This is a genomic window from Cupriavidus sp. CP313 (assembly GCF_054072015.1).
In genome coordinates, this window is the sequence record NZ_JBSVZB010000014.1 from 1 (window position 1) to 56,546 (window position 56,546).

Consider the following 56,546-nt stretch of genomic DNA (forward strand, 5'->3'; position numbering starts at 1 on the left):
CTGAATTACCGCTCGCCGCGGGAGTTCAGGCGTGCGATGGCCTTATCAACCTAAGGGTGTGACCGTGTCCGGGGACACGGGGGCAAATCCAACCAGCGATATCGAGAACAAGGCGGAGTACAGCAGTGATTCGATGACCGTCGTGGCGAGCTACAGCGGCGGCAAGAGCGTGCCGGCGAGCGACCCGAACCTCGGTCCGGTGCAGCCGGCGCATGTGGACTGGGCGGGCAATACCAACCTGCTGCAGAGTGGCGCCAGCAGCCTGGCGGCCACCGCGGCAGGCAATGCGCAGAAGTCGATCGACGGCAGTGCTGCTGGCGTGACCAAGAGCGCCATCGCGCCGGGCACGGTGACCATCACCGACAGCGCAGGCCAGCAGGCCAACACTGGCAAGAGTGCCGATGAGACCGTTGCGGCGCTGAACCGAGACACGGCCAGCGCCAACCAGAACATTGACAAGATCTTTGATGCGCAAAAGGTGAAGGATCAGCGGGAGCTGAATCAACTAAAGAGTCAGGTAGCGCAGCAGTTGGCACCGATGGTCTACCAGCAAGTTGGCGATGTGCTCGTGGGAGCGGCCCCGGAGACCAAGGCCGCAGTGCATGCCCTGGTTGGCGGATTGCTGTCAGAGGCGCTGGGCGGCAGCTTTGCGGCAGGTGCGGCGGGGGGAGCTGCGGCGTCGCTGGCGATGGAGGCGTTCGGGCAGGCGCTGCTCGATCAGAAGGACCTGAGTGACAGTGATCGCAAGGCGCTGGTGCAGCTTGCTGGCGCCATCGTGGGTGGTGCGGCAGGTGCTGCGGCGGGTGGGTCGTTGTCGGATGCGGCTGCGGGTGTCACAGTTGGGAAGGTGGCGACGGAGAGCAATTACCTGAACCACATCCAGAAACGGGATCGCGCCGAGGCCCTCGCCGCCTGCAAGGACGAGGCTTGCAGAAAGCAGGTGCAGGCTGAGTATGCGGCGGAGTGGGAGAAAAATCGGGCTAGCGTGGAAAATTGTTCGAGCCAGTCCGAATGCCTTTCCATCGCCCAATCGTTGCGGACGGAACAGCAGGAGCAAGGTCAGCGCATCGCGGAGCTGCAAGCCAAGGGACCAATCAACTGGACGGACGCGGAAAAGCTGGAATACGCGGATCTGCGTTTGGGCGATACCAGCCTGAACCAGATGCGCAGTATCGCCTTAGGTAACGCGGCCAAGCTAACTGGAGGCAATGTACTCAGCAAGCAGGAAACGGCCAATCTTCTGGCAGACGTTGGGATTGGGGCGGCGTCCGGCTTTGGTGGAGCAATTGGCCCCAAAGGACTAACCTATGAGGCAGCTCCATACCATGGCTCCACCGACAATTCTGTCAAAAGCCGCGGCCCGACCAACGGACAAACCGCTCTGGAAAACTCAGTCCAGGTGAAGGACACATCACCGCGGCGTGTTAGCGTTGATCCGGAAACCGGAGACTTTGTGGTGTTCGATCGAACTCTCGGTGATGTGTATCATGGCCATGTCCGACCATGGAGCGATCTCACTACCGACATGCAGAATGCTTTGGTAAGGGCTGGTTACGTAGATCGGAAGGGAAATCTGAAATGACAATGCGATACCGAGATCCTGTGAGGATTCCAAAGGCCGAAATCGACCATATGCTAGCGTCCCGCATTCCGGAGACAATGGCAGATGCGTGCCTAAGCATTGCGTATTTTGAGGATGACTGGGAGTGGGTATTGACGAGATTGTGTGGTGTCGCCTTTGACCTCAATCACCCAGTTTCGCTGCGGAATCTGGCTGTAACGTGCGTCGGACATTTGGTGCGGAGAAATCACGCCGTTGATGTTGCAATGGTAGAGCAGCTTCTCTCGCGACTGGCGGGGGATACTGCAGTTGCTGGCGCAGCATCTGACGCCCTGGATGATCTTCATATGTTTGGTGTTCTCAAAGCCAGAAATGACAACTGATAGCAATGTCTCGCTTATCAGAGCGGTTCAGTTCAGCTTTCCGTAGCACGATGCAGCTTTTTCAGCGCGTTCTTGCCCATCGGTGCTTTCAAGGGTTTGTCGCAGTAAGGACGTGAAGAGGCTGCTGGGGGCTCTGTAGCAATACGCCTCCAGTAGAATGGCCGGTTTCGAACTCAGCATGGGTGGGCAGCGGTCATGAACCTGGAGATTGCGAAGGTATTGAAGCGCCTGCACTACCCATTGGATCTGATGCTAACCTGCGTGCGCTGGTATGTTGCCTATCCGCTGAGCCTGTGCCATCTCGAGCAAATGATGGCCGAGCGCGGTGTCTCGGTCGATCACTCGACCGTCCACCGCTGGGCGCTCAAGCGACTACCGGCACTGCACAAGGTATTTCGTCGTTGCAAGCGCCCTGTGGGAAAGAGCTGGCGTATGGACGAGACCTACATCCTGGTGCGTGGCCAGTGGAAGTACCTGTACCGGGCTGTTGACAACGCGGGCAATACCATCGACTTCCTTTTGCGCGCCCAGCGCGACAAGGCTGCGGCACGGCGCCTTTTTTGAGAGGGCTATCGAACACAACGGTCAGCCTGATTCGGTGACCATCGACGGCAGCCCGGCCAACCTCGCGGCCCTGCGCGATATCAACGCCGAACGATAAGCTCCCGTTGCCATTCACGCGCTTCCTGCTGGGCAGGCATCGAGCTTATGCATATGATTGCCAAGGGCCAGATGCAATGCCACGAAGGGGAGCAATCCGTCCGCGGCAGAGCAGTTCCATTCGCCGGCGGCATAAGGCTATCGGACCTCCGGGGCTCGTCACGTCCTCGCTCGCTTACTGCGACAGAACCGACAAGGGATTCATTTGAGAGGGGAGCAACCCCGCCGCCGGCCGGCCTTTCAGCAACCTGCCAGGCGCCCACACGCACGGCCGAACGCTGCCTGCCGGCCCCTATAGTATCCTCGCAGGTTCCCCGACCCGTACCACGAGATTGATGCACCACACCGACGACGCCCTCCCCGGGCACGAATCCACCGCCATCCACGAACCCCGCCTCTGGCGCGACAAGGGCTGGACCGCCCGCGTCATCAAGAACGAGGACGGCGACGGCTGGGCAGTCGAAATGATCCGGGACGGCAGCGCCGAGCCCGCGCTGGTCGGTCCCTGGACCATGGGGCGGAACAAGGTCGATCCCAAGCCGCTGGATGCCACCGCGCACCAGACGCTGGTGAAGACGGCTTCAGAGGTTATCCGGCGGCATGAGCAGCAATTGCATGCGCAGCTCAACAAGCAGGTCAGTATCGAGTCTGAATCCGGCACTGTGATTGTGAAGCTCGTCATTACGCCGGATGAATTCGAGCCCTTTGGCACGCTCACTGCTGAAGATCCCTTCGGCGATGCGCTGGCGACTGTGAAGGTGCGGCCCGACTTTCGGCTGACGCGGGACAGTGCAGAGCGCTGGGCTGCTGGTGGGTTCGACAGGATTCGCTAGGCAACTGCCTGACAGCGAAGCGCCGGAAGATTGCGAATCGTCTGATCGCCACAGACGACAGAGATGGGAACACTAGAGCCATCACCGAGACAACGGTGATCGGGCGTACCAACCCGGATCGTGTTACGGACGGCCGTATCATGCGGCCAAGTTCGCGCGTCCACGTCTCCTCAGTTTATGGCGGGCCGGGCGGGGCAGCCGCAAGGCTGGCCGGATTACTCCGTTGACGACCGGTTTGGTACCCCCGCTGTCTGGCCCGCCACCCTTCATTTGTATCCATCAGGCGGGTCTTCCCAACTTTGATAGGAGCTCGCAATGCAGGAACAAACCGCGTCGAAACAACAAACCGTGTTGGCCGCTATTCCGGAAGAATTTCGGGAATCGATGGATTGCATCAGTGCTGGACTGGACAGGGTGCTGGTGCTGTTGGAAGTGGAAAGCGAATGTTCGGATGCTTGCTTTGGTATCCGGTGCCTGGTGGAGATGATTAAGGCGAAGTTTGATCGGACGGCGGCGGAGATTTGTCCGGTGGAGTGAGTGGGGATGCTGATGTGGCCGGGGGTGTTGCTCTGGCGGGATGGGATAACCGCAGCTTCGGCTGCGGTTATTTTTTGGGGGCTGGTACAGAGTTGGTTGGTCTGCCGCGCAGACTGACGCATATCGGCCAGCAGCAGCCTGTCGGGGAAGTCTAGCTCCAGTCCCGCATGTCCGTAGGTGTACCTTGTGGTGTGCGCGTCCATGGGCTGCACCTTACCGTTACCGGCGACCGCCGTCTATGAGCCGAACTACGAGGCGTGTCCCAAGTCTACGCGGTACCGGATCTGGCTGAAGGACGAGCCAGCGTTTGCCATCGCCGGGCTGTGGAGGGATTGGCCGGACGGAGGGATCTCTTTCACCATGCTGACGGTGAATGCTGACCAGCATCCGCTGATGCGGCGCATGCACGCACCTGGCAAAGAGAAACGGTCGGTTGTCATTGTGCCGCGGTCACGGTGGGATGACTGGCTCACGTGCCGGGAACCAGAGGTGGCCCGGAGCTTCATGAGCCTATGTCCGTCCGAGTTGATGGAAACCGAGCCGGCGCCCAGAGCGTCTACAGCGAAAAGCTGAACGGACGTCGCAACAACGAACCCGGCTAAGTGTTCCATGCCAAAGCGCAGCACACGCGTCCTCACACTGGAAGAGGTGCAGCCGATGCTGGCGAAGCGCAGCGCGGTGTTGCCACGCGACGGACAATGGCACTACGAAATCAAGCACAAATACGCACCTCGGTCCGTTGCTTTTCCACAAACGCATTCGCCACGTGGTGGCCGTTGCGTTTGACGAGAAGGGGTGCTGCGATTGAGCCAGTTGAAATTCTCACGACTATCGATGGGCCGCTTGGATTCGCCGTAGACTAGACCATGGCTGCCTACCACAGTCTTTGGTTCGCGACTGTGCTCCGGCAAATCCTAAGGATCACAGTCAAAACACAGCCAAAATAGTGCCATATTGAGTCCAGAGTGGGGAAACGATATCGATCCCCTTCAGCCTCTATCTTTGACAACTGCCCTACTTCACCTGAACGGACAACAAAACATGCCAAGAAACATGGTGAAAAACTGTTTAGGCAGACTTGCTGTGCTCGGCAGCGTGCATCGCGAGGTAGGCGTTGAGGTTTTCGTCACTTATACCTAAGGTGCGCAAGATTTCAGCCATGAAGCTGACCGGGGCGGTACCGGGAGCTGTGACGACATGCTGATCGGCAACTGCATAAGGGACATCCTGATAGTAAGCGGCTCCACCATAATTCAGTTCCGACAGGTTTTCTGCCGAATTGGACGTATGACGGAGGTTATCGAGCACGCCCGATTGCGCCAACACACGAGTACCGTCGCAAATGCCAGCGACGACGATGTTTCTTTCATGGGCAGCGGCAACTAGCGCTGCGATATTTGGGGCCAGATCGGTTTGCCAGATAGTACCTCCACATACGATTAGCAGGTCAAGCTCATCGAGTAGGATGGTTTCGAGCGCCAAGTGCGGGGTGACAATCATGCCTCCGGAGGAGATGACTGGAGCGCCATCGGGGGTGGCGAAGCGCGTATCGAAGCCGTAATAGGCACGACCAGCGGAATTTATCAGGGCGGTTTCCCAATCGGAAAAATTTTCGGTGAGAATAGTAATGGCACGTGTCATTGGAGTGTCCTTCTTTATGTTGTTGATGAATGTCTGAGGAATTTTCCTTTCCACAGGAAACCAAAGAGTACTAGACACTACTGTCAGTTTTTGTCAGTAGTGTTTGACTCCTGTGGAGGGATGTCCTTAATTTCACGCTGCTCTTTGAGAAGAACTTGCTGGCGACGTGGATAGCTTTGGGGCTCAATCCTGTCGACAGGCAGCAAAGGCGCGCCACCTCGCCCTCCTCGGGGCTGGTCGCGTTTCGGAAGAGCAACGCCCAGCCTATCGCAACACTGAAGGAGCTACTCTTAAAAGCAAGATGGTTACCGCATGCTGGCGGCGACGGCGCCCGTGGCACTGAAGACGCGCGGCGGCGTCGACGCGACTGCATGGTTTGCTGAACTTGGTGCTGCGCTCGCCGCGTTGCCACCGGGCGCACACATCCTGGACGGCGAGATCGTCGTGCAGGATGAGATCGGCCGGTCTGACTTCAACCGGCTGCATGCGCGAGCGTTGCGGCGGTGCTGGTATGCCGGCGCCGATCCCGTCCTCTACTGCGTCTTTGATCTGCTGGTCCACGGTGGCCGCGACATACGCGCGCTGCCAATCGAAGAGAGAAAAGCGCGCCTCTGCGCCCTTCTCACCGGCGTAGAGAATGGCCTTCTATTCGTGGACAGCGTGCAGGATGGCGGTTGGCTCTGGCAGGCCGTGGTCGGGCTGAAGCTGGAAGGCGTAGTGGCGAAGGCTGTGGGCAGTGCCTATGTTGCTGGGGAATCGGGGGCGTGGCTCAAGATCAAGCGCCCGGGTGCCATAGCTCCGGGGCGCTTTCATCGCGCCATTTGATGCGGCCTGAGCGGGCAGATCCTGAAAGCGGCCGCCGGGCAGGCCTGCAGGCCGACGCGGCCGAGACGTTGAAAGCATCTCTTGCTGAACTTAGGGATCATGAATAAAAAAGGTTCATCGCCGATCTGCGGGGCAAGTCCGGAAGTCTCAGAACGGCCAGAAGCGGTCTTCGGCCCGCCTGTTTGTGCAGACAATCTAGCGTCGCTTACACCCAGACAGCAGTCATTCGCGCGCCGTATGTGTGCCTCGCCTCATCGGCCAAAGCTGTCGATGTGCAGTTGGCCTTGAGGTTGCGTAGGAGTGTCCGCTTTGCAGAGCGCCGAACTGCTGCTCTCGACCGTTGCCGTCACTCACACCGGCCGAAAGCGGACGGTCCCGTCGATGCGACTTCAAGTATTTTCTACAACATCAACACTGGACGTAACCGGCGCCATGCGAGCGGCGTGCCGCTTGCATGGCCTCCGTGTTGACGGAAATGTTAGATACCATTAACGGGAATGAGTATGGGGCGGTCTGGGGGCTATTCGTTACCGATCTCGCCAACCGCTCATCACGCCCACTTCTTCCCTAGCTCCTCCAGACCAGCCTTTTGCAGATCCTCCTGGCTCATCACAATGCGGAACTTGCAGTTGGCCTGGAAGTTGAGAAAGAAGGGCTCCGCAAAAGCAGGAACGTCGGATGGATTTTCGACGTTGATCAGGAAGACCCCGCAGCGCATTCCGTCTTGCTCAGTAAAGTACACCGCTTCCGGTTTGATCGCTTCTAGGATACGCCCAATGATCTCGCCCGCCTTCCCGCCTCTGACGAGGGAGTTGAAAGGCTCATGAGGGATTTCGACTGTGAGTAGCATCTTCATAATTCACTTTCCCTTTCATCGTTGCTGCGCCGTGGCCAGACTTTAGCCTCAGGCGCTCGAACCGCCTAACGTCGTCGCTCAGCGGCCCGTCGATCACGGCGGGTGGGCAAACCGACGCCGTGGCTGGCCGGGGCGCCGATACTACAAGATAGCACCGGCCACAGAGAAAGCTAGTTGTCGGCCCATCCCGCTCGCGGGCGAGGCTGAGCGTGATGGCGTCACGAGACGGCCACACACCGCGAAAGCGAGAGAGCCCGACAAAATGCGAGTCAGCCCGAGAGGCCATAACAAAGCAGTGACTGGTTGGCTGTCGGCGTGTGCATCTGATAGTGCCGTCGGATGACACTGCTGTACTTTGAGTTGTGCAGAGAAAGCTCAACTGTCCGTCGGCATGACCATGTGAATGACTGCTCCAACGGCCGTACCCAGCCTGATGATGGTGTTACTTAGTCCTTAGCGGACCGTCGCCAGAACTGGATCGCCCCCCCCAACTGTCCGCTTTGGCCGACCAACTGCCAGAGCGAATGTGGGCGCGGATGACCGTTGGATCCTGCGGATTCAACCGGTCAGCATTACTGCCTGACGAGAAGTCCTAAAGAGGATTCCGAATCCTCCGATCGCTGGGCAGGACAGAAGCTGGCTCACTAGAGCGAGCGTCTGACGCTGCCCATGCATGAATAGCCTTGAGAGAGGCTGCTGCTCGTGCAGGATCAAGGACCCGCAGCTTCGGCTGCGGTTCTTCTTTCTGGGTATTTCGGCACAACGCTGGTCTGTTTCCACTGAGACTGACGCTTCCGAGCGACCGATAAAGGGGTGTTCCCCCCAACCACAGCTTGCATTCCCGCTCCCCCACTCCCCGACCCTACCTCGCATAGGGAGCCATCAAGGCTTCGGTCCGCATCGCTGCCAGCATCCATCTTCACCAGCCTGCCCCCGTGGCACCATAGATCGTCGTCTTCTGGATCTATCAGCGCTTCCCGCACTTGAGCTAGGCTGGCCTGTCCACCCCATGATTCCGGGAGGGCACCGCATGCGGAACCAAGGACAAGCACAAGGGAAGAGACACCGGAAAATGAGAACGACAACAATGATGCGATCCATCAGATGCGCCCTGACACTGACCCTTGCGGCGGGCAGCGTCGCAGGGACGTCGATCTGCGCTGCCGTGGAGAATGCGGCCGCGAATGCAGACGCGATTTATCTCAACGGCAAGGTACTGACGGTGGACGCCAGCAACCGCACCGCGGAAGCGGTAGCCGTACGCAACGGCCGCATCCAGGCGGTAGGACACAGCAGCGACATCGAGGCACTGGCCGGGCCGGGCACCAGGGTGGTCGATCTCAAAGGGAAGACCCTGATTCCCGGCTTCGTCGATGCGCACAGCCATTTCCTGGCGACCGGTGCCGCGGAGGCGTTCTCCGTCGACCTGAGCAGCGCTCCCGTGGGCACGGTCAAGAACATCGACGAGATCGTCGCGCGCCTGAAGCGCAAGGCCGAAAGCACGCCCAAGGGAGAATGGATTCTTGGCCACGGCTATGACGACACCCTGGTCACGGAGAAACGGCACCCGACCCGAGCCGACCTGGACCGGGTATCCATCGATCATCCGATCTTCATTCGCCACGTCTCGGGTCACTTTGCCGTTGCCAACAGCAAGGCCCTGGAACTGGCGCAGATCACCAGGGACACCCCGAATCCGCAGGGCGGAGAATTCCGGCGCGATGCCGCCACGGGCGAACTGAATGGCGTACTGGAGGAGACCACCGCGCTGGCGCCGGTGGCGGCTAGGATACCGACGCTGAGCCGAGAGAAGAATCTCGAGGCGATCCGCAAGGCCACCGACATCTACACGGCCAAAGGCGTGACGACAGCGCAAGACGGCGCCTTCGGGAATCCCAGGCTGCTGGGCATGGTGCAGGAAGCGGCGGCGCAGGGGCAATTGCCGATCCGCCTGGTACTCTGGCCCACCGCTCCTGTCGCGAAGGCGCTGATCGACGGCAAGGCCGAGTTCCGCTCGCCGGATCCGCAATTGCTCAGGATCGGTGCCACCAAACTTTTCGATGACGGCTCGATCCAGGGGTATACCGGCTACCTGAGCCAGCCATACCACGTGCACGCGCCCGGCAAGGACCACGCCTATCACGGCTACCCCACCATGCCGCGCGACCAGCTTGCTGCGCTGGTGCTGGAACAACACAAGGCCGGTCGGCAGATCGCCATCCACGGCAACGGCGATGCCGCCATCGACGACATCCTGTTCGCTTTCAGCGAAGCGCAGAAGGCCTTCCCCCGTGCCGATGCGCGCCACATCATCGTGCACGCGCAGACGGCGCGCGACGATCAGCTCGACAGGATGAAGGCACTGGGCGTGATCCCGTCCTTCTTTGTCCTGCATACCTACTACTGGGGTGACCGGCACCGCGACGTCTTCCTCGGGCCGCAGCGCGCCCTGCGCATCAGCCCGGCGGAATCCGCGCTCAAGCGGGGGGTGCGGTTCACCATCCACACCGACACACCTGTGGTGCCGATGGATCCGCTGCGCCTGATGTGGTCGGCGGCCAACCGGATTTCGAGCAGCGGCAAGGTGATCGGAGCGGCGGAACGCATCAGTCCGACCCAGGCGCTGCGCGCGGTCACCATCGACGCCGCGTGGCAGGCATTCGAGGAGAACAGCCGTGGCTCGATCGAGCCGGGCAAGCTCGCGGACTTCGCCATCCTGTCAGCCAGCCCGCTGGAGGATCCGGCACGGATCAAGGACATCCAGGTGCTCGAGACCATCGTGGGAGGGAAGACCATCTATTCACGGTGAGGGGAATGGCCCGGTCCATGCTCCTGCTGCCCGGCAGGGTACCTGGAACAAAGGCCCGGCCTGCTTCCTCCTCCCGCGCTCAATAGCTTCTGCCGATTTGCTGGCCGAAGGTCACGGACGATTTCTCCGATCATTTGAGCCAGGGTGGTTGCCGCCGTCTGCACGGCCTGCGCCGCGGGTGACAAACGCCCCGGCGCAAAGCACGTCGTTCGAGCCAGCCCGGACCAGCACCAGTTGATTGGACCCTTCCGGCCAGGAAGAGTCAGCCGGCGCCCTCGCTCAGCCGGCCGGAGTCGGCTTGAAGCGTCATTCACTCATACCGTCGGTCGGCGTTCAGACGTCGGCTGTGGCCCCGGTTTCGGTCATAGGCCAGAGCCGATCAAACGGCCACTCAACTGTTGGATTCGTTCAGGAAGGCGGTCACTCACTCGCACAGTCTCCAAATGCGCAGAACGTAAGCCTTCTGCGTGGAAGCCGCCAACTTATGGGCGCTGGATGACGGGGCCCACACGCATCGCTTGCGCACTACAATGCTCCTGTACAGGCGGCGTCCTGAGGGAGTCTCCAGATGACCGACAGCAGCGTGAAATCCAATCTTCGCAATACGTGGGAGTCGGCAGCTCCCGGCTGGGCGATGTGGGAGCATGTGTTCGCAACCACTCTTTCGGGCGCCACGGACACGCTCATGGATATGGCCGGTATCCGGCCGGGCATGCGCGTTCTCGATCTTGCCTGCGGTGCCGGCAGCCAGAGCATCCAGGCGGCGATGCGAGTGGGTGCCGGCGGCGAAGTGGTCGCCAGTGATATATCGGGCACCATGCTGGAGCATGTCCGCCAAAATGCCGCTCGTGCCGGTCTTCAGAATATCGAAACGCTGGAATGCGCAGCAGACGAATTGGACGAGACACTGGCGCCGTTCGACGCGGCGATGTGCCGATTGGGATTAATGCTTTTCCCGTCACCTGGCGAGGCATTGGAAGCTGTCCGACGCGCACTCAAGCCTGGCGCGCGTTTCGCGGCGCTGGTCTTCACGACGCCGGCCAACAATCCCTTTATGGCCCAGCCAATGGCGATCCTTCTACGCCACGCGGGCAAGTCTCCTCCCGCGCCCGGACAACCTGGAATCTTCGCACTGGGAGGCGATGGCGTGATGGAACGCCTGATGAACGACAGCGGTCTTGGCGATGTGAAAACACAGCATGTTCGAGTGCAGCTCGTCTTGCCGAGCGCGTCCGATGCTCTGCAACTGATGCAGGAAGCCGCCGGGGCATACCGGGCTGTGGTAGCGGACCTCGACGTCACGGCGAGATTGAGCGCCTGGAACGAGGTTTATGAATGCCTAAAGCAGTTCGACGTCGGTGAAGGCTTCAAGACCGAGCTTGAACTCATCATCGGGTCAGGCGCCAAGCCAAGATAGTTTTCGCCCGTTGGAGACTGAAGGTCGCCTACGGGCCTAATCGCGTCGCCTCATGCGCGACACGGTACGACAGGAACGGGACCGTAAGAGTCCACCAGCTCGCGACTGACCGAAATCGCCTGCCCTCCCGATACGGACGTTCATGGTTAGTCGGCGTACGTCCGAATTGCGCTGCGGATTCAACAGGCCGATGCAGATCGGGAGAAAGCTTGAGTCCTGTCCGCGCGACCGAGTTTGCAGGTGTGAGCGAATGACGGCTCAACAACGATGGACGGCCGTTCCAGACACGAAGACTTGATTGACGGCGAAGGGTCGAAAAGCGACGACCGGCTCGCGACTGACAGAGGTCGTCTACGATTTCTATCGGCTCTCCATGCCCCACATCTGCAATATCAAGGGTGCCAGGTCGACGGCCTTTCAATTTGCATGACTGGCCGTTGGCTTCCTGCCATGGCATACGAAAGTTTGTTCGCCGCGTCGACGACTGTCTGTGCCAGCTCCAGCAATCGCTCTTCGCTTAGCCGGGAAGTCGGTCCCGAAATGCACATGGAGCCCAGCAGCCGCCAGTGCAATCCGAACACCGGTGCCGACACGCTCGAGACTTCAGCCTCGCGCTCGCCGAGCGACAGATGAAATCCACGGCGGCGGATCATTTCATAAAGCTCGCCCGGCTCACCTGAGAACGCCAGGATGACGCGGCCTGGCGAACCGCTGTCCAGCGGCAGGGCCGCCCCGATCCTGACGTGATGCCGGATGGCCTGCGGTCCTTCGACCCGGACGAGGCAGGTTCGCTGTTGTCCCTCCCGGACGTAGAACGAAGCGCTTTCGCCGGTCTTGATCGTCAGCTCCCGCAGCACCGGCTCCACCACTTCCTGAACATTGAAGGTTGCCTGGTAGCACGCGCCCAGCCACCCTGCTGCGCGGCCGAGCCGCCAGCTGCCGTCTTCCTTCTGCACCAGATAGTTGTCCGCCGCCAGCGTGCGCGCCAGCCGCAGCACGGTGGTCTTGTGGATGCCGGTCCGCCGGCTCAGTTCGGCAAGTGAGAGCTGGGGGTCGTTCACCCCGAACGCCTCTAGTACGCGCAGGGCGCGGGTGACCGCTATGACGCCCCCCGCGCCTTCGTCGCCTTTTGAAGAGCCCCTTGGATCACTATTCGCAGTCATAGAACGAAACGAGGTGCACTGTATGAAACGGCATTGTATGCCGTGAAACGGTCGATCACAATCCGAATCACAACGAAACCGAGATTCGGAGACAGTCAATGAAGGCAATTTCCCGTCGCTGCATATTCGTGCTTGCCGCAGGTCTGGTTCTGGCGTCGGCCACCACCCAAGCCGCGCCGCAGTACCCCACCAAGCCCATCCGGGTCATCGTGCCTTTTCCCGCCGGCGGGGGCACGGACATCATCGCGCGAGAAGTAACTAATACGGTTGCCAAGTCGACCGGCTGGGTCTTTGTGGTGGAGAACAAGCCAGGGTCCGGTGGCAACCTCGGGGTAGACGCGGCAGCCAAGGCGCCGGCCGATGGCTACACCATTGTCATGGGGCAGACCAGCAACCTCGCCATCAATCCCTCGCTGTATGAACGGTTGCCATATGACCCACTCAAGGATCTGGCACCCATCAGCCTGGTGGCATCCGCGCCGCTCGTGCTGGTGACCCATGTCAATTCGCCTTACAAGACGCTGAAGGACGTGATCCAGGCGGGCAAGGCAAAGCCCGGCGCCATCAACTTCGCCTCGCCGGGCAACGGAACGGTGGCACACCTTGGCGGCGAGCTGCTTCAAACGACCGCGAAGGTGAAGTTCACCCATGTCCCTTACAAGGGCGCAGCGCAGGCGGTCAACGACCTGATGGGCGGACAAGTCGATCTCTACATGGCCTCGGTGCCTACGTTGCTCGGGCATATCAAGAACAACCGGATGCGGCCGCTCGCGGTGACGTCCCCCAAGCGTTTGCAGGACCTGCTTCAGGTGCCGACCGTGGCCGAGTTGGGCTATCCCGGCTTTGATACCGCGACCTGGTTCGGCTTCGTCGCGCCTGCCGCGACACCGAAGGACATCGTGGTGCGCCTGAATACCGAGTTCAACAAGGCGCTCAAGTCTCCGGCGCTCGCCACCAAGCTGGACGAGCAAGGTGCATCGGTGCTGGCTGGCACGCCTGAGGCGTTCAGTGCGCTGATCAAGCAGGACATCGGACGCTGGGCATCGGTCATCAAGGCCTCCGGCACGAAGCTGGATTGACGCCCTTATCTACCCATCTATTTCATATTGCTGGAGTCCATCATGACCTTGCCCAACATCATCAAATCGTTTGAGCGCGTGCCCGCCGAGATCGTGGCGCGGGCTGCCAAGTTCCAACCGGCGATCCTCTCCGATGTCGGCGGACGCCGCGGTGCGTTGCATGGCCGGATCAGGGCCTTGCGCCCGACCATGAAAGTCGCCGGGCCCGCCTTCACTGTCGAGGTTCGCCCCGGTGATAATCTGATGATCCATGCAGCACTGGCGCTGGCGCAGCCGGGCGATGTTCTGGTCGTCGACGGCAAAGGGGACCAGACCTCTGCGCTGATGGGAACGATCATGATGCATGCCGCTCGCCAGCGCGGCCTTGCTGGTGTCGTCATCGACGGCGCGGTCCGCGACAGCCTCGAGCTGGAGGAAATGCAGTTCCCGGTCTTTTCGGTGGGCACGAACCCTAACGGCCCCACCAAGGAAGTTGGCGGGCGCATTGGACACCCCATTTCTGTTGGCGGCGTCACGGTGAACCCTGGCGACTACATCTGCGGCGATGCCGATGGCCTGGTCGTGGTGGAGCGCGAGAAGATCGAAGCCTTGCTCGATGCCGCGGCAAAGAAGGAAGACGCGGAAGCCCAGCGCATTGCCCAGATCAGGGAAGGCAATACCACCGCGCCCTGGCTGCTGGCATCGCTGGTGACGGCGGGCGTCCTGAAACAAGGAGAGGCACTGTGACGAACAAGCAAGTCATTATCGTCACGGGTGCCGACCTCGCGCCGGAAGCCCTCGCGCTGCTGGGTGACCATGAGATCGTATTCGCCGGGAAAACGCCCCAGAGCGCCGATATTGCAGCACTGGCAAAGGAGCACAACCCGGTCGGCATTATCGTGCGCTACGGCAGCATAACCGCTGAAGTCATGGACGCAGCACCAGCCTTGAAAGTGATTTCAAAACACGGCACTGGAACTGACACCATCGATAAAGCCGCTGCGCAGGCGCGCGGCATCAAGGTGGCCGCCGCGGCCGGGGCCAATGCCGCCGCCGTGGCTGAACATGCCTGGGCGCTGATCCTTGCGTGCGCCAAAGCTGTTCCACAGCTCAACGATCGCATGCGCCAGGGTCATTGGGACAAAGCAACTTACAAGGCCGTCGAGCTGAACGGTCGCACGCTCGGTATCGTGGGGCTCGGAGAGATCGGCCGCCGCGCCGCCGTGATTGGTGTGGCGATGGGCATGCATGTCACCGCTTTCGATCCTTATGCGACGACGGTCCCGGAAGGCGTAACGCTTGTCGACCTGCCTCGGTTGTTCAGGGAATCGGACGTGGTGTCGCTGCACTGCCCGTTGACGGAAGAGAACCGTGGCATGTTGAACCGTGCAACACTGGCGACGTTCAAGGACGGCGCGATCCTCGTCAATACGGCGCGAGGCGGACTCATCGACGAGCCTGCACTGGCCGAAGCCCTGCAGAGCGGCAAACTGTATGCCGCTGGCCTGGACAGCTTTGCCGTGGAACCGATGCCCGTGCCGCATCCGTTCCGCGACATTCCCAACCTGATCCTGTCGCCGCACATCGGCGGCGTCAGCAACGCGGCGTACGTGAACATGGGCGTTGGGGCGGCGAAGAACGTCCTGGCGGAGCTGCAAGGCGTGGCTACGCCGGCCTGACCGACGCACGGCTGCATCACTAACCAGAACAGAAGTGTCGCGGGAGGACCCGACGGACAGTCAGGTCTCCCCCTCAGCACAAGGAGACAAAGGTGTTCTATCGAACAATTGGCTGCCTGGTGGCAGGAACGACGCTGCTTGTCAGCCTGTCCGCTGTGGCGGCGTACCCGGACAAACCGGTCCGCATCATCGTGCCGAACCCTCCCGGCGGCGCCGTCGACGTCGTGACGCGCAAGGTTGCACAGAAGCTCACCGTGCAGACGGGGCAGAGCTTCGTCGTGGAGAACAAGCCGGGCGCGTCCGGCACGATCGGCACGTCCCAGGTTGTAAACGCACCCGCCGATGGCTACACGCTTCTGGCGAACGACAACTCCTATACCACGCTCCCCTATGTCTTCAAGAAACTGAACTGGGACCATCAAACAGCTCTGATCCCTATCGCGCCGTTCGCATTTTCGCCGGTGGTGCTTGGCGTCAAGGCCGATTCGCGCTTCAAGGACCTGGCGTCCCTCGTCACCTATGCCAAGGCGCATCCGGGAGAGGTGACGTTTGGCACCGGCGGCCCCGGTAGTTCGCCGCATTTTGCTGCCGAAGCGTTCCAACAGGCCGCAGGTATCAAGCTGATGCATGTGCCGTACAAGGGGGCTGGTGAGGCCATGGTCGGGCTGCTGTCCGGTAGCGTGGATTTGCTGGTCGTGTCGACCCCGACCGCGCTGGCGCCGGTCAAGGGTAATCAGATGCGTCTGCTGGGCATCAGTGGAAAGACCAGGGTGGATGTGTTCCCGAGCGTCCCTACGTTCGCTGAAGCTGGTGTACCCAACTTCAGCCTGTTCAACTGGTCAGGCCTTGCCGCGCCAAAGGGCACGCCGAACGATGTCATTACACGCCTGCAATCGGAAATCCAGAAGGCGCTCCAGGCGCCCGACATGAAGACGTTCCTTGCGCAGATGGGGTCGCAGCCAGGCAACCTGGACAGCCCCGCGTTCGCGCAGCTGATTCAGCGCGAAACCGCGCAATGGGCAACGGTTGCGCAGAAGGCGCATATTGAGAAGCAATAACCAGGAGCGGCGATGTTCCTACTTCAGCAACCGGCCGTACACGATGCACAGGTGCTCACCCGGCTTCCGGAGTCGTTCCGTCGGCACGACTCCGACAACGCGTGGGCGCATGCCAATCGCGGCGGGGCGACGATCGACTCATTCCTGGAGGGGCCGGTCTGGTCCGATGGCAATCTCTGGGTGACGGACATCCCCTACGGTCGCATTTTCCGTGTTTCGATGCAGGGCGACTGGGAGCTTGTTGCCGAGTATGACGGTGAACCGAATGGCATGAAGCGCCTGGCCAGCGGTGATTTCCTGATCACCGACTATCGCAACGGCCTGGTGCGTCTGGATGCAAAGTCGGGAACCGTAACCCCGTTTCTTGAGCGTAGGAATTCGGAACGCTTCCGAGGCGTCAACGACCTGACCTTCGATTCGCAGGGCAATCTCTACTTCACCGACCAGGGCCAGACCGGCTTGCACGATCCGACGGGCCGCGTCTATCGGCTGACGCCCGACGGCAAGCTGGACGTCCTGCTGGACAACGCACCGAGCCCAAACGGTGTCGTCCTCTCGCCTGACGAGAAGGTGCTGTTCGTCGCGATGACCCGCGGCAACAGCGTATGGCGCGTGCCGTTGCAGGCCGACGGTTCAGTCAGCAAGGTCGGGCAGTTCTTTTCCTCTTACGGCCCGAGCGGCCCCGACGGTCTGGCAATGAGATCGGATGGCCATCTGCTGGTGGCGAATCCTGGACTTGGTTATGTCTGGGTGCTCAACCATCGCGCCGAGCCTGTGGAGGTGATTCGTAGCCCCGGAGGCACATCGCTGACCAATCTGTGCTTTGGCGGCACCGAGGGCACCACGCTACTCATGACCGAGTCGACCACCGGGACGATCCTGTGCGCCGACATGTCGGTGGGCGGTGCACCGGTGCACGGAGGACGGCTGGCATGAACGGAGTATCGGGCGTTCTCGCCATGCCGGACGCATGCCTCCGCCAGAGCGCCACGGCCGAGCAGCAAGAACGCGGCCTCACCCACGCCGCGTGCCGCGGGACTATCGCGCCTCGGTCGATTCGCGCTCGAACTCCCGGATCACCGGGTTGCCAAGGATGGCATCCCTTCCCGCTTCGATCAGGCGATCGACGTCCTTCTCGGGCAGACGAAGTCTGGTCGGCAGATCGTTCAGACTTGCAGCACGCTCCTTGTCGAGGGCCTCAAAAGAGATCCGCGTGACGAAGAATTCGACTTCATCGCACCGCCAGCCTGGGCGGCGTGCAGCGATCTCCTGCTGCCGGGAATGCGGCATCCCGCACCGATACGCCACGAGGTCGTCGCGCCACTGCCGCATCATGGGAACGAAGGCGTCATAGCTCATTCGAACGTTGGTCGCCATTGCCGCGTCGATGGCCGCGCTGGCGACTTCGATTCCGGATGGGCCACCCTGGCTTCGGTTCCAATCGCCGCGCGGGCCCTGGCCGGCGTCAACAACGATGAAAAGCAGCCGCCGCACATTGATCGCGTCGTTCTCGCTCATGGGACCGTAAGCCGTGCCCAGCAGCAGGCGCGTTTGCAAAATGGTGGCCAGGCCGTAGTTGTCGGTCACCCCGCCGTCGACCAGCTTGATGTACTTTCCCTTCGAAGTGTCCCGGTGACCGCGAACGGCGGTTGCCAACGCGCCAAGCAGCAGCGATTGCCCAGGCCTCTGGGCGTGGTCAAGGCTCGGCAGCGGTGCACTGCAAGCCTCGGGATATTTTTGAAGGACGATCGGTGCGAAGAAGAGCGGGACCGCCATGGATGCGGCGACGGCCTCGGAAACGGGAAAGCTCGCGAGATCACTGCATAGCGCATCGAATGCCAGCTGGCTGAACGGGAATGCGACCCGGTAGTAGACGTTCGTGGCGTTGATCCAAACGATTGGCTTGCCGCGGCGGAACATGTCGGCGTACGTCGCGCCCTTGAACACGTCTTCGTCGAGCCATGTCCGGAGATCTTCCCGATCATTGAGGCCTCCCGCGAAGAGGCGCGCAAGGTTGACCGGATTCAGCAGACTGAAGCGAAGTCCCGCCTCTCCGTCCTTCAAGAGCACTGATCGAAAGGTCGACAGGCTGGCCTTGCCGTGCAGACCGTAGTACCCAGCGGTGATAGAGCCTCCCGACACGCTGCTAATGAATCCGAGGTCGTCGAGCAGGGAGGCGCCTCCCGGACCTCTCATGGCGTCGAGCCCCTGCAGAGCGCCGAAGGCGAAGGCTGCGGCTCGCGTGCCACCGCCAGAGAACGACATGGCAACGGTTGTCTGGCCGGCGACGTCGGTGGGTTCGCGCATGGCCGCGGATGCGCTGCCAGCCGCGGCCTGAGGCAGATTGCGCGGAGCATTGTGAAGCGACCCGCAGGCACTGAGTCCCGCAAGTAGAAGCAGCATCAGAGTGCGGTAGGCCCTGCCGCAGGCGTGTCGCTCTCTCCCTGGCCCCCCCACTCGCCAAGGCAGGCCGCTCTTGCGGCGAAGAGTGTGGTCATGTCGAAACTTGCACATTGGACTAGGTCAGGAACGGGCTCGGCGTGGTGGCGGCCCGCAGGAAGGGAAGGTCGAGTTTCGTTGCCGCCAGGACCCGGTGTGTCCGGGTCCCTCGGAATATTACGGCATCTCCATGGGGACCGCACGACCCGCAGATGGCGCCTGAGCAGCTTCGGAAGAAAGTTGGAGGGCGGACGAAGATCAATCAGGTACTGAATGCCAACTTGACCGACCTTGATTGGTTCGCCTGGTGCCACGCCGCTAGCGGTCATCTTCAATCGCCTCCAAGTTATCGGAGCCGCCACGGTGGCGAGTTCCAGGAATCAAACCGCTCACCGGAGCCAGGGTCTCACATGTCACCAGATCATCAAATTTTTTGAACCATATTTACAATTCAGGCTGGCTGTTTCCGCACTTTCCTTCGCTATAGTTCGTCACATGGACGGCACGACAACGCAACAGAGCGAACAAAGCGCCGCCACACAAAGAACGCAAAATCATTGAATAAATTTCATCGGAGAGAGCACCATGTCGAACGCCAAGCTGGAAGTCCTGACCCCGCGCAATAGCCAACTGATCATCATCGACCACCAGCCCCAGATGGCTTTTGGCGTGCAGTCGATGGACCGCCAGACCATGAAGAACAACGTCGTGGGCCTGGCCAAGGCAGCGAAGATCTTCGACGTGCCGACCACCATCACCACGGTCGAAAGCGATTCATTCTCCGGCTATACCTACCCCGAACTGCTCGACGTCTTCCCCGGCAAGCAAACGCTCGAACGCACCTCGATGAACTCCTGGGACGACCAGAAGGTGCGCGACGCGCTGGCCGCCAATGGCCGCAAGAAGATCGTCGTGGCCGGCCTGTGGACCGAGGTCTGCAACACTACCTTCGCGTTGTGCGCGATGCTTGAGGGCGACTACGAGATCTATATGGTGGCCGACGCATCGGGCGGCACGACCAAGGAAGCCCATGACTACGCCATGCAGCGCATGGTCCAGGCAGGCGTGGTGCCCGTGACCTGGCAACAGGTCATGCTGGAATGGCAACGCGACTGGAAGAACCGCGAAACGTACGACGAGGTGATGGCCGTGGCCAAGGAACACTCGGGCGCCTATGGCATGGGGGTCGACTATGCCTATACGATGGTCCACAAGGCCGCGCAACGCACGGCAACCACGCACGAATCGCTGGCTCCCGTGCACGCACCGGTCGTCGAGCGTTGATGCATATCCGCCACCAGTCATCCCTCGGAGCGCACAAGATGATTCCAGGTCGAAGCGTAGCCAACGGCGCCCTACTGCTGGGATGCTGGCTGGCCATCAGCACGTCCAGCGTAGCGGCGGCAGCGATCGTCGCCAACGCGCTGATCGCATGATCGCCCCCTCCGCGGGGGAAACCTTCCCCCGCGGGCATGCCCCTGCGAGACAAACAAGCGAAGACAATGCTGCCGGCGAGCGTTTGCCACCCTTCAGCATTGCCGGATCGGCCGAGCGCCTGGAGTTGGGCGAGTGCAAGGGCCGCTGCACCCATTTACAGGATGGATCTCAACCATGAGCGCAAACGTCAACGCATCAAACAATACGGAAACAAACGAAAACCCCAGCCTCTGGGAAATATGCAAAGCGCCAATCCTTCTTACTATTGTGGGCGGCGCCATCGACACGATTGGCTTTATTGCGCTGCTGGGCTTCTTCACCGCACACGTCACCGGAAACCTCGTGCTCGCGGGAGCGGCATTCGTCAAAGGTGGGGCCGGCTTATGGATCAAGCTCGGCGCCATACCACTCTTCATTGTCACGGTCATCATCAGCAAGATGCTGATTGACCGCAACCAGCAGACCCACCAGACCCACCAGACCTTAGGTTGGCTGTTTGTTGCTGAAGCGACCTTCTTGCTGGGTTTCATGGTCGCCGGCCTGTATCTCGAACCGTTCGATAATCCGGATGGCGCGGGCCTTGCATTGACTGGAGGCCTCGGCCTTGTCGCGCTTGCTGTCCGAAATACTGCCAGCAAGACACTGATCAAGTACATCAGCCCCAGCACCATGATGACCGGGAACACCACCCAGTTGGGTATCGATCTGTCGAATTACTTGCGCGCCAGGACACGCACCAATTTCCAGGATCTTCTCAAAAGCGCAAGTGTTGTGATCGGCTTTGTGATCGGGGCTTTCCTGGGTGCATCCCTCTATGTGACGATCGGATTCTGGAGTGTCCTTCCATTTATACTTCCCGTCGCATATATGGCGCGCATGGCATTTCGCAACCAATTCAGATGAGTGAATGACATCATGAGCATCAGCACAAACAGGCTTGAATCATTCAGCGATGGTGTCATTTCCGTAAGCTTGACACTCATGTTGTTTCAACTACAGGTTCCGGAAGGCTTTTCGCTTAAAGACATCCTTAATAATGCCTCTAATTTTTTCGGCTATGTACTAAGTTTTGTTTACGTCGGAATATACTGGAACAACCACCATCACCTGTTTAAAGTTGCCCGTGGAATTAACGGCAAAATTATGTGGGCGAACCTCCACCTGCTGTTTTGGCTAAGCATGATTCCATTCACCACCACCTGGACTGGAAAATCTGCCTTCGCGCAGACACCGACGGCAATGTATGCATTTGTCCTGTTCATGTGCGCCGTCTCTTACTCACTGCTCACAAAACTCATCATCAAGTATGACGGCGAACATTCCGCACTTGGGCAAGCCATCGGAAACGACCTCAAAGGGAAGCTCTCCATCCCTATCTACGCATTAGCGATCCTGGCCAGTTTTTTCAGCAGCGTAGCTGCGTTTTTTATACTGACCTTAATGGCTGGCGTATGGTTCGTTCCCGATTCCCGCATTGAAAAATATCTGCTCGATAAAAACCCATGAACTCTGACGGTATGGGGCTCAGGATTGAGCCAGATGTGAGCCCAGGACACGGAGCATGCCATGCTCCGTTGCCACATCCGGAACAAGGAAGCGTTCGGACTGACCCTGCGTGTATTCGGGTTCCAAATTTCCAGCAACTCTGGTGGACTAGACGCTGACACATAAGGCAGCATCGTGCTTGTACAGACTAAGTTCCGAAGTCATGACAAGAATTCGAAGCATCGCATTGGCTGCATTACTGAGCATTTCACCCCTGTCCCATGCCGATCCCAGCATTCAGGTCGGTTTCTCCCCGGAAGGCTCGGCGCGAAAGCTTGTCCTGGAGACTATCGGCAGCGCCAAGCACACCATACAAATGCTCGCCTACTCGTTCCAGGCTCCTGACATCATGCAGGCACTGGTCGATGCCAAAAATCGCGGCGTAGAAGTGCGCGTGGTGATAGACAAAAAACGCAACTTGGGCCGTGCGAGCAAGGCAGCCATGGACTTCGTGACCCGTAACGGTGTGGAACTGCGGACCAACGACCATTTCCACATCCATCACGACAAGACGATTATCGTCGACGGCAACACGGTCGAAACGGGCTCCTTCAATTTCGCGCCGTCCGCCGAGACCGCCAACTCCGAGAATGTGGTCGTCATTCGAGACATGCCGGAAGTTTCACGCCAGTACATCGAGCATTGGCAATCACGCTGGGATCTCGGGAAGGCATATCCCACACCCTGACTGGCGCCAGCTTGTCGGATCGCCGCGACAATCGGGCTCTTCCCGGCCAATAGCGGCCTGTCGCCGCTCCCGGACAAAATACGTTCCTGAGAGGCGCATAATCCTAGATGAATTGCGCTTCGTTCGGTCGGCGGACGCGCCGCAAGTGGCACGCCCCTTACCTTCAACGCCGGCGGACTGACGATAATCCTTAATCCGAAGGAGTTCGAAAATGACACTTAGCGGCGGCGCTCCGATCGAACCAATCAACATTGGTCAATTGAGCATTCAGTACCTGATTGATGGAACTGCCACGGGCGGGATGGGTGTTTTCGAATTGACTGTGGCCCCCGACTCACAAGTCCCACCGCCACATAGCCACACACGTAACGAAGAGTGCGTCTATGTGCTGGAGGGCATACTTCGGTACTCGGTCGACGGGGTAGTCCGAGACCTGGTACCGGGCGAATGGATGTTTACCCCACGTGGGTCGGTTCATCACTTTAGCAACCCGCAGAATGGCACGGCCCGCGCACTGATCGTCCTTACGCCCGACATAGGTGCTCAGTATTTTCGTGATGTCGGAACAATCGTAAGCGCCGGCGGGCCGCTCGACCGCTCGAAGCTTATCGGTGTCATGTCCAGGTACGGGCTGGTGCCGGCGCCACCACCACAATGAAACCTGGGCGCTGAACGTCGGTTTTTCGGAAGACTCATCTGACTGCTCAGGGTCGGGAAGAGACGCCCCTATAGCCCGGGCCAAGGCCCCTTCTTGGGCCAGAAGCGCCCGTGCCATCGCTCTCACCACCGCCGCTACCTAAGAGCAAGCGGCCGGATTCTTGCATGTGGGCGCCGGGACTCGTTCGCCGATGGGCTCCACCCGCGGGCCGGCACCGTCCGGACCCGCGCGGACGCAACTGGCAACGTGGCTCGGGAAGTACTATCCTCCCATGGGCTCAGGTAAGGAGGCCAAATGTCGCAAGGTTCTCGGCATTTTCGCAAAGCGAATCTCACTGTACTCTGCATGGCAGGCGTGCTCGTTTCGTGTACCACACCGAGGATGTCGGCTCCGCCCGAACTCCAACCCACCGACGCGCGTGGAACGATCGCGGTGCTGCACGCATCCGGTGTACAGATTTATCAGTGCAAGCGTGCGAACGACGGCCGGTTGTTATGGAGCTTTTCGGCCCCGGAAGCAACCCTGAAGGATGACACCGGACAACTCGTCGTCAAACACTACGCTGGGCCGACCTGGGAAGCGCCTGACGGCAGCAAGGTGACCGGCAAGGTATTGCGACAGACGCCCAATGCTCAGGAGCCGGACAGCATTCCACTCTTGCTGTTGCAGGCAACGAGCACCGGCGGAGCTGGCCTGCTTGCGAGGACGCGTTACGTGCAACGGCTGAATACGTTAGGCGGACAAGCCCTCCCTCAGGCCTGCACACAGGAGGGACAGGAGAATCGCATGCCGTATCGGGCGGACTACGTCTTCCTGGAATAGCCAAGGTGACGCTGGCAGATACCGTGCCGGTTAAGTACTCCCCGCTGGCGCGGCTTGAGTTCGGCGTCTTGAAGCAGAGTTTCCGCAGGTGCTGGTGCTGGCAAGTGCCTGCCTTTGCGTCCGGATCAGTCATGGAGAGCTGTCCGTCAACGCTGCTCTTTATCTGCTCGCCGAGCTCGCTCAGAGAGCGCATCTGTCCTTTGACCTTGGCGAGCCTCTCCTTGAGGTCACGGCTCGGCAGCCCGATCGATGCATCGCTGTCGGTGGGTCCAGTTCGGCCAGGTAGCGCGTTGCATTGCGCTTCACGTTCCAGTCGCCGGCTCGACTCGGACTGAAGGAAAAGAATGACCTGCCTGTGCGGGACCGGCCGGCCCACGAGCACGGCCAGCCCCTGCATGCTACACGGCGGCAACGTCACTCGGCCTTGTAGCCCGATGCTTTGATGGGCCGTTCCCAGCGCCTGAGCTCGGCGACCTGGGTCTCGCCGAGTTGCTGCGGGCCGGCGTAGTTCGCATTCAGGCCGATCTCGCGGACGCGCGCCTGGAGATCGGGCGCCTTGAGCACTTCGGCTATCGCGTCGGACAGGCGCTTGACCTTGTCGGCCGGCAGGCCTGCCGGGGCGAACAGGCCGACGAAGGCCTCCGCTGTGGCGTCGATTCCGGCCTCCTTGAGCGTGGGCACGTCGGGCAGCGCCGGCGATCGCGCGTTACCCGTGACCGCGAGGATGCGCAGGCGGCCCGCGCGGTGATGCTCGATGGTCTCCGATATCGTGTCCACCATGATGGGAATCTGTCCGCCCAGCAGATCGGACACCGCCGGCGCGCCGCCCTTGTAGGCCACGTGCGTGAGCGGCACGCCTGAGGCCTGCGACAGCAGCACGCCCGCAAAGTGCGGCACGGTGCCTGCGCCCGAAGTGCCGTAGTTGGCGCGGACCGGGTTGGCCTTGAGCCAGTTCAGCACCGCGCGGATGTCGCCGGCCGGCGCCGCCGGACCCGCCGTCACCGCGAAGTCGAAGGTCACCACACGCGCGATGGGCGTGAAGTCCTTCACCGGGTCGTAGTTGAGGTTGTAGAGCCATGGCGAGATCACCAACGCGCCGCTGGGCGAAATTACCAGCGTGTTGCCGTCGGCCGGCGCGCGCTTTACTTCCCCAAGCACCAGGCGACCGCCAGCTCCAGGCTTGTTCTCGACGATCACCTGCTGGCCGAGCGGCAGGCGCAGGCGCTCGGCCAGCAGCCTCGCCACGACATCGACCGAGCCGCCGGGCGCGAAGCCGACCAGCAGCTTGAGGGGCGGCTTGTCCTGGGCGAGGGCGCCCATGGGCAGCGCGGCGGCCAGCGCCATGGTTGCAGCCACCCGATTGAAAACGCGTCGCTTCATCATGGTGAGAGTCTCCTTGGTCAGCCGAAGTCGATCAGAAACCGAATACTCGCATGGCATTGCTCGAACGCACGGCGTCGCGCTGCGCGGCGGACAGCCGCTCGGTATTGGCGAAGGACCCGCGCGTGTCGTGAACCTGGTGCGGCCAGTCGGTGCCGAACATCACGCGGTCGGCGCCGACGACCGAGATCAGGAACTCCAGCGAAGCCGGACTGTACGAGATGCAGTCGTAGTGGATGTGGCGCAGGTAGTCGATGGGCGTGCGCTGCATCTTGCGCCGCTGGGGGATCTCGACCTCGTGGCCCTTCTCGAAACGGCCGGCCAGGTAGGGCAACGCACCACCCGCATGCGAGGCGATGATCTTGAGGTTGGGGTATTGGTCGAAGAAGCCCTCGAAGATCATGCGCGTGATGGCGAGCGTGGTGTCGAACATGAAGCCCACGGACCAGCTCAGGTCGAACTTCGTCATGTCCATCAGGTCGGCGCCCGGCGGGTCGGTGGGGTGCACCAGCACCGGCAGCGCGCGACGGTCGATTTCGGCCCAGATGGGTGCGAAGGCCGGGGCGGTCAGGCTGCGGCCGGCGATGTTGGCCAGCACCATGACGCCGCTCGCACCGTTGTCGCAGGTGCGCTTGAGCTCGTCGAGCGCGCGCTGCGGGTATTCCCACGGCAGCGAGGTGAACCAGCGCAGCCGGCTCGGGTGAGCCGCCTGCGCCTGCGCCAGCGAATCGTTGGATTCGCGCGCCGCTTCGCAGCTGGTTTCCTCGTCGCCCCAGAACACATTGGGGCAAGTCAGCGACATGACTGAGATGTCGATGCCGGCCGCGTCCATGTGCTGGATGCGTAGATCGTAGTCGAAGTGCCCTTTCTGTGGGATGACCACGGGCGTGTCGCCACGGAATACCTCGTGCTGGCCGTCGGGGCGCTGCTGGATGTTGTAGAGGCCGCCCTGGCGCTTGAGCAGCTCCAGCCAAGGTTTTGTGAAGATGTGGGTGTGAACATCGATAACAGGCATCAAGGGGGCTCCTGTGGTGTGTGAGTGACGGATGTTCGATCGAGGCCTAGTGTCCTGTTCCGCAAATACCTTGCCATGAAATCGCCCAGTTGGCCGCCACGCGTCGTTGCTCGTCGTTGCCATAGCTACGGCTATGGCGCCTCCTCGCGCCTAGCCTGACGACCAACTGGACGATTTCATTTTGGCAAGCCATTTACGGAGCAGGACACTAGACGCTACTGTAGTGATCTGGCATAAACGTATTGGCAGATATCTTGATACCAGGATAAGTAAATACTTATGCCCGACCGACTCACCGCCCTAGCCCTTGAAACGCTGGGCCGCATGCGCTCGCGCCTGAAGGCGCGCCAGCTCAACCTGCTGGTCGCGCTGAGCGAGTACGGCTCGCTCTCCCGCGTGGCGCAGGAATGGGGGGTGACCCAGCCCTACTTGACGCAGATGCTGGCCGAGATCGAATCCATGATGGGCACGGCTCTATTCACGCGGCAACGCGGTGGCGTCACGCCCACGCCCGTGGGGCGCATCGCGATCTCGCGCGCATCGCGCCTGCTGGTCGACCTGCAGGACTGGGCCAACGACATGGCCGCAATCCGCCTGGGTTTCACCGAGCGGCTCAGCATCGGCGTGATCCACTACCTGTCCGGCCAGTTGCTGTGCGACACGCTCTCGCACACGCGCGAGCAGGTCGGGCCGTTCGTATTCTCGGTGGAGGAAGCCAGTAGCGACCGCCTGCTGGCCCTGCTTCGCGAGCACAGGCTCGAAGGCGTGGTGGCACGCGCGCGCGGCGCGGCGCAGGTGCGTGACCTGCGCTGCGACATCCTGTTCCGCCAGCGCCCAGCGCTGGTGTGCCACCTCAAGACTGCCAAGCATCTGGGCAAGCGCGCGCTGGACTGGCACGAGCTCGCCACCATGGACTGGGTCCTGCCGCCCGCGGGCACGGCGCTGGGCGCCTCGGTGCTGGACCTGTTCCTACACGTGGGCGAAGAGCCACCGGTGCCGGCCATCGAAACCCATTCGCTCAAGATCGTCGGCCGCATGATCGAGCGCAATCCGTCGATGGTGGCCATAGTGCCCGCCGACGTGGCGCACGATCTCTCCACCCGCGCGCACGTGGCCAGCGTGCCCTGCGACTTGGAGTGGCCGCTGCCGCCGGTGGCGCTTTACCGGCGCCAGGGTGCGGGTGACTCACCCACCATGGCGACCTTTGTGCGCACGCTGAAGACCCTGTGCAAGCAACGGTTCTGATGACCGCCGCCGCACTGCGCACCATCTGATCAGGCCAGGGTCACTCAATTCACTCTTGACATGAAAGGCCAGCCGGCCAAATTGGCGATGATGCCAACCCACAACCACTGCGACGGGATCTCGCAAGTGGGCCATGCGGTTGCCCGATGGCCGCTTTCCGCAGGCGCCTGTACCCGCTGTGAGCGCCAGATCGCGCCCCCGCAAAGCTGCTGTTCGAGGTTGAGTTCGTCATGGCCGACGCCAGACCCCTTGCGAATGACTGCTGCTTGCAAACTGTGATTCCGCGTCACGTTGGCCGACCAGCGGCTTCCTGGGTAGACCTGCCAATCGGTCAGATAGCCCGGCACGGACTCCATTGGGTCGGGACGCGCCGACTGGCAGGCACCGGTCGGAAGTCCCATTCCGGCCAGGAAGAGTCAGCCGGCGCCCTCGCTCAGCCGGCCGGAGTCGGCTGTTTCCGTCATTCGCTGACTAGATCCGAACAGTCGTGTAGGCGCCAGACTCTTGGACTTCAGTGTCGCTGACAAACAACAGAATGCTTGCAGTCAATTGAGAGCGGCATCGGCCACCGTGCCGCCGCCATCCTTGGCCAGTGCGCGCGTTGCACAACATCGGCCTTTGCGGCGAGTCGTATCGACTCCTACGCCCATCATCCATACTCTCGGAGTTTAATCGGGCAGTTCGATAGGGTTCAAGCTGCTGAAATGGTCGGTCCAGAGAGTAACATTTGGAAGATTGGGATCTTCCACTCGTACCAAAATGCCGTACTCATCGTAATATTTTCGATTCACCGACCGAAAACGGTGCAGGTATTCGCGATCGTCTGTCATGACAAAGTACTGATTGCGGCGTATGTGCCGATCCGGTTCTGGCGGCTGGTATTTGTTTCGGAAGCCCATGCCCAATGCTTCCGCTTGAAGTCGGACCACAGGATAGAGATTTAGATAGTTGTTCGTAATGTTGATGACGATAAAGCCATCGGGTTTCAGATGGCGTCTGTAGAGCTGGAAGGCTTCCCGAGTCAGCAGGTGAATCGGCACCGAGTCTCCGGTAAAGGCGTCCAATGCAATGACGTCATACAGGACGTCGGCGGGCTGCTGCTCCAGTTTCAGGCGAGCGTCCCCGATGATGACCTGCTTGGCTTGTGCGAGGCAGGCGGACAGATTGTCAAACCATTGGCTGGCGACCCGCACCGCGTCCGGGTTGATCTCATAGAAATCGTAGCGGTCGGCCGCCCTGGCATACGTCGCCAGCGTTCCGGCGCCAAGTCCGATAACGGCCACGCGCAAACTGGGCTTGCGGGATTTGGCATAGCCGAGCGTTTCCCCCACGCCACTCTCTTCCGAGTAGTAACCGACGGGCAACCGGCGTTTTTCCCGATCGAGGTATTGGATGCCGTGAATGACCTGGCCGCTGTAATACACGCGGTAGTTTTCAGACGGGCTATGTTGATAACGGCGCTCTTTGACCGAAATCGTCCCATAAAAATTGCGCGACTGATGCAGCGCAATGTCGGTGTATTCCGGGTTCGAGTCGGACCGCCAATGCAGCGGGTCCTCCCAGTAAAGGACCACCCCTGCCAGGCTTAGACAGACCGGCACAGCCAGGGCAATAGGAAGGGCTTTGCCCTGCGGCCGGCTGGCCCACCTGCCGGATGCGCTGCCTTGACTTTCTTTACTGCCTGGCGCGCGCCATTCGGAAGCAAGAATGAAGCAACCGAGGACAATGGCCGTAACGAGACTCAGCGGCCATTCATAGTAGTCCGCGAAGAAATTCGTCGCAATCAGCGCGACGAACAGTCCGCCGCATGCCCCGCCAAAGGACATCCAAAGATAGAACTCTGTCAAAAATTTGGGATGACTGGGGCGTCGCCGATACAACTCTCCATGCATCATGAAGCAGATGAGAAACATGACGACAAGGTGGCTCCAGCGGACTTTGGTCACGCCATAGTCCCAGTCCTGACCGAACCAACCGGGAATTTCGTTGCGCCCGCTGAGCAGTACGGCAGTAAGCACGCAGGCAAAGGCAACCCAACGGCGGCGGTACCAACGGGGATGATCAAAGCAAATGATAAACGTCAGCAGATAGAGGCTGAGTGTGCCGACCCACAGCCTTGGCTCCGGGGCAATATCGTGGCTGACGTGATCCGTGGTCGCAATGAAGGTCAGCGACGCCAGTCCCGGTAGCACTACCCACGCGATGCGCTGCGTCAGCGTTGGCTGGTCGGGTGCCTCAGTCGTTCCAGTCATTGTTGAATTGCCTTCGGCAGGAAGCTGTCTGGCCATGCTTCTGACACGAAGCGTGACCATGCCGCACAAAAGGGCAAAAACCCAGAATCCATACACCCAGAAGCGACCCAATTGCGGCAATTCGAACAGCGGTTCGAAGACGTATGGAAAGGAAAGCAGCGCAATAAACGATCCCGCGTTCGACAAGGCATACAGGCGATACGCCGAATCGCTGGGGCGGGCTCGGGAAAACCAATACTGAATCAACGGACCGGTCGTGGCCAAGCAAAAATACGGCAGTCCGACACTCAGCCAAAGGAGCAGCAGAATCTTTGTGATTGGATTCTCTTCACCTGTGGGTTTCATGGATTGGCCGGGCACGACCCACATGGCCAACACTGCCGCTGCGATCAGCAAGACGAAGTGAACTGCGGTCTGCACGCGGGGGGAGCCGTGGCGGGTAATCGTGTGTGCATAGACATAGCCGCCGAATAGGACGCTTTGAAAAAAAAGCATGGCGGTGGTCCACACCGTCGGGCTGCCGCCAAACCACGGCAAGATCAGCTTGCTCACCAGCGGCTGGACCTGAAACAGGAGGAATGCACTTAGGAAGACTGTCAGTGCAAAAAGCACAACCACCTTGATGTCAAGGCACTTCGCCGCTGTCTCGACCTGTCGAACCATGAGCGAACTCCTGCCAAAGGGTTACCGCATCAAGAGAATGTTGCTCCAGTACTGGGGCATCACCGGCAGCCGGCTTGTACCGGAAGAGATTCTATCCAATTCGATATGACTCACTCGAATAATCGCTTGACTCAACGGCCTCAAGCTGACGGAATAGGTCGGGAGTGACTCTATGGCATCTTCGGAAGTGGGTATTTACACGCGCCGCACCTCTGTAACTTAGGGATTGGCCGTCTGCGAGGCGCAGAATCCGCGGCAGTGTCGGCTTTTGCCGATAATTTGCCAAGGCCCACAAGGATATGAACGACGGCGGAGCGGTCATTGCCGCACTGTTGATCCGAGCGGCAGAAGAGGGTCAGACAGCGACCATGCGATGAAGTGCAGACTTGGTCTCCCTTCATAAGAAAGGAGATCGTCATGGAAGCACTGCACTCCCCTCACGGCAATCACATCCCTTGGAACAAGGGCAAGCTCACTGGACAGAAGCCGCCATTGAAACTCAGCGAGATTTGGGCAATACGTACTCGGCTACAGATTCAGGTCACCGACAACAATTCCGCCCCAAGCAGATCGGTCCCGTACGAATTGTCAATCGCACAGAGCCAATTACCCTCTGGCCCCTTCCTGAAAACGTACGTCGCACGTCTGATCGTTGCGACCGCAGCACCCGCCGCATCGAGCGAGTTGAGTACCGTCTCCATAATCACAAGGGCAGTATCGCCGTTCTCCAGTACGACCGACTCGCCTTGACTGACAGTCATGCTGTGATTGAAGTGCTCGGCGATCGCGACGAATGCACGGCGAATCTGCTCCTTGCCCCTTGCAATCATGCCCGGCTTGACGACGAGCATTGCGTCGTCGGCATAGATTGCCATTAGCGTATCAAAATCCTCTGCAGTGATCGCAGCATCGGCGGTCCTGATGATCTGCGTGAGCTCGTGCGCTGACATCGTTGGGTTCCTCTGTAATGAGAGCCACTGAAGCGGGCAACAAAAAACCCGCCACCGGGGCGGGTTTTGCACTTTGGCCAGATGCACGCTACCCACCGAAAGATCGGATGGCGCGAATAATCAGCAGTGCGGGAGCGTATGCGTATGACATGCCACGTATTCTGTCACGGATTCCGATTGACATGCTGTTGATCACCCAGGCGCCACAGTCGATCGCCAGCAGAACCTCAAGGCCTGCCAAGTAGTGCTGCCGCTGATTGCGAATCATTATTGGGTGCACTATGCTGATTGCTCCCACGATACGGAGACGCTCATGCTTAGAATTGGCGCGCTGATGGCAATGATCCTGGTGTCCGGTTCCGCGCTGGCCAGCGCGAAATGTCCCGCACACCCCAAGAGCGAGTGGATGAAGGAGAGCGATGCCCGCGCCAAGATTGAAGCGCAGGGCTACAACATCAAGAAGTTCAAGGTCGACGGGAATTGCTACGAGATCTACGGCACGACCAAGGAAGGGAAAAAAGCGGAGATCTACTTCGATACCAAGACGCTGGACATAGTCAAGGCGGAAATCGAGAAGTAACGCTGCACCTCCCCGCCGCCGCGCCATGAAGCCTTCACGCCAGTCTGTCCGGGTCTGGGATCCCATCGTCCGTTTCACGCACTGGGGCGTGGCGGCACTGGTGCTCTGGGACCTGTACGAGGATTCCGGCGGGCCGCTGCACCGCAACCTTGGCTACGCGGCCGTGTGCCTGGTGCTTGCCCGCGTGGCGTGGGGTATGGTGGGCAGCGGCGCCGGGAATATCCGCGAATGGGTTCCCGGCCGCAGCGGCGTGCTTGCCTACGTCAAGGCCGCCGTTGCCGGGCGTCCGCCCCGCTACCTTGGCCACAATCCGCTTGGCGCGCTGATGATGCTCGTGCTGTGGATCCTCATCGTTTCACTTGCTGCCACCGGCTGGATGTCGAGACTGGAGATGTTCTGGGGCGAGGACTGGCCCAAGGACCTCCATGGCGTTCTCGCCGACGTGCTGTTGGCGCTGGTGAGCGTGCATGTTGTCGCCGCGATTCTGATGAGCCGGTTGCACAGGGAGAACCTGATCCGGTCCATGGTGACCGGAAGGAAACCGGCGGCGCCGGATCAACGCAAGCCATCTGCCGGGGACGGCGCATCGGCCAGCTCTTCGGACCCGCCTGCTATCTCCGATCCCCGTGCCGTCTCACCGGGCCGCCGCCCGTAGCGCCGCCATGAACTGCAGCATGGCCTCCGACGGCAGCTCATTCTTGCGGGTGACAATGCCGTAGCTCGACATGGCGCGCCGGATCGGCACCGGCACGTGCGCCAGCATGCCTTCCGCGACGAAGCGCTCGACCACGGCGCGCGGCTGCAGCGAAAGCATATCCGTCGCCTGCAGCAGTTCCAGCGTGGAAAAGATTGACGGTGTTTCCACCATGCCGATCAGGCCCTGGATGCCTGCCGCCGCAATGGTTTCATCGAACAGTTGCCGGATGGCGGTGAGCTGCGGGTAAAGGATCCACGGCCATGCGCCGATGTCGGCAATTTCCAGCCTGGGCCTGTCCAGCAAGGGATGTCCCGGCCGGCAGACGACCCAGACCGGCTCTGGTGACAGTGCCTCGAAATCGAAGATCGCCTGGTGCCGTGGCTCGGTCAGGCGCCCGACCATGATGTCCAGCTTCCGGTCTTCCAGCCAGACGGCGAGCTGGTCACTGCTCTGCTCGATCAGCTTGACGACCAGCCGCGGGCGCTGCTGCAGGATCTCGCGGATCGCCGTGGTCACCACCTGCGCGGCCGACGCCGAAATCGCGCCAACGGTGAGGTGGCCGTGCCCGCCGGCCCGCAGCGCTTCCAGTTCGCTCACAAACTTGCCGAGCTCGGCCAGCGCCGTCGACGCGTAGCGCAGCGCGAACTCGCCCAATTCGGTCGGACGCATATCCCTTGGCAAGCGATCGAACAGCCTGGCCTGCAGAGTGTCTTCAATGTCGCTCAATATCTTCGAGGCAGCCGGCTGGGTGATATGCAGCTGCTCGGCCGCGATGCGCAGGTTGCGGCTGCGTCCCAGCACATCCAACAGCTGCAGGTGCCGGAAGCGCAGCTTGGCGAGCACGACGGAAGGGGCGGAAGCGGTTTGTCTGGCCATGAAGGGGGTAAACCCGGCTGAATCAATAACTAAACGGAATCGATTCTACCCAATAATCGATTGGATGTTTATCGGACTGCCACGTAGAGTTCCACCCAACGCTGCGGTGGTCGCGGCGCTCATGACAACAACATCAGGTGGAGACAATCGATGGCATTGCCGCTCACGCTCAGCGCAACGCAAACGCTTCCTGCCGACGGGCTGGCGGGGACGCTGGTCGGCCGCGCATGGATCCCGGCCAGTGACGGCATTCCGGCCGGCCCGGCAGTCGTGGTCCTGCGGCCGGATGGGGTATTCGACATATCGGATGTCGCTCCGACCATGAGCACCCTGCTCGAACAGGGTGACCCGGTGACGATTGTGCACAATACGCCAGGCCGCTGGATCGGCAAGCTCGACGACCTGCTGGCCAACACGGCCGATCCGCGCGGCAGCGACGGCGTGGCCCGCCTGCTGGCGCCATGCGACCTGCAGGTGATCAAGGCGGCAGGCGTGACCTTTGCGGGCAGCCTGGTCGAGCGTGTCATCGAGGAGCAGACCAAGGGCGACCCGCAAGGCGCCGCCGAGGTCCGCAACCGGATCCAGGCGCTGGTGGGCGAGCGCCTGTCCCGGATCCGGCCGGGTTCCCGCGAGGCGGGCGAGCTCAAGGCCTTGCTGATCGAGCGTGGCATGTGGTCCCAATACCTCGAAGTGGGCATCGGCCCGGACGCCGAGATCTTCACCAAGGCACCGCTGCTTTCGGCGCTTGGCACCGGTACGGAAATCGGCCTGCATCCCGGCTCGGCGTGGAACAATCCGGAACCCGAGATCGTGCTGGCCATCAACAGCCGCGGTGATGTGCTCGGCGCCACGCTGGGCAATGACGTCAACCTGCGCGATTTCGAGGGCCGCAGTGCGCTGCTGCTGGGCAAGGCCAAGGACAATAACGGCTCCTGCGCGATCGGTCCGTTCCTGCGCCTGTTCGACCAGAGTTTCTCGCTGGACGACGTGCGGCGGGCGACAGTGGACCTGCGCGTCGATGGCCCGGACGGCTTCGTGTTGTCCGGCACCAGTTCGATGGACCAGATCACGCGCGACCCGCTGGAGCTGGCCGAGCAGGCAATGGGCGCGACCCACCAGTATCCCGATGGCGCCATGCTGTTCCTCGGTACGCTGTTCGCGCCGGTGGAAGACCGCGACACCGCGGGCGGCGGCTTCACGCACAAGGATGGCGATCTTGTCACCATCTCCAGCCGCCAGCTCGGCAGCCTGGTCAACCGCGTGGGCCGCAGCGACCGTATCGCTCCGTGGACGTTCGGCGTACGCGCCCTGATGGCCAACCTGGCCGCACGTGGCCACACCACTTTCTGAACGGCGATTTCTGCACAAGCGCCACGGCGCCCCGCCCTGAACACCGCAGCAACCCTCGCGCAAACAAAAGACGGGGATGCCGCAATCCATGACATGAGGCCGCGACGCGCGGCTTCGTACCGGAGACAACCCATGCAGACTCAAGCTGCCAACCGAGATCCGCTCGCAAGCGCGGTAAGCAAGGCCCGCCTGCGCCTCGCGCCTTTCCTTGCACTGATGTTCGCGCTGTCGATGCTCGACCGCTCCAACGTCGGCTTCGTCAAGCAAGCCCTGATGGTCGATTCCAATATCGGCAATGCGGCCTATGCGCTTGGCGCCGGCATCTTCTTCATCGGCTATGCCGTTTTCGAAATCCCCAGCAACCTGATCCTGCACCGGGTCGGCGCCAGGGTCTGGCTCAGCCGCATCATGGTCACCTGGGGGCTGGCGTCGGCGGCCATGATGTTCGCGCATGACGAGACCTCGTTCTACGTGCTGCGCTTTATCCTTGGCGTCGCTGAAGCGGGCTTCTCGCCGGGCGTGATCCTGTACTCGACCTACTGGTTTCCTGCCAGCCAGCGCGGCAAGGCGCTCGGCGTCTACTACTTCGGCTTGCCGGTGGCACTGGTGCTGGGCGGGCCGGTCTCGGGGCTGCTGCTCGATGTGATGGGTGGCCAGCTGGGCCTGCGCAACTGGCAATGGATGTTCATCATCGAAGGCCTGGCAGCATCGGTGGTGGGCGTGATCGCCTTCTTCTACCTGGTCAGCAAGCCGCGCGATGCCAAGTGGCTGAACGCCGACGAGAAGACTGCGCTCGAAGCCGCGATCGCCGCGGAAGACAACCAGAAGACCGCGCATGGCCCGGCAACCGCACTGAGCGCGCTCGGCAACTGGCAGGTGCTGCGTTTCGTCGCCATCTACTTCGCCATCCAGGTCAGCGTCTACGGCGTCATCTTCTACCTGCCAACGCGTATTTCCGAGCTGACCGGCACGGCGATTGGCGCCAAGGTCGGCCTGCTCACCGCGATTCCGTGGCTGTGCGCGCTGGTTTCCCTGCGCCTGATCACCGGCATCGCGGATGCCAAGGGCAAGCAACGGGAATTCGCCATGGCCATGCTCGCCATGGCGGCCACCGGCATCGCACTGTCGACGCTGGGGCACGAACTGGTGCCCGTGCTGATGGCGTTCTGCCTGGCTACCGTCGGCTTTGTCGTGGTCCAGCCGCTGTTCTGGACGCTGCCCACCGCGTACCTGAGTGGCACCGCCGCGGCCAGCGGCATCGCCCTGATCGGTGCGCTGGGCAATCTCGGTGGCTTTATCGCGCCGACGCTGAAGACCGCGGTTGAATCCGCATTCCATAGCCAGCAAGCGGGCATGCTGGCCCTGGCAATCGCAGGCGTGGTCGGCGTGCTGCTGCTGATGAGCATCGGCGCACGGGCCCGCCGCACCGCGACGCTGCGGCTCGGCTCCTCCGAGGCGGCCTGACTGCGTCACGTATTCCCTGCACCAATACACCCTGACATGACCATCCTCGGACTTCACTACATTGGCGGCGAACGCCGTGCCGCCGGCACCCCGCTGTTCAGCATCGACGCCGTGACCGGCGAGCGGTACCCGGTCAGCTTCCACGAAGCCGCCGAAGCCGAAGTTGCAGCAGCCGCGCTGGCCGCGCACCAGGCCTTCCCCGCATTGCGCGCCACCAGCCCGGCCGAACGCGCCGCGCTGCTGGAGACCATCGCCGATGAAATCGACGCGCTGGACCAGGCGTTCATCGCGGCGGCCAGCCGCGAGACCGCCCTGCCGCCGGCGCGGCTGGAAGGCGAGCGCAAGCGCACCAGCAACCAGCTGCGCATGTTCGCGGCCACGGTACGGCGCGGCGACTTCCTCGATGTCCGCATCGACCGCGCACAGCCTTCGCGCCAGCCGCTGCCGCGACCCGACCTGCGGCAGTACCGCGTCGGCGTGGGTCCGGTGGCGGTCTTCGGCGCCGGCAATTTCCCGCTCGCATTCTCGGTGGCCGGCGGCGACACGGCTTCGGCGCTGGCAGCGGGCTGCCCGGTGGTGGTGAAGGCGCATCCCGGCCACATGGTCACGTCTGAATACGTTGCCAATGCGATCGAACGCGCGATCGCGCGCAGCGGTGCACCGGCGGGCGTATTCAACATGGTGTTCGGCACCGCAGCCGCCGGGGCGGCACTGGTACGGGCGCCGCACATCAAGGCCGTAGGCTTTACCGGATCACTGGCTGCGGGCCGGGCTTTGTTCGATCTGGCGCAATCGAGGCCGGATCCGATTCCGGTGTTTGCGGAGATGTCGAGCGTGAACCCGGTGTTCCTGATGCCCTCGGCACTGTCCGCTCGCGGCGCGCAGATTGCGCGCGAACTGGCGGCCTCGGTCACCCTCGGCTGCGGCCAGCTCTGCACCAACCCGGGGGTGGTGCTTGGCATCCGCTCACCGGAATTCGATGCGTTCGTCGCCGAACTCGGCACGGCACTGGCGCTGGCCGAGCCGCAGCCCATGCTGGGCGCCGGCATCCGGGACAATTTCCAGCGCGGGCTGGCCGGCTTGCGCGAAGTCCCCGGCGTGGAAGTCCTGGTGTCAAAGCAAGCGGACGGCCGCATCGGCGGACATCTGCTGAAGGCCGATCGCAGCGTGCTGTTTGCGGAAAATCGTCCGCTGGAGGAGGAGGTATTCGGCCCGTCGACGGTGATCGTCGCGCTGGATTCCGAAGACGACTTCCTGGCCTTTGCCGAACGGATGCGCGGCCAGCTTACGGCCACGTTGATGGCCGATGACGGTGACCTCCATCACCACGCCGCACTGATCGGGCTATTGGAAAGCAAGGTCGGCCGTTTGCTCTTCAACGGTTACCCGACCGGCGTGGAAGTCAGCGACGCCATCGTCCACGGCGGCCCCTACCCGGCTACCACCGATGCGCGCGGCACCTCCGTCGGCAGCGCTGCCATCGAGCGCTTCCTGCGCCCGGTGTGCTACCAGAACTATCCCGATTCCCTGCTCCCACCGGCCTTGCGCGACCGTAACCCGTGGCAGCTGACGCGCCTGGTCGACGGCGTGCCGACACGCGCTGCGCTGCAAGGCGCGCACGATCTGGAGGCCGCAGCATGAGCGTCGTCCTGGAACAGGAAGCAGCAACCGCCGCCGAACCCGTCATACGGCTGCATCCGGATGACGATGTCGTCATCGCGCGTGCGCAACTGGTGGCAGGCGCGCGCCTCGGCGCAGGCCTGGTGGTACGCGGCCTGGTGCCCGCAGGGCACAAGCTGGCAGTGCGCGCACTCGAGGGCGGCGCGCCGGTGCGCCGCTACGGACAGGTCATCGGCTTCGCCACGCGCCCGGTCGCGCCAGGCGAGCACGTCCACACCCACAACCTGGCCATCGGCGAGTTCGAGCGCGACTACGCGTTTGGCACCGGTAAGCGCCCTGCCACGGTGGCGGCGCAGCGCGCGCAATTCATGGGCATCGTCCGCGCCGATGGGCGGGTCGGCACGCGCAACTACATCGGCATCCTTATCTCCGTCAATTGCTCAGCCACCGCGGCACGCGCCATCGCCGAGCATTTCCGGCGCGAGCTCAATCCGCAGGCGCTGGCAGACTACCCGAACGTGGATGGCGTGGTAGCCCTGACGCACGGGCAAGGCTGCGCGGTGGATGGCGAAGGCGAAGGCCTGGCGCTGCTGCGACGCACGTTGGCGGGCTATGCGCGCCACCCCAACTTTGCAGCCGTGCTGATCGTCGGGCTGGGCTGCGAAACCAACCAGATCGACGGCCTGCTCGACAGCGAGGGACTGGCGCGCGGCGCCGCGCTGAAAACCATGACCATCCAGGCCACCGGCGGCACGGCCCGTACGGTGGCGGCAGGCATCGAGCAGATCAAGGCGATGCTGCCCGACGCCAACCGGGTGCGACGCGAGCCCGTCGATGCCAGCCACCTGGTGGTCGGACTGCAATGCGGCGGCTCCGACGGCTATTCCGGCATCAGCGCCAATCCCGCGCTTGGCGCAGCCGTCGACCGGCTGGTGGCGCACGGCGGTACCGCCATCCTGTCGGAGACGCCGGAGATCTATGGCGCCGAGCATTTGCTGACGCGCCGTGCCGTATCGCCGGCAGTCGGGCACAAGCTGCTCGACCGGATCCGCTGGTGGGAAGCCTACTGCGCGCGCATGAACGCCAGCCTCGACAACAACCCGTCCGCCGGCAACAAGGCGGGCGGGCTCACCACCATCCTGGAGAAATCGCTCGGTGCCGTGGCAAAGGGCGGCACCACCAACCTGGTCGACGTATACCGCTACGCAGAGCCGGTGGAGGCGGCTGGCCTGGTCTTCATGGACACCCCTGGCTACGATCCGGTCTCGGCGACCGGACAGGTGGCCGGCGGCGCCAACCTGATCTGCTTTACCACCGGGCGCGGCTCCGCCTATGGCTGTGCACCGTCCCCGTCCCTGAAGCTCGGCACCAATACTGCCTTGTGGCAGCGCCAGCAGGAGGATATCGACATCAACTGCGGCACCGTGATCGATGGCTCGCAGACGATCGACGAGCTCGGGGGAGAGATTTTCAGCCTCATGCTGGCAACGGCTTCGGGACAGCGCTCAAAGAGCGAACTGCACGGTTACGGCCAGAACGAGTTCGTTCCCTGGCAGCTCGGCGCGATCACCTGACGGACCGTCGCTCGCAGATTTAACGCTTCTCAGCAGCAGCTGCGCGCGGGGAATCAATCGGTGGCGACCGCCACACGTACCTGCTTTAATGCCTGGAACGGTTCCAACTGCTCGGCCGTGGCCGCCGCATCGGTAATCAACGTCCATGCGCGGTCGAGCGGCGTCCAGTGCTGCTGCTGTGCCCGGCCCAGCTTCGTAGCGTCGGCCAGCACAAAGATATCGGCCGCCTGGCGGACGATGCACTCCTTCAGGTAGGCCTGCTCCGCGCTGGCCTCGCACAGCCCCACGCCTGCAACCACGCCGTCCGCGCCAAGGAACGCCTTGTCGACGCTGATGCGCGACAGCGTTACCTGGGCCAGCGGACCGAAGGTGCCCATGCTGGAGGGGCGCACGTCGCCGCCGATCAGCGTCACGCGGATGCCGGGCAGGCCGGTGAGCGCGGTGACGGCCAACAGGTTGGTGGTGTAGACATGGAGGTCTTCGCGCGCGCCCAGCTGCCGAGCCAGCGCAGCGGCCGTGGTGCCGCTATCGAGCAGCACGGCGTCGCCGTCCTGCACGAAGCTCGCCGCCAGGCGGGCAATGGATTCCTTCTGCTCACGCTGCAGCGACTTGCGCTCCTCAAGCGAAGCCTCGGGCTCGTGGCCACCCACCTGCATCAGCGCGGCGGCGCCGCCGTAGGTCCGCACAATGCGACCCTCGCGAGCCAGCGCGGTCAGATCGCGGCGCACCGTGGCCACGGAAACCCCGAGGCTGCCGGTCAACTGTTCGACATTGGCGACCTCGCCCGAGAGCACGAGTTCGAGAATGGCGCGGCGGCGGTCGGCGGCTTTCATGGCAGGCGAAATGAAAATGGGGGATCCTCAACGATCCCCGATCTTACAGGAGCCGGCAGCCCCGGCGTGCGCCGATGGCTCAGGCGCGGCGCGTGGCCAGCTCAGCGCCCTGGCGCAGCGCCTCCAGCAGGCTGCGTTCGTCGGCGATCCCCTTGCCGGCGATGTCGAAGGCGGTGCCGTGATCCACCGACGTGCGGATGACCGGCAGCCCCACCGTGATGTTGACGCCGGCCTCCAGTCCGAGCACCTTGACCGGCCCGTGGCCCTGGTCGTGGTACATCGCCACCACCAGATCGAAGTCACCGCGGCCGGCGCGATAGAACAGCGTGTCGGCGGGCAGCGGACCTTCCACGTCCCACCCGCGCGCGCGCAAGGCCTCGACCGCCGGGATGATCTTTTCCTCCTCCTCGCCGTGGCCGAACAGGCCGTTCTCGCCGGCGTGCGGATTGATGCCGCATACGCCGATGCGCGGCGATGCAATGCCAGCGCGCTGCAGCGTCTGATGGCCGCGCTCGATCGTGCGCTGGACCAGGCCCGGCTCGATCTTGCGGATGGCGTCGAGCAGGCCGATGTGCGTGGTGACGTGGATCACGCGCAGCTTCGGCGCCACCAGCATCATCGACACCTCCGGGGTGCCGGTCAGGTACGCCAGCATTTCCGTGTGGCCGGGAAACTTGTGACCACCCGCGTGCAGGGCTTCCTTGTTCAGCGGCGCTGTGCAGATCGCATCGATCTTCTCGTCGCGGGTCAGCGCCACCGCGCGCTCGATGTAGCGGAAGGCGGCATCGCCGGCGACGGCGGACAGCTTGCCGAAGGGCAGGTCTTCCGGGATCAGGCCCAGGTCGATGCAGTCGATGGTGCCGGACTGGAAGCGCGCTTCCTCCGGGGCCTGGATGGCGTGCACCTTAAGCGGGGAGCCGACGAGCCGGCCGGCCAGTTCCAGCCGGCGCGCGTCGCCGATGACGAGCGGGCGGCATTGCGCACGAACGCTGTCATGCGCGAGGCTCTTGACGATGACTTCGGGGCCGATGCCTGTGGCATCGCCCATGGTGATACCGATGACGGGGAGGTAGTCGCTCATTTATGTGTCTCTTGTCGAGTGTGGCGCGGCGCGCCGTCAGGCTGACGGCGCGCGGGATTCAGTCATAGCCTGCCACGCAAGCCACAGGGCTGCCTCGGAGCCGAATGCACCGGCCTTGGTAGCAACGCGGCGCGCGGGCACGCCAGGCAGCGCAGGCGTGTCGGACAACGGCACACCGGGCTCGACCTCGCGCCGCAGTGTCAGGGCGCCGATGCCGGCCGCCGAGAGCATGGCCCGAGCCGTCTCGCCGCCGGTGGCGATCAGGCCGCGCGTATGCTGGAAGCCGGGCAGGGACAATTGCGCCAGCGCGGCGCTCAGGCGCGGCCCTTCGCCCGGGTCGAACGCGTCGTCGCGACCAATGCTGACCAGCAGGTCGCCGCCTGCCCGCAGGCATTCGGTGATCGATTGCTGCGCGGCGTCCCACTCTGCGTGGCCCGCACCTTCGCGCAGGATCCGCGGCGGGACTACCATCGATGGCATCCCGGTGCGTTCGCGCAGGCACGCGGCCTGTCGCCCGGAGATGCCCGAGAGGCTGCCGACCAGCGTCAGGACCGGGCCGCCCTCAGGGGCAGGCAGCGGCTGCGGCGCACCGCCCTCGAACAGGCATTGTGCAGCCAGCGCACGAGCCAGGCCGCCCGAGCCGACCCAGAATGCGGGGACGTCGAGCTGCGCCGTGGCTGCGGCCAGCGCCACCAGGTCTTGCTCCGTCTGCGCATCGCAGACGACGGCCTGCACGCCTTCGCGCGCCAGTCCGGCGATGGTTAGCCGCAGGGCCGCGTCACCCGCGCGCACCGCGTCCAGCGGCAACAGGGTCGCCCGCAGCCCCTGCGCGGCCAGCAGCGCGACAAGGTCGGCACGTCCGGTAAGTGCTTCCAGGCGCCAGATGTCGGAGTCTTCCAGCGGCTGGCCGTTCACGAACATGCAGCCGCCGGCCGTGGTGCGGCCAGTGGCCGGAAAGGCCGGCGCGACGATGGCGAGGCCTGCCAGCGGCGGCAGCGCGGCAGTTTCGACAGCCCAGTTGCCTCGCAATGTGGAATCGATCTTCTTGTATAGCCGCCGCCTGTTGCCCTGGCCGCGATGCCAGGCTTCGAGATTGCGCGCCGCCGCCTCCTGGGGCGCCATGCGGCGGCTGTCGACGTCGCAAGCCACTACGTCGGCCTGCGACAGGTCCACGCCCGCAGGCGCCGCCTCCAGCGTTACGACGGTCCGGGCGCCAGACATGGCGAAGCCGATCGCGCAGTCGGCAGCGCCGGACAGGTCGTCGGCGATGATAAGCCAGCTCATGCGGCGGTCCTCACCGACGCCTCGGCCTCCTTGCCCGCCACGCGGCGGGCAACCCAGGCGGTCACCAATGGCGTCAGTACGGCGGTGACCACCACGCAGGCGGCCACCAGGATCGTGGCGCTCTTGGCCGATTCCGCGTAGACCGGATTAGCCGCCGCTACCAGCGTCGGCACGGCGGCGGCATTGCCGGCCGTGCTGGCGGCCGCGACACCTGCCACACCCGTGCCGCCGGTGAGGCGGTCAGCGAAGTACAGCGCGCAGCCGGTGACGGCCACCACGGCAACACCAAGGCCTAGGCCCAGCATGCCCGCCTGCCAGACCTTGTGCAGGTCCAGGCCGGCGCCCAGCGCCAGCGCGAAAAAGGGGATCATGACCGGCACGGCCTTACCCAGGAAGTCGCGCATCTCCCGATCCAGGTTGCCCAGCAACATGCCGAGCATGAGCGGAAGGATGCTGCCGACCATCGTCGGCCATGGGAACGCGGACAAACCCGCCACGCCCAGCGTCACCATCGTCAGGAACGGGCCGGACTCCAGCGACATGATGCTGTAGGCGCCCACGTCTTCAGGCTTGCCGTACTGGCCCATCAGCGCCATGTACAGGCCGCCGTTGGTGTCGTTCATCGCGGCCACCATGGCAAGCGTCGACAAGCCGGCAAACATTCCGGCACTGATCGGCGCCTCGCCCAGGAAGTGCCCCATGATCACGCCCAACACCATGGCCGTGCCAACCTTTGTGCCGAACAACACGCCGCCCTTCTTGAGAATGTAAGGCGTGGCTTTGATGTTGATGCTTGCGCCCATGCAGACATAGAACACCGCGAGGATGGGCAGGGCACCCGTAAAGAGCGCGCCGGTAAACGACCCAAAGAACTTCGGCCCATCCGGCGCGAACGTGGCAACGAGCGAACCGATCAGCAGCGGCACGATCATCATGCCGCCGGGCACGCGCTCGATGGCGCGTTTGATAGAAATCTGCATGGTTGTCTCCTGCCGCTGAGGATGCGGCCTTGTATGTTTCGAGCAAACATTTGATCGAATCGATCAAATGTCATCGAAGTGTAGTGCAGCGGATTGAATTTGACCAGTTCAATCATTTATGTGATCGAAAGGATCACTTGCGCAGCCAAATGCTGGCGTTCAGTCGACTTGGAGCAACCGACCAGGTAGCGGGCTCAGAAAGGAACCGCAGGTCACTCCCTTGTGTCCTGCAACATGCGGGGTGGACACCTCGCTGCATGGGCACGAGGGGCGCTCATTGAGCCGCCTCGCTACAGCATTGAGCTTGGCATCCGACTACATGGGCGGGACTTGCGGCCAAGGGGGCGCTGGGGGTAAGGGAGCGAACTGCGGACTGTTCAAGTACGGGCCTGGCGACTCGGGATCGGCCGGACCGTCTCGGCATACTGACGCCGTCGGGCGTACACGAGGAGTCGGGGGACGTGTGTTCGACGAAACAATCATCGTACCGGGATCGCGGACACACTAGTCGGTCAGGCGCTGCAACTGCAATGCACGGGCATCAGTCTCAAGGAACTCATCTTGGACCGCGCCCTTGTTGTGCATGCGATTGCCAGCAGGGACAGACTCCCAAAGAGTGAAGAGAATGGCCCCGCACAACCACCACTAACGGGCACCGGCCCGCTGCGTGGTCCATCGGCGATAGCGCCGCGTCTGACACGAGGTGGACAGCTGCTGCAACAATAGCGCCCTGAGGGGCGAGATGCGTGGATCCGTGACACGTCCCTCACTGAGCCGTTTGAGCTGGAACTTGACGACGGCCATATTGGCCAGGGAGCCCAGCGTCTTGTTCTTCCAGGTGATCGACCGCAGCGCGGGCGCATTGTTCTTTCCTGCATGCCAGTTGCGCGGCAGGTTCGGGTCGATGGACAGCGCTGTGGCGATGCCCGCCATGGCGATGCCACTGTCGATCACCTGTTCGGCCACGGCCCGGCGGCGGATGCCGCCGGTGACCATCAAGGGCATGCGCGCGATGGACGCGATGTCGCGCGCAAACTCCAGGAAGTAGGCTTCCCGGGCCAGCGTGCGGCCATCACGGGCTTGCCCCTGCATTGCCGGCGCCTCATAGCTTCCGCCCGACAACTCGATCAGGTCGACGTTGAGCGGATTGAGCATCTCGACCACCCGCTTCGCGTCATCGGCGCTGAAGCCGCCGCGCTGGAAGTCGGCTGAATTCAGCTTGACCGAGACCGCGAACCGGGGCGATACCGCGCTTCGTACGGACCGGACGATGTCGAGCAGCAGGCGCGCACGGTTCTCGATACTGCCGCCCCATTGGTCCTGCCGTTTGTTGGCGATCGGTGACAGGAACTGGCTCAACAGGTAGCCATGGGCCGCATGAATCTGCACCCCGGTAAAGCCGCTTCGCTCCGCCAGTTGGGCGGATCGTGTGAAGCGCTGCTGCACGTCGGCGATGTCCCGGCCGGTCATTTCCCTGGGCACGGGAAACTGTTTGGACAGCGCCCCCAGGTCCAGCGGAACGGCCGACGGCGCCAGGGTGGTCTGGCCGAGTGCCGCAGGCATCTGGCGCCCGGGGTGGTTGAGCTGCATCCAGGCATGGGCCCCGCCGGCCTGTGCGGTGCGGGCCCAACGCCGGAAGCGGTCCAGGTGGGTGTCGTCTTCCAGGACCACACCGTTCGGCCCGGTCATGGCACGGTGATCCACCATGACGTTGCCGGTCAGGATCAGGCCTGCCATGCCGTTGGCCCAGGCGTCGTACAAGCGCAGCAGCGCATCCGATGGGGCGTGGTCCGCGTCCGCCATATTCTCTTCCATGGCCGCTTTGGCGAGACGGTTGGGAATCACAGCGCCGTTGGGCAGGGCAAGGGGTGTGAACAGCTTCATGGGAGGCATCCTGATTTGACCAGAGCCTGACTTTAAGCTTAAAGTCAACTTTAAGGTCAAGGCCCCTGGAGAATGCGGATGAAAATCGGAGAACTGGCTCGGCTGAGTGGCATTGCCGCCTCTCGCATCCGATTTTATGAAGCGAGCGGCCTGCTCGAGCCCGCGCAGCGGCAAGCCAACGGCTATCGCGAATACGCGCCGGAAACGTTGACCAGGCTGGAGATCATCATGTGTGCGCAAGGCTCGGGCTTCTCTCTGGAAGAGATTCGAGCGATCCTGCCACCTGACCTGGACAAGTGGCCGCATGACCAACTCCTCCAGGCCCTGCGGCGCAAGGTCGATGAGATCGAGTTGCTGGCGCAGCGTCTGGCGCAGAGCAAGCACCGCCTCGTCGCACTGATCGACGAGATCAACGGCACCAGGGAATGCGAAGGTTGCGAGGGCAAGGCCAGGCGGGTCCTGGAGCGATTGAATCAGGATGGCAACAGTGGCACCCCGGCGGGTCTTTCAGGTCATCGGACGAGGAAGCGCGCTTGATTCCCCGTTCGATCACGGGCGTCCACCACCATGGGCGAAGTGGGGGTCCGCACGATCTCGGCATGCGTGAGTTCCTGCGTCAAGAAGCGGAATTCCTCTGTAACGAGGCGTCAGGTTCGCCTATGCTGTCCAATGCGGCAGATGCAAAATCCGCACAGGTCCCACGGATCTGAAAACAAGAAGGGGGAAGTCCCCGGAACGGAAAGCGCCATCAGGATTGCGCTTTCCGTGCGCTTGCTTGGCCGAGTCACGGGGTGGTGACCCATCGCACACGAGGCATATTGCCAGCTCGTGGGCGGGATACTCCGTTGACGACAATATGACAGACTCCTTCCTGTTCAGTAAGCCGTTCACGTTTCTCGCCTGCGCCGGCATGTCGGAAGTCAGGGAAGGGGTTGATGTACTGGAAGCCCTCCCCGGCCACTTGTTCTGGCTCGAGAACGAGGACTACATCCGCCGGGTCTACGTGCCCGATTTCCTGGAGCAGAGCCGCGCCGCCCTTGAGGCGGTGATGCCGGGCGGGCCAGCGCAGATCGATGCCATGGCCGACGAGATCCGGCGCAGCCCCCGCCTGCTGCCGGATCTGCAGCGCCTCACGCCGGAGATCGCCGCTGCCGCCCACTCGTACTGCTATTGGCACTACTGCGCAGATGTGGTCGGGCGCGCGCAGGGCATTCCGCGCAGCGCCATCGAGCGCCAGTTCGACCGGGCAGCGCGGCCTCGGGACGGCGCGCACAAGCTGCAATGGATCTGCCCCTGCTGCGACGGACTGGCGCACTATCAGGTCGACGGGCTGCTGGCCTCGCAGCGGCCGGCACGGCAAGGCGGCTTTTCACTCGAATGCGCACATTGCGGACACCAGGAACGGCTGTACGCCGGCTTCCTGCATGCAGGCCGCCTGGAATGCCGCTGCGCGCATTGCACGGGTTTTATCAAGACGCTGGCCGGCCAGTTGGCCAGGCCCGCGCGCAGGCTGTGCGCAGCGCTGGAGGACTATGCATGGATGCATGCCGTGGATACCGCGGCAGAAATCCGCGAACTCTGGGAAACGTCATTGCAGATGCTGGCAAGTGGTGCCCGGCCGTCCGACAACGCGATGGCCTTCGCCCTGGCCATTCAGTCAGGCGAGGCGCGCCCCATCCCGGACATTCTCAGCCAGATCGACCCGACCCTCGAAGGCCGGTTCGACAAGAATCCAAGGGCCTGGGTATTGCTGTGCGAGCTGCTGCGCGAAGGCGTACTGGACGCCGACTGCGCGATCTATGACCAGGACGGCCGCCAGCACGTGGCGCTTGAGCTTGCCCTGCTAGAAGACGACCAGGCAACCGACGGCGCCACTGTGCAGGACAGCCTGGCTACCTTGCTGAAGGGCTACCAGCCACCGGAGCGCGATGCCTTCATCAACTGGCTGAAGGCGCTGAAACGTTTGCGGCTTTGCACCGCCAGGTTCAATGCCGCCGTGGACGTCGCCTGGAAGCCCAACGTGGACCATTGCCGCATCCTGACCGCGCGATGGTCTGACGGCCAGCCAGCGCCCGCCGCGCAAGCCAGCGCCGCATGGCTGCCGCCCGCGCCGCGCCCGCGCCGCCCGGAACGGCTGGTGTACCTGGACGCAGAGCTGGAGGCGGTGCAGTTGCTGAAGTCGCTGGGCTATATCGTCCTCAGTCCCGAGGAGATTCGCTCGCAACGAGATCCCATCGAGGATATGTCGTGAACCGGCAAGCCCAGTCCCAGGGTGTGGGGAATTTTGTTCGCACTCCGATCATCTGCGAAACGTAGTTCGACTGACTGAACCGCGAATGTGTGTGGTCGCCAACCATCGCCTCCTGCCGGCGCCGCACCCTGCCTTGGCGGCAGAAAATGTGCTTGCTAGACTGTCTTACGCATGCCTGGGCGGGCCTGCAGCAGCACAGCGTTCACCCGCCATGGGCCGCGCAAACAGGCAGGGAGAAGCCAATGAGCAACGACAACAAGCCTGGCGGCACATTGACGCGGCGCGATTTCCTCCTGACTACCGGGGTTGGGGCCATGGCATTGGGCCTTGGCGCAGGCGCGGATGCCAAGGATGCGCCAACCGGGGCGAGCGACGCGGCCCAGGCCACTGGGAGCCTGGCATCGGGACCGTACAACATCCTGTTTATCCTTGTTGACCAGGAACGCTACTTCCGACCTGGCGAGTTGCCCAAGGGCTATGGCCTGCCTGCACATGAACGCTTGATGAAGCGCGGTACGACATTTGTCAATCACCGCATAAATTCGTGTGTTTGCACCCCGTCCCGCTCAGTTCTGTACACGGGCCAGCACATCCAGCACACCCGGATGTTCGACAACACGAACTTCCCGTGGATTGCCAGCATGTCAACAGAGATACGGACGCTCGGTGACATGCTTCGTGACGCCGGCTATTACACCGCGTACAAGGGCAAGTGGCACCTCACCAAGGAATTCGAGACCGTCAACAAGCTTGGCACGCCAACCAGGATCTTCACTCAGGAAATGGAAGCCTATGGCTTTTCCGACTACATCGGAATCGGCGACATCATTGCCCACACCAGCGGTGGGTACCTGCACGACGGGGTGATTGCTTCAATGGGTGTGAGCTGGCTGCGCGGAAAAGGGCGTGAGCTGGCGGCGCAGGGAAAGCCATGGTTCCTGGCCGTCAACCTCGTCAACCCGCACGACGTGATGTTCTACGACACCGACGCGCCCGGCACCGAGGTTCAGGCAATGCGCGGCCTCGCACATGTCGCGCGCGACCCGGCCGACCCGCTATACGGCAAGCAGTGGCAATTCACGTTGCCGGCAAGCCGGAAACAGGCGCTTGACGCGCCGGGGCGCCCTGCGGCACACCGCGATTTCCTGCGCTCGCATGACGCCCTGGTCGGAGCCATTCCAAATGAAGACGCGCGCTGGCACCGGCGGCACAACTATTACCTGAACTGCATGCGGGATGTCGACCGGAATATCGCTGCCCTATTGGCCGAGCTCGACGCTGCAGGGCTCTCCGGCAAGACCATCGTAATCCTGACATCGGATCACGGTGACATGGACGGTGCACACCAACTCCACGCAAAAGGCGCCGTCTCATATCGGGAGCAGAACAACGTGCCGTTGGTCATTGCCCATCCCGCCTATCAAGGTGGAAAGCAGTGTCGCGCCGTCACCTCACATCTGGACATCGCGCCCACCCTGGTTGCATTGACTGGCGTCTCGATCGACAAGCGCGCAGCCATCGTCAAGGGATTACCGGGAAAGGATTTTTCCCGCTTGCTTGCGAAGCCTGACGCAGCCGAAGCGAATGCCATTCGCGATGGTGCGCTGTTCTGCTACAACATGCTGGCCTACCTGGATGGCGATTATCTTTTCAAGGCTGTTGCCCATCTGCAGGGCGGTGGCAAGCCCGACCAGCTCAAGCAGGCCGGTATCCGCCCGGACCTGATGAAGCGCGGCGCAGTGCGTTCGATCTACGATGGACGCTACAGCTTTGCACGGTACTTTTCTCCCAAGCAGCATAACAAGCCGAAGACCCTGGAGGAGCTCTACCGGTTCAACGACGTGGAGTTGTACGATCTGCAGACCGATCCCTTCGAGATGAACAACCTGGCGGCAGGCGAAAAGCAACGGGAACTACTGGTCGCCATGAACGAAAAGCTGAATCAGCTGATTGATGCCGAGGTTGGCGAGGACCGTGGCCAAATGCTGCCCGGTGGCATTGATGCAGGATGGGATGTCACTGCGGAAACGATGGCGGGAGCCTGACCGCACCGGCCCAACGCCGGCCAACAAGGCGCGCAACGGGTATCGCTCTGGCGGGATGAGAGGACCGCAGCTTCGGCTGCCCGATGGGGCGGCATTGGCTATCAGGGAGCGGTGTGGGCGCAGGGATGATCGCGCCGAGCCGCTAGCGCTCTTCGGCCAGGTAGATCCTGGTGAGGCCTTTCGCAATGGCCTCGACAATCTGTTCGCGCCGCAAGGCAATATGCGAAGTCAGGCATTTTTCCCCTTTCTCCCAGTCGTGCGCCTGCAAGGCTTGAACGATTTCGGCGTGTTCGCTCTGGGTGGAGTCGCGCCCGATATTCTCCATGTCGATCCAGCGGATAAACCGGATGCGTTCGTTCAGGCTGACCAGCATCCGCTTGAGTTCGGCGTTACACGCCATGGCGGCGATACGCAGGTGAAAGCCTTCGTCCAGTTCCACCAGTTGCGGGATCGGGGTATTTGCGGGCACCGACTTGCTGTGCTCGAGGTATCGCGCAAGCTCCTCGATGCTCTCTGCCGAGGCCCGCTCGAACGCCAGGCGCAGGCAATCGCGCTCGATCGTCACGCGTGCTTCGTATAGATCCAGCATTTCCTGGATATCGAGCGGCCGGCGCACATAGCCGCGGCTGGACTCCACCAGGAAGCCCTCGGTGGCCAGGCGGGTCAGCGCTTCGCGCACTGGCGTCCGGCTCACGCCGAGGCGTTCCGCCAGGTCAATCTCATTGAGTCGTTCGCCGGGCTTGAGCTCGTAGGAAATCGCCATCTCGCGCAATCGACTGATGACATCGGATCCCCGTTTGCGCCTGACAGCGGAAATCAGCGGCTTCATGCCGTTGGTTGCTTGCATAGATATTCCTCGTTGGCCGCGATCATACCCGACGCTACCGGCCCTCCACGTGACGTGTCCGCCCCTTTAAGTTTAAGTATACTAAATTGTATCCTGCAGTGTATTCTTATCTCGCCTGCTCGACACTGACTTGGAGACTCCTGGAATGACGAAGATGAACGGCGCTGAAGCCATGGTCCGAATGCTTCAACTGAATGGTGTAAAGCACGTCTTTGGGCTGTGCGGCGATACGAGTCTGCCCTTCTACGACGCCATGGCCCGCCTGGACCATGGGATTGACCACATCCTTACGCGCGATGAGCGCAGCGCCGGCTACATGGCCGACGCCTATGCTCGCGTGACCGGCAAGGTTGGCGTATGCGAGGGGCCCAGTGGCGGCGGAGCCACCTATTTGCTGCCGGGTCTGGTCGAGGCCAATGAGTCTTCGGTGGCCGTGCTTGGCATTACCTCGGACGTATCGGTCGGCTCGCGCGGCAAGTACCCCCTGACCGAACTCGACCAGGAAGCGCTGTACCGCCCCCTCACCAAGTGGAACACCACGATCGACCGCGCCGACCAGATCCCCGGCGCGGTGCGCGGCGCCTTCCGGGCCATGACTACCGGCAAGCCCGGATCCGCGCACCTGTGTTTGCCGTATGACGTACAGAAGCATGAGGTGGACACTGCCGACGTATGGGCGCAGCCTGGCCACGACCGTTTCCCTGCGATGCGCTATGCGCCGGACCCGGCCGAGATCGAACGGGCAGCGCAGCGGCTAGTTGCAGCGCGCCTGCCGGTCATCATCTGCGGCGGTGGCGTGGTCATCTCTGGCGCCTGCGCAGAACTGGAAACACTGGCCGGCATGCTGAACGCCCCGGTCTGCACCACCGTCAGCGGGCAAGGCAGCCTGGCCGACACCCATCCGCTGAATGCCGGCGTGGTCGGTGCCAATGGCGGCATCATGGCCACGCGCGAGATCGTCGCCAAGGCCGATGCCGTGCTGTTCATCGGTTGCCGCGCAGGCTCGACCACCACCGAGCACTGGCGCTTCCCGTCGCGGGACATCGCAATCCTGCATCTCGATGCGGATCCGATGGCGATTGCCGCGAACTACCGCACTGACGTCGCCATGGTTGGCGATGCCCTGCTCGCCCTGAAGGCGCTCAACGCCGCCGTGAGCGACCGCCTTGCCCACCGCCGGTCCGACGCCGCCGACGGCGCCGCGCTGGCCGGTGCTGCGCGTGCCGCCAAGCTTGCCGCCTTTGCGCCGCTGGCCGCCTCGCTCGATGTGCCCATCAAGCCGGAACGCGTGGTGGATGCGCTCAACCGGCTGCTGCCGGATGACGCCATCGTGGTGGCCGACCCCGGCACGCCCTGCCCGTATTTCTCCGCGTATTACAACGCCAGCAAGCCTGGGCGCCATTTCATCACCAACCGGGCCCATGGCGCCCTTGGCTTCTCGATGTCGGCCGGGATCGGCGCGGCCATTGGGCGCCCGCGTGCGACCGTCGTATCGGTCATGGGCGACGGCAGCTTCGGCTTTACCTGCGGCGAGATGGAAACGCTGACGCGACGCAAGATTCCGCTGAAGATGATCGTCTTCTCGAACGCCGTCTACGGCTGGATCAAGGCAAGCCAGAAGGCCGGCTACGAGCAACGCTACTTTTCAGTCGATTTCAGCCGCACGGACCACGCGCGCGTTGCCGAGGCGTTCGGCATCAAGGCTTGGCGCGTGGAAGACCCTGGACAGCTCGATGCCGCGATTCGCGCGGCGCTGGCGCATGATGGCCCGGCGCTGGTCGACGTGATCTCACAAGAACTGCAGGACACCGCCGCACCCGTGAGCCAGTGGATGGGCTGACACCCAGGGCATATCCAGAACGCCTTATTTGATCCGAACCGAAGCTCAAAGATGGGAGAGGTAACTATGTCTAGCCGACTTGCGGCACCAGGCCGCCAGAAAGCGCTTTGTGCCGGCGTGATGGCCCTTGCCTGCCTGCTGCTGCCGCTGACAACGGCAGCCGCGGTGGCTGACAATGCCACGCCACTGAAACTGGTGGTCACCTTCCCGCCCGGCGGCAGTACCGACATTGCCGCACGCATCATCCAGCCGAAACTGGCGGAGGCGGCCGGGCGGCCCGTGGTCATCGAAAACCGGCCCGGCGCTGCCAGCCAGGTCGCCACCCAGTATGTGGCTCGCTCCGCGCCGGACGGCAATACCCTGCTGGTCGCCTTCGATACGCATGCGATCAACCCCGTGGCGAAGTCCAGGCTCCCCTATGACACGTTCAAGGACTTCACTGGCGTCACGTTTGCCGTGCGCTTCCCGCTCGTGATCGGCGCTTCGCCCACTGTTCCTGGCAAGGACCTGCGCAGCTTCCTCGACGCTGCGCGGCGTGAGCCGTCCAAGTACAGCTACGCCTCCACCGGGCTTGGCTCGATGAACCATCTTGTGGCCGAGGATCTGAAGCGGCAGGCTCGGGTCGAGTTAATGCATGTGCCCTATGCCGGCGGGGGCCCCGCGGTTCAGGCAGTCCTGGGCAATGTGTCCAGTATCACGCTGCTGAGCTATGCGGCCCTGAAGGGCCAGATCTCTGCCAACAAGATCAAGCCGCTGGCCGTAACGGGCGCGCGCCGCCTGCCAGACATGCCCGATGTTCCAACCGTCATCGAGTCCGGATTCCCGGACTTCGAGGCCTACTCGTGGATCGGCATCTTCGCACCGGCAGGCACCCCGCCTGCGGTCGTCAGGAAACTGACGGAAGATTTCCAGACCGCACTGTCGGACCCGGAAACCAAACGAAAACTGACCGCGGCCGGCTTCGAGGTCATGGCCACCGATGGTCCCGCCGTAGACCGCTATGCGCGCGAGCAATACGAGCGCTGGCACAGCTTCGTCAAGAAGACCGGGCTGAAGCTGGAAGACTGAGGCGGAGTCGGGGCCGGGTGCATCGCAATCGGGGGTGTCGCGGACCCGGCCTTGGAGAGTCGCTTCGAAACCTCACCCCCTGCTTTCCCGCCTGAAGCGCGTCGGCGCATGCCCGGTCCAGCGCTGGAACGCCCGCCGAAACGCTTCTTCGCTGGCAAAGCCAAGCTGCTCCGCGATTCTTCCTACCGACCAGTTGGTCGTGCACAGGCATTGTTCGGCGTACTCCTGCAGGCTGTGTTCGCGCAGTACCCGGTAGCTGCTGCCGTCGGCAGCGAGACGGCGGCGCAGGGTCGGTTCGCTCACATCAAAGCGCATGGCCAGCTCAGCCAGCGTCGGCAGCCGCGCGCCATGCACCAGCGCTGCATGCAGGATGCCGTGCACCTGCTGGCTCAGTGATACGACCTCGACCGGCGCACCGATCAGCCGGTAAGGAAAGTCTTCCAGGAAGGCATCGAGCTCCGCGGCCTGGCGCACGACCGGCCGGTCAAGCAAGGCCTCATCGAATTCGAATCCGTAGGTCTGGGCGCCGGACGTCACCGCGGCATGGAACAAGCCCAGGAAGGGCATGGCGTCCTCGCGCCGGGGATGCGCCAGGTAGACATGGGTCGGGCGTAGCGGCTGGCCGACCAGCCAGCCGAACAGCAGCATATAGAAGAAGAGCCCGGTCAGGTCCACCAGACAAGCCGCAGAGGATTTCGCACGCCGCAGCGAATCCATGCGGAACACCGCCTGGCCTGCGCTTTGCCCGAGGCTGAGCGCACCGGCGCGCGGATACAGCATCGCGCAGAAGTCGGCCGCGCAGCGGATCGCCTCCCTCAGCGTCTGGCTGCTCAATACGCAACGGCACAGCAAGTCCACTTCCTGCTTGCGCATCGGGGGGTGGCCGTTGCCTTTGGCGACCAGGGCCTCCAGCCGCTCGATCGCGGCGCGATAGAGCGCGGTGAACCGGGCGGGCGGCGCATGCCCGGATGCGCCGGCGGCAGGCGGAACCTCGACGCCCTGCCGCTTCAGTTCGTCCAGCAAGCGCTGCACCATGCCGTGCGGAACAGGTACGGGATTCCCCGGTATGTGGGCATTCATGGGCGCTCGTCCTGATTGCTTCGGTAGCGATGGTTGATCGTCCGGGTAGGGATTCGGTGCGGCCGGGCCTCCCATAATCATCCCGGCACTTCCACCCGCGCGACAACTTGCGCACGGCCTGGGCGATGGAGGTTGCCATGCCACGAACACCATGCCTATACGGAAAACCCATGACCGCGCTTCCCTCCCGCAAACCCCGGCTCCGGCATCGCAGCCCTGCTGCCCTGCCTGCGTCGCACGAGACACACCATGATCCACATCCTCGATGAAATCGTGCTCGCGCCCGGGCACCTGCCCACTGTGCTGAGCCTGCTGGAAAGCCAGTACCTGCCCGGCAGCGCCGCCAGGGGCCTGGCGCTGCTGCAGCGCTGGGTGTCGCCGCCCGTGGCGATGGAAGATGCACCCAATACGCTGTGGCTGCTGTGGCAAGTGGCGGATGCGCCGGCTTACTACGCCATGCGCGCCAGCATCGATGCTCCGGCACTAGCCTTCTGGTCGAAAGTCGACACTCTGTGTGAAGCGCGCCGCCGCCATGTGATGGCCGATGCGACAGCTGCGCTGCCCCAGCGCAAGGAGCATTGCGATGCGGCTTGAGACAGCACAGGTCCGATTGCACGCCGGCTTCTGCGCCGGGACGTGCACACAGGAGCAAGCCCTGCTTGCGCGGATTGAAACGCTGCCAGGCCTGCGTCATGTGGCGATTGGCAGGAACCTGGCGGGAAGCTGGGGCGCTGGCGACTACACGCTCGACCTGCAATTCGACCCGACTGCATCCGGCTCGCCCGGTCACGACACCGGCCTGGCTGCCGCGCTGGACGGCATGGCAGAGGTGGATAGCGTCGCCTATAGGCCGATCTCGGGCGGACTACGCGCCCCTCAGCTGCGCCACGGGATCTGGCGCACGCTGATGTTCCGGGTCCGGCCTGAAGCGCCGGACTGGCAGGTCAGCGGCCTTGAGCAGGACCTGCTGCGGATGCCTGAATACATGCCCGGCATCCTCAACTGGCGGCTTGCCCGCGTCTTGTCGCCCGGCACATGGACCCATGTCTGGCAGCAGGAGTTCGCCAGCGCAGACGACCTGCTGGGCGAATACCTGATGCACCCATTCCATTGGGGCCGCGTCGACCGATGGTTCGACCCCGAGTTTCCCGAATGGACAGTCCAGGCGATCTCCCATGCCTTCTGCCCGCTCGCGACAAGCCTGATTGCCAACCACAACCGCACAGAGGAATACGCGCCATGACCGGACCCGGAACACTGACAGGAAAGATTGCGCTGGTGACCGGCGCCAGCCGCGGCATCGGCCGCGCCATCGCGCAGCGTTTCGCCGCGGAGGGCGCACTGGTGGTTGCCACGGCACGGCGCGCAGGCGAGTCCGAGGACGAACCTGGCACGCTGGCCGAGACGGTTAGCCAGATCAGGCGGCAAGGGGGCAGTGCCATCGCGCTGGCGGCGGATCTCGAAGACCCGGCGCAGCGCGACAACCTGGTGGCGCAGGCGGCAGGCGCTGCGGGCGGTCTCGACATCCTGGTCAACAATGCCGGCATGGCGGAATACAGCGGCATCGAATCGATGCCGCTGGAAATCTTCGACAGGACGGTCGAGCACTACCTGCGCA

At 62.7% G+C, this 56,546-nt stretch carries 48 protein-coding genes and 6 pseudogenes (1 of these 54 running past the window's edge); 36 read left to right on the forward strand and 18 right to left on the reverse strand.

Annotated features, from left to right (window positions below):
* Positions 1–133: 133 nt before the first annotated feature.
* Positions 134–1,582: a VENN motif pre-toxin domain-containing protein gene (locus tag ACW4E8_RS19310; protein ID WP_456805997.1), complete on the forward strand. Its 1,449-nt coding sequence runs from the start codon at positions 134–136 to the stop codon at positions 1,580–1,582.
* 92 nt (positions 1,583–1,674) lie between these two features.
* On the opposite strand, the gene ACW4E8_RS19315 is transcribed toward ACW4E8_RS19310, so the two are convergent.
* Positions 1,675–1,908, reverse strand: a complete 234-nt coding sequence (locus ACW4E8_RS19315) for a hypothetical protein (protein ID WP_456805998.1) — start codon at positions 1,906–1,908, stop codon at positions 1,675–1,677.
* Between the two features lie 231 nt (positions 1,909–2,139).
* Between ACW4E8_RS19315 and ACW4E8_RS19320 the strand changes: the two are divergent.
* The 5 genes and pseudogenes from ACW4E8_RS19320 to ACW4E8_RS19340 form a co-directional block, all read left to right on the forward strand.
* Positions 2,140–2,602 (forward strand): annotated as a pseudogene (locus tag ACW4E8_RS19320) (IS6 family transposase); the annotation flags it as partial.
* Between the two features lie 35 nt (positions 2,603–2,637).
* Positions 2,638–2,740 (forward strand): annotated as a pseudogene (locus ACW4E8_RS19325) (IS6 family transposase); the annotation flags it as partial.
* Between the two features lie 199 nt (positions 2,741–2,939).
* Positions 2,940–3,437 (forward strand): hypothetical protein, encoded by a 498-nt coding sequence (locus ACW4E8_RS19330; RefSeq protein WP_456805999.1) that lies wholly within the window; start codon positions 2,940–2,942, stop codon positions 3,435–3,437.
* 315 nt (positions 3,438–3,752) lie between these two features.
* Entirely contained in the window at positions 3,753–3,974 is a 222-nt protein-coding gene (locus ACW4E8_RS19335; protein WP_456806000.1) for a hypothetical protein, read from the forward strand.
* Positions 3,975–4,193: 219 nt separating this feature from the next.
* A pseudogene (locus ACW4E8_RS19340) lies at positions 4,194–4,547 on the forward strand (SOS response-associated peptidase family protein); the annotation flags it as partial.
* A gap of 495 nt (positions 4,548–5,042) precedes the next feature.
* On the opposite strand, the gene ACW4E8_RS19345 reads toward ACW4E8_RS19340, so the two are convergent.
* A complete protein-coding gene (locus tag ACW4E8_RS19345; RefSeq protein ID WP_456806001.1) occupies positions 5,043–5,615 on the reverse strand; it encodes a DJ-1/PfpI family protein in 573 nt (190 codons plus the stop codon).
* 306 nt (positions 5,616–5,921) lie between these two features.
* Between ACW4E8_RS19345 and ACW4E8_RS19350 the strand changes: the two are divergent.
* Positions 5,922–6,440 (forward strand): annotated as a pseudogene (locus ACW4E8_RS19350) (ATP-dependent DNA ligase); the annotation flags it as partial.
* A gap of 550 nt (positions 6,441–6,990) precedes the next feature.
* Here the strand turns inward: ACW4E8_RS19350 and ACW4E8_RS19355 are convergent.
* The gene (locus tag ACW4E8_RS19355) at positions 6,991–7,296 is read right to left on the reverse strand and encodes a hypothetical protein (RefSeq protein ID WP_018314260.1); all 306 of its coding nucleotides are present in this window, start codon (positions 7,294–7,296) and stop codon (positions 6,991–6,993) included.
* 1,087 nt (positions 7,297–8,383) lie between these two features.
* On the opposite strand from ACW4E8_RS19355, the gene ACW4E8_RS19360 reads away from it, so the two are divergent.
* Positions 8,384–10,105: an amidohydrolase gene (locus ACW4E8_RS19360; protein WP_456806002.1), complete on the forward strand. Its 1,722-nt coding sequence runs from the start codon at positions 8,384–8,386 to the stop codon at positions 10,103–10,105.
* 568 nt (positions 10,106–10,673) lie between these two features.
* Entirely contained in the window at positions 10,674–11,522 is an 849-nt protein-coding gene (locus ACW4E8_RS19365; RefSeq protein WP_456806003.1) for a class I SAM-dependent methyltransferase, read from the forward strand.
* A 392-nt stretch (positions 11,523–11,914) separates the two neighbouring features.
* On the opposite strand, the gene ACW4E8_RS19370 is transcribed toward ACW4E8_RS19365, so the two are convergent.
* A complete protein-coding gene (locus tag ACW4E8_RS19370; RefSeq protein WP_456806004.1) occupies positions 11,915–12,685 on the reverse strand; it encodes an IclR family transcriptional regulator in 771 nt (256 codons plus the stop codon).
* A gap of 98 nt (positions 12,686–12,783) precedes the next feature.
* Here ACW4E8_RS19370 and ACW4E8_RS19375 point away from each other — a divergent pair, with 98 nt between their 5' ends.
* The 5 genes from ACW4E8_RS19375 to ACW4E8_RS19395 all read left to right on the forward strand — a co-directional run bounded on the left by ACW4E8_RS19375 (position 12,784) and on the right by ACW4E8_RS19395 (position 17,416).
* Positions 12,784–13,764 (forward strand): Bug family tripartite tricarboxylate transporter substrate binding protein, encoded by a 981-nt coding sequence (locus ACW4E8_RS19375; RefSeq protein ID WP_456806005.1) that lies wholly within the window; start codon positions 12,784–12,786, stop codon positions 13,762–13,764.
* Positions 13,765–13,806: 42 nt separating this feature from the next.
* Positions 13,807–14,490, forward strand: a complete 684-nt coding sequence (locus ACW4E8_RS19380) for an RraA family protein (RefSeq protein WP_114135760.1) — start codon at positions 13,807–13,809, stop codon at positions 14,488–14,490.
* Positions 14,487–15,422 (forward strand): hydroxyacid dehydrogenase, encoded by a 936-nt coding sequence (locus tag ACW4E8_RS19385; protein WP_456806006.1) that lies wholly within the window; start codon positions 14,487–14,489, stop codon positions 15,420–15,422. Before ACW4E8_RS19380 ends, ACW4E8_RS19385 begins: the two co-directional genes overlap by 4 nt.
* 92 nt (positions 15,423–15,514) lie before the next feature.
* Entirely contained in the window at positions 15,515–16,480 is a 966-nt protein-coding gene (locus ACW4E8_RS19390) for a Bug family tripartite tricarboxylate transporter substrate binding protein (RefSeq protein WP_456806007.1), read from the forward strand.
* 12 nt (positions 16,481–16,492) lie between these two features.
* Positions 16,493–17,416 carry an SMP-30/gluconolactonase/LRE family protein gene (locus tag ACW4E8_RS19395; RefSeq protein ID WP_456806008.1) on the forward strand — a complete coding sequence of 308 codons (924 nt, stop codon included), beginning with the start codon at positions 16,493–16,495 and terminating at the stop codon, positions 17,414–17,416.
* Positions 17,417–17,518: 102 nt separating this feature from the next.
* On the opposite strand, the gene ACW4E8_RS19400 is transcribed toward ACW4E8_RS19395, so the two are convergent.
* Positions 17,519–18,787, reverse strand: a complete 1,269-nt coding sequence (locus ACW4E8_RS19400; protein WP_456806009.1) for a patatin-like phospholipase family protein — start codon at positions 18,785–18,787, stop codon at positions 17,519–17,521.
* A 717-nt stretch (positions 18,788–19,504) separates the two neighbouring features.
* On the opposite strand from ACW4E8_RS19400, the gene ACW4E8_RS19405 reads away from it, so the two are divergent.
* The 6 genes from ACW4E8_RS19405 to ACW4E8_RS19430 all read left to right on the forward strand — a co-directional run bounded on the left by ACW4E8_RS19405 (position 19,505) and on the right by ACW4E8_RS19430 (position 24,069).
* Positions 19,505–20,203 (forward strand): hydrolase, encoded by a 699-nt coding sequence (locus ACW4E8_RS19405; protein WP_202281620.1) that lies wholly within the window; start codon positions 19,505–19,507, stop codon positions 20,201–20,203.
* Between the two features lie 327 nt (positions 20,204–20,530).
* Complete coding sequence (locus ACW4E8_RS19410; RefSeq protein WP_456806010.1) at positions 20,531–21,259, forward strand: YoaK family protein; 729 nt, start codon at positions 20,531–20,533, stop codon at positions 21,257–21,259.
* A 12-nt stretch (positions 21,260–21,271) separates the two neighbouring features.
* A complete protein-coding gene (locus tag ACW4E8_RS19415; RefSeq protein ID WP_456806011.1) occupies positions 21,272–21,862 on the forward strand; it encodes a TMEM175 family protein in 591 nt (196 codons plus the stop codon).
* 226 nt (positions 21,863–22,088) lie between these two features.
* Positions 22,089–22,589 carry a phospholipase D family nuclease gene (locus ACW4E8_RS19420; RefSeq protein ID WP_456806012.1) on the forward strand — a complete coding sequence of 167 codons (501 nt, stop codon included), beginning with the start codon at positions 22,089–22,091 and terminating at the stop codon, positions 22,587–22,589.
* Positions 22,590–22,800: 211 nt separating this feature from the next.
* The gene (locus tag ACW4E8_RS19425; protein WP_456806013.1) at positions 22,801–23,247 is read left to right on the forward strand and encodes a cupin domain-containing protein; all 447 of its coding nucleotides are present in this window, start codon (positions 22,801–22,803) and stop codon (positions 23,245–23,247) included.
* A 294-nt stretch (positions 23,248–23,541) separates the two neighbouring features.
* Positions 23,542–24,069: a DUF3455 domain-containing protein gene (locus ACW4E8_RS19430; RefSeq protein ID WP_456806014.1), complete on the forward strand. Its 528-nt coding sequence runs from the start codon at positions 23,542–23,544 to the stop codon at positions 24,067–24,069.
* A 414-nt stretch (positions 24,070–24,483) separates the two neighbouring features.
* On the opposite strand, the gene ACW4E8_RS19435 is transcribed toward ACW4E8_RS19430, so the two are convergent.
* Positions 24,484–25,452 carry a Bug family tripartite tricarboxylate transporter substrate binding protein gene (locus ACW4E8_RS19435; protein WP_456806015.1) on the reverse strand — a complete coding sequence of 323 codons (969 nt, stop codon included), beginning with the start codon at positions 25,450–25,452 and terminating at the stop codon, positions 24,484–24,486.
* Positions 25,453–25,483: 31 nt separating this feature from the next.
* Complete coding sequence (locus tag ACW4E8_RS19440) at positions 25,484–26,464, reverse strand: amidohydrolase family protein (protein ID WP_456806016.1); 981 nt, start codon at positions 26,462–26,464, stop codon at positions 25,484–25,486.
* A gap of 279 nt (positions 26,465–26,743) precedes the next feature.
* Between ACW4E8_RS19440 and ACW4E8_RS19445 the strand changes: the two genes are divergently transcribed.
* Positions 26,744–27,709 carry a LysR family transcriptional regulator gene (locus ACW4E8_RS19445; protein ID WP_456806017.1) on the forward strand — a complete coding sequence of 322 codons (966 nt, stop codon included), beginning with the start codon at positions 26,744–26,746 and terminating at the stop codon, positions 27,707–27,709.
* Between the two features lie 44 nt (positions 27,710–27,753).
* Here ACW4E8_RS19445 and ACW4E8_RS19450 read toward each other — a convergent pair whose 3' ends face one another.
* Together ACW4E8_RS19450 and ACW4E8_RS19455 are read right to left on the reverse strand one after the other, a co-directional pair.
* On the reverse strand, positions 27,754–28,056 hold the full coding sequence (locus tag ACW4E8_RS19450) for a hypothetical protein (RefSeq protein WP_456806018.1): 303 nt from the start codon (positions 28,054–28,056) through the stop codon (positions 27,754–27,756).
* Between the two features lie 321 nt (positions 28,057–28,377).
* On the reverse strand, positions 28,378–30,624 hold the full coding sequence (locus ACW4E8_RS19455; RefSeq protein WP_456806019.1) for a spermidine synthase: 2,247 nt from the start codon (positions 30,622–30,624) through the stop codon (positions 28,378–28,380).
* Between the two features lie 417 nt (positions 30,625–31,041).
* Here ACW4E8_RS19455 and ACW4E8_RS19460 point away from each other — a divergent pair.
* Positions 31,042–31,161: pseudogene (locus ACW4E8_RS19460) on the forward strand (integrase); the annotation flags it as partial.
* Here the strand turns inward: ACW4E8_RS19460 and ACW4E8_RS19465 are convergent.
* Complete coding sequence (locus tag ACW4E8_RS19465) at positions 31,161–31,574, reverse strand: YybH family protein (RefSeq protein WP_456806020.1); 414 nt, start codon at positions 31,572–31,574, stop codon at positions 31,161–31,163. The pseudogene ACW4E8_RS19460 and the gene ACW4E8_RS19465 sit on opposite strands and share 1 nt — an antisense overlap.
* 313 nt (positions 31,575–31,887) lie before the next feature.
* Between ACW4E8_RS19465 and ACW4E8_RS19470 the strand changes: the two genes are divergently transcribed.
* Positions 31,888–32,154: a PepSY domain-containing protein gene (locus tag ACW4E8_RS19470; RefSeq protein WP_114135564.1), complete on the forward strand. Its 267-nt coding sequence runs from the start codon at positions 31,888–31,890 to the stop codon at positions 32,152–32,154.
* 25 nt (positions 32,155–32,179) lie between these two features.
* Positions 32,180–32,695: pseudogene (locus ACW4E8_RS19475) on the forward strand (cytochrome b/b6 domain-containing protein); the annotation flags it as partial.
* A 93-nt stretch (positions 32,696–32,788) separates the two neighbouring features.
* On the opposite strand, the gene ACW4E8_RS19480 reads toward ACW4E8_RS19475, so the two are convergent.
* On the reverse strand, positions 32,789–33,727 hold the full coding sequence (locus tag ACW4E8_RS19480; RefSeq protein ID WP_456806021.1) for a LysR substrate-binding domain-containing protein: 939 nt from the start codon (positions 33,725–33,727) through the stop codon (positions 32,789–32,791).
* Positions 33,728–33,877: 150 nt separating this feature from the next.
* Between ACW4E8_RS19480 and ACW4E8_RS19485 the strand changes: the two genes are divergently transcribed.
* The 4 genes from ACW4E8_RS19485 to ACW4E8_RS19500 all read left to right on the forward strand — a co-directional run bounded on the left by ACW4E8_RS19485 (position 33,878) and on the right by ACW4E8_RS19500 (position 39,735).
* The gene (locus ACW4E8_RS19485) at positions 33,878–35,077 is read left to right on the forward strand and encodes a fumarylacetoacetate hydrolase family protein (RefSeq protein ID WP_456806022.1); all 1,200 of its coding nucleotides are present in this window, start codon (positions 33,878–33,880) and stop codon (positions 35,075–35,077) included.
* A gap of 132 nt (positions 35,078–35,209) precedes the next feature.
* On the forward strand, positions 35,210–36,541 hold the full coding sequence (locus tag ACW4E8_RS19490) for an MFS transporter (RefSeq protein WP_456806023.1): 1,332 nt from the start codon (positions 35,210–35,212) through the stop codon (positions 36,539–36,541).
* Between the two features lie 36 nt (positions 36,542–36,577).
* Positions 36,578–38,182 carry an aldehyde dehydrogenase (NADP(+)) gene (locus ACW4E8_RS19495; protein ID WP_456806024.1) on the forward strand — a complete coding sequence of 535 codons (1,605 nt, stop codon included), beginning with the start codon at positions 36,578–36,580 and terminating at the stop codon, positions 38,180–38,182.
* Complete coding sequence (locus tag ACW4E8_RS19500) at positions 38,179–39,735, forward strand: UxaA family hydrolase (RefSeq protein WP_456806025.1); 1,557 nt, start codon at positions 38,179–38,181, stop codon at positions 39,733–39,735. The genes ACW4E8_RS19495 and ACW4E8_RS19500 overlap by 4 nt, the downstream gene beginning before the upstream one ends.
* A gap of 53 nt (positions 39,736–39,788) precedes the next feature.
* Here ACW4E8_RS19500 and ACW4E8_RS19505 read toward each other — a convergent pair whose 3' ends face one another.
* The 5 genes from ACW4E8_RS19505 to ACW4E8_RS19525 form a co-directional block, all read right to left on the reverse strand.
* Complete coding sequence (locus ACW4E8_RS19505; RefSeq protein ID WP_456806026.1) at positions 39,789–40,568, reverse strand: DeoR/GlpR family DNA-binding transcription regulator; 780 nt, start codon at positions 40,566–40,568, stop codon at positions 39,789–39,791.
* A gap of 79 nt (positions 40,569–40,647) precedes the next feature.
* On the reverse strand, positions 40,648–41,649 hold the full coding sequence (gene pdxA / locus ACW4E8_RS19510; RefSeq protein ID WP_042875749.1) for a 4-hydroxythreonine-4-phosphate dehydrogenase PdxA: 1,002 nt from the start codon (positions 41,647–41,649) through the stop codon (positions 40,648–40,650).
* A 36-nt stretch (positions 41,650–41,685) separates the two neighbouring features.
* Complete coding sequence (dtnK, locus tag ACW4E8_RS19515) at positions 41,686–42,933, reverse strand: D-threonate kinase (RefSeq protein ID WP_456806027.1); 1,248 nt, start codon at positions 42,931–42,933, stop codon at positions 41,686–41,688.
* Entirely contained in the window at positions 42,930–43,913 is a 984-nt protein-coding gene (locus ACW4E8_RS19520; protein WP_456806028.1) for a 2-keto-3-deoxygluconate permease, read from the reverse strand. Before ACW4E8_RS19520 ends, dtnK begins: the two co-directional genes overlap by 4 nt.
* Before the next feature lie 645 nt (positions 43,914–44,558).
* Positions 44,559–45,797 carry an NADH:flavin oxidoreductase/NADH oxidase family protein gene (locus tag ACW4E8_RS19525; protein ID WP_456806029.1) on the reverse strand — a complete coding sequence of 413 codons (1,239 nt, stop codon included), beginning with the start codon at positions 45,795–45,797 and terminating at the stop codon, positions 44,559–44,561.
* Between the two features lie 78 nt (positions 45,798–45,875).
* On the opposite strand from ACW4E8_RS19525, the gene ACW4E8_RS19530 reads away from it, so the two are divergent.
* From ACW4E8_RS19530 to ACW4E8_RS19540, 3 genes are all read left to right on the forward strand, one after another.
* Positions 45,876–46,334: a MerR family transcriptional regulator gene (locus ACW4E8_RS19530; protein ID WP_456806030.1), complete on the forward strand. Its 459-nt coding sequence runs from the start codon at positions 45,876–45,878 to the stop codon at positions 46,332–46,334.
* 319 nt (positions 46,335–46,653) lie between these two features.
* Positions 46,654–48,048, forward strand: a complete 1,395-nt coding sequence (locus tag ACW4E8_RS19535) for a hypothetical protein (protein ID WP_456806031.1) — start codon at positions 46,654–46,656, stop codon at positions 48,046–48,048.
* Between the two features lie 242 nt (positions 48,049–48,290).
* Positions 48,291–50,093 (forward strand): sulfatase-like hydrolase/transferase, encoded by a 1,803-nt coding sequence (locus ACW4E8_RS19540; RefSeq protein WP_456806032.1) that lies wholly within the window; start codon positions 48,291–48,293, stop codon positions 50,091–50,093.
* Positions 50,094–50,235: 142 nt separating this feature from the next.
* On the opposite strand, the gene ACW4E8_RS19545 is transcribed toward ACW4E8_RS19540, so the two are convergent.
* Positions 50,236–50,940 (reverse strand): GntR family transcriptional regulator, encoded by a 705-nt coding sequence (locus ACW4E8_RS19545; protein WP_456806033.1) that lies wholly within the window; start codon positions 50,938–50,940, stop codon positions 50,236–50,238.
* A gap of 145 nt (positions 50,941–51,085) precedes the next feature.
* Between ACW4E8_RS19545 and ACW4E8_RS19550 the strand changes: the two genes are divergently transcribed.
* Both ACW4E8_RS19550 and ACW4E8_RS19555 read left to right on the forward strand, forming a co-directional pair.
* A complete protein-coding gene (locus ACW4E8_RS19550; RefSeq protein ID WP_456806034.1) occupies positions 51,086–52,780 on the forward strand; it encodes a thiamine pyrophosphate-binding protein in 1,695 nt (564 codons plus the stop codon).
* A gap of 66 nt (positions 52,781–52,846) precedes the next feature.
* Positions 52,847–53,848, forward strand: coding sequence for a tripartite tricarboxylate transporter substrate binding protein (locus ACW4E8_RS19555; protein WP_456806035.1), 1,002 nt, complete (start codon positions 52,847–52,849; stop codon positions 53,846–53,848).
* A gap of 72 nt (positions 53,849–53,920) precedes the next feature.
* Here the strand turns inward: ACW4E8_RS19555 and ACW4E8_RS19560 are convergent, their stop codons facing one another.
* Complete coding sequence (locus ACW4E8_RS19560; RefSeq protein ID WP_456806036.1) at positions 53,921–54,928, reverse strand: AraC family transcriptional regulator ligand-binding domain-containing protein; 1,008 nt, start codon at positions 54,926–54,928, stop codon at positions 53,921–53,923.
* A 249-nt stretch (positions 54,929–55,177) separates the two neighbouring features.
* On the opposite strand from ACW4E8_RS19560, the gene ACW4E8_RS19565 reads away from it, so the two are divergent.
* The 3 genes in view from ACW4E8_RS19565 to ACW4E8_RS19575 are tightly spaced (each overlapping or abutting the next) and all read left to right on the forward strand, a layout consistent with a single transcriptional unit that may run on beyond the window.
* Positions 55,178–55,522 (forward strand): hypothetical protein, encoded by a 345-nt coding sequence (locus ACW4E8_RS19565; protein WP_456806037.1) that lies wholly within the window; start codon positions 55,178–55,180, stop codon positions 55,520–55,522.
* The gene (locus ACW4E8_RS19570) at positions 55,512–56,171 is read left to right on the forward strand and encodes a Dabb family protein (protein WP_456806038.1); all 660 of its coding nucleotides are present in this window, start codon (positions 55,512–55,514) and stop codon (positions 56,169–56,171) included. Before ACW4E8_RS19565 ends, ACW4E8_RS19570 begins: the two co-directional genes overlap by 11 nt.
* Positions 56,168–56,546, forward strand: the 5' portion of a protein-coding gene (locus tag ACW4E8_RS19575; RefSeq protein WP_456806039.1) for an SDR family NAD(P)-dependent oxidoreductase. 497 nt of this gene lie beyond the right edge of the window; 379 of the gene's 876 nt are visible here — the first part of the coding sequence; the start codon lies at positions 56,168–56,170; its stop codon lies off the right edge, out of view. The genes ACW4E8_RS19570 and ACW4E8_RS19575 overlap by 4 nt, the downstream gene beginning before the upstream one ends.

Excerpts from the sequence above, each read along its gene's own strand:
- ACW4E8_RS19415 (WP_456806011.1), top strand. The coding sequence starts at position 21,272 with ATGAGCATCAGCACAAACAGGCTTGAATCATTCAGCGATGGTGTCATT.
- dtnK (WP_456806027.1), bottom strand. The coding sequence starts at position 42,933 with ATGAGCTGGCTTATCATCGCCGACGACCTGTCCGGCGCTGCCGACTGC.
- ACW4E8_RS19370 (WP_456806004.1), bottom strand. The coding sequence starts at position 12,685 with ATGACTGCGAATAGTGATCCAAGGGGCTCTTCAAAAGGCGACGAAGGC.
- ACW4E8_RS19435 (WP_456806015.1), bottom strand. The coding sequence starts at position 25,452 with ATGATGAAGCGACGCGTTTTCAATCGGGTGGCTGCAACCATGGCGCTG.
- ACW4E8_RS19455 (WP_456806019.1), bottom strand. The coding sequence starts at position 30,624 with ATGGTTCGACAGGTCGAGACAGCGGCGAAGTGCCTTGACATCAAGGTG.
- ACW4E8_RS19520 (WP_456806028.1), bottom strand. The coding sequence starts at position 43,913 with ATGCAGATTTCTATCAAACGCGCCATCGAGCGCGTGCCCGGCGGCATG.
- ACW4E8_RS19405 (WP_202281620.1), top strand. The coding sequence starts at position 19,505 with ATGTCGAACGCCAAGCTGGAAGTCCTGACCCCGCGCAATAGCCAACTG.
- ACW4E8_RS19500 (WP_456806025.1), top strand. The coding sequence starts at position 38,179 with ATGAGCGTCGTCCTGGAACAGGAAGCAGCAACCGCCGCCGAACCCGTC.
- ACW4E8_RS19310 (WP_456805997.1), top strand. The coding sequence starts at position 134 with ATGACCGTCGTGGCGAGCTACAGCGGCGGCAAGAGCGTGCCGGCGAGC.
- ACW4E8_RS19375 (WP_456806005.1), top strand. The coding sequence starts at position 12,784 with ATGAAGGCAATTTCCCGTCGCTGCATATTCGTGCTTGCCGCAGGTCTG.
- ACW4E8_RS19490 (WP_456806023.1), top strand. The coding sequence starts at position 35,210 with ATGCAGACTCAAGCTGCCAACCGAGATCCGCTCGCAAGCGCGGTAAGC.
- ACW4E8_RS19400 (WP_456806009.1), bottom strand. The coding sequence starts at position 18,787 with ATGCGCGAACCCACCGACGTCGCCGGCCAGACAACCGTTGCCATGTCG.
- ACW4E8_RS19380 (WP_114135760.1), top strand. The coding sequence starts at position 13,807 with ATGACCTTGCCCAACATCATCAAATCGTTTGAGCGCGTGCCCGCCGAG.
- ACW4E8_RS19360 (WP_456806002.1), top strand. The coding sequence starts at position 8,384 with ATGATGCGATCCATCAGATGCGCCCTGACACTGACCCTTGCGGCGGGC.
- ACW4E8_RS19355 (WP_018314260.1), bottom strand. The coding sequence starts at position 7,296 with ATGAAGATGCTACTCACAGTCGAAATCCCTCATGAGCCTTTCAACTCC.
- ACW4E8_RS19570 (WP_456806038.1), top strand. The coding sequence starts at position 55,512 with ATGCGGCTTGAGACAGCACAGGTCCGATTGCACGCCGGCTTCTGCGCC.
- ACW4E8_RS19315 (WP_456805998.1), bottom strand. The coding sequence starts at position 1,908 with ATGAAGATCATCCAGGGCGTCAGATGCTGCGCCAGCAACTGCAGTATC.
- ACW4E8_RS19550 (WP_456806034.1), top strand. The coding sequence starts at position 51,086 with ATGACGAAGATGAACGGCGCTGAAGCCATGGTCCGAATGCTTCAACTG.
- ACW4E8_RS19525 (WP_456806029.1), bottom strand. The coding sequence starts at position 45,797 with ATGAAGCTGTTCACACCCCTTGCCCTGCCCAACGGCGCTGTGATTCCC.
- ACW4E8_RS19330 (WP_456805999.1), top strand. The coding sequence starts at position 2,940 with ATGCACCACACCGACGACGCCCTCCCCGGGCACGAATCCACCGCCATC.
- pdxA (WP_042875749.1), bottom strand. The coding sequence starts at position 41,649 with ATGAGCGACTACCTCCCCGTCATCGGTATCACCATGGGCGATGCCACA.
- ACW4E8_RS19365 (WP_456806003.1), top strand. The coding sequence starts at position 10,674 with ATGACCGACAGCAGCGTGAAATCCAATCTTCGCAATACGTGGGAGTCG.
- ACW4E8_RS19395 (WP_456806008.1), top strand. The coding sequence starts at position 16,493 with ATGTTCCTACTTCAGCAACCGGCCGTACACGATGCACAGGTGCTCACC.
- ACW4E8_RS19465 (WP_456806020.1), bottom strand. The coding sequence starts at position 31,574 with ATGTCAGCGCACGAGCTCACGCAGATCATCAGGACCGCCGATGCTGCG.
- ACW4E8_RS19335 (WP_456806000.1), top strand. The coding sequence starts at position 3,753 with ATGCAGGAACAAACCGCGTCGAAACAACAAACCGTGTTGGCCGCTATT.
- ACW4E8_RS19410 (WP_456806010.1), top strand. The coding sequence starts at position 20,531 with ATGAGCGCAAACGTCAACGCATCAAACAATACGGAAACAAACGAAAAC.
- ACW4E8_RS19560 (WP_456806036.1), bottom strand. The coding sequence starts at position 54,928 with ATGAATGCCCACATACCGGGGAATCCCGTACCTGTTCCGCACGGCATG.
- ACW4E8_RS19485 (WP_456806022.1), top strand. The coding sequence starts at position 33,878 with ATGGCATTGCCGCTCACGCTCAGCGCAACGCAAACGCTTCCTGCCGAC.
- ACW4E8_RS19480 (WP_456806021.1), bottom strand. The coding sequence starts at position 33,727 with ATGGCCAGACAAACCGCTTCCGCCCCTTCCGTCGTGCTCGCCAAGCTG.
- ACW4E8_RS19505 (WP_456806026.1), bottom strand. The coding sequence starts at position 40,568 with ATGAAAGCCGCCGACCGCCGCCGCGCCATTCTCGAACTCGTGCTCTCG.
- ACW4E8_RS19565 (WP_456806037.1), top strand. The coding sequence starts at position 55,178 with ATGATCCACATCCTCGATGAAATCGTGCTCGCGCCCGGGCACCTGCCC.
- ACW4E8_RS19345 (WP_456806001.1), bottom strand. The coding sequence starts at position 5,615 with ATGACACGTGCCATTACTATTCTCACCGAAAATTTTTCCGATTGGGAA.
- ACW4E8_RS19445 (WP_456806017.1), top strand. The coding sequence starts at position 26,744 with ATGCCCGACCGACTCACCGCCCTAGCCCTTGAAACGCTGGGCCGCATG.
- ACW4E8_RS19535 (WP_456806031.1), top strand. The coding sequence starts at position 46,654 with ATGACAGACTCCTTCCTGTTCAGTAAGCCGTTCACGTTTCTCGCCTGC.
- ACW4E8_RS19430 (WP_456806014.1), top strand. The coding sequence starts at position 23,542 with ATGTCGCAAGGTTCTCGGCATTTTCGCAAAGCGAATCTCACTGTACTC.
- ACW4E8_RS19545 (WP_456806033.1), bottom strand. The coding sequence starts at position 50,940 with ATGCAAGCAACCAACGGCATGAAGCCGCTGATTTCCGCTGTCAGGCGC.
- ACW4E8_RS19470 (WP_114135564.1), top strand. The coding sequence starts at position 31,888 with ATGCTTAGAATTGGCGCGCTGATGGCAATGATCCTGGTGTCCGGTTCC.
- ACW4E8_RS19555 (WP_456806035.1), top strand. The coding sequence starts at position 52,847 with ATGTCTAGCCGACTTGCGGCACCAGGCCGCCAGAAAGCGCTTTGTGCC.
- ACW4E8_RS19530 (WP_456806030.1), top strand. The coding sequence starts at position 45,876 with ATGAAAATCGGAGAACTGGCTCGGCTGAGTGGCATTGCCGCCTCTCGC.
- ACW4E8_RS19495 (WP_456806024.1), top strand. The coding sequence starts at position 36,578 with ATGACCATCCTCGGACTTCACTACATTGGCGGCGAACGCCGTGCCGCC.
- ACW4E8_RS19440 (WP_456806016.1), bottom strand. The coding sequence starts at position 26,464 with ATGCCTGTTATCGATGTTCACACCCACATCTTCACAAAACCTTGGCTG.
- ACW4E8_RS19425 (WP_456806013.1), top strand. The coding sequence starts at position 22,801 with ATGACACTTAGCGGCGGCGCTCCGATCGAACCAATCAACATTGGTCAA.
- ACW4E8_RS19540 (WP_456806032.1), top strand. The coding sequence starts at position 48,291 with ATGAGCAACGACAACAAGCCTGGCGGCACATTGACGCGGCGCGATTTC.